Below are 56,322 nucleotides of genomic sequence, written 5' to 3'. Positions count from 1 at the left end.
TCATCTGGCGGCTCATGCTGGAGAGGACGTACGACCCGAGCGGCTTGTCGCCGGCCTCCTTGGCGGCGTGCAGGGCGAGCACGAAGTACTTCTGCGCGGTCGGCTGGAGCCCCACGTCGTACGACATCCAGCCGGCCAGCTCGGCCAGCTCGGCGGCGACCTTGAAGAGCTTGCGCGCGGTCTCCTCCGGCTGGGGCTCCTGGAGGAGGTCGGTCACCTCGTGCAGCTGTCCGACGACCGCCTTGCGGCGCAGTCCGCCGCCGCACTGGGCGTCCCACTGCCGGAACATCACGGTGGTGGACTCCAGCAGTTCCAGCTCGGGCCGGGAGAGCCGGCCGCGGGCGCGGCTGGTCGGGACGGACGCCGCGTCCTCCTGCGGGGTGGGCGGGGAGGGGACGAGCCAGCGCTGCATGGGCTCGATGAGGGACGGGCCCGCGGACAGGGCCAGCGAGGTTCCGAGGAAGCCGCGCCGCGCCAGCATCAGGTCGCTGCGCGAGAACTCGCTGAGTTGGGCCACCGTCTGCGGGCCCGTCCAGGGCAGGTCCACGCCGGTCGCGGCGGGTGTCTGCCGCATGGTGCGCAGACCGAGGTCCTCGACGGAGACGACACAGCCGAACCGCTCGGAGAACAGCTCGGACAGGATCTTCGGGATCGGTTCGCGGGGGTTCTCGCCGTCCAGCCAGCGGCGGACGCGGGAGGTGTCCGTGGAGATGTGGTTGGCGCCCAACTGACGGGCGCGGCGGTTCACTTGGCGGGCGAGCTCGCCCTTGGACCAGCCGCTGCGCACGAACCAGGAGGTGAGCAGCTCGTTGGGGCGCTTGTCAGCGTGCGCAGCGCTCCCAGCGCCCGTCCCGCTTCCGCCGTTGCCGCTCACTGGAACGCCCCCATCCCTGAGACCACTTGTCGCCCGAGTGCGCCAAGCCTTATCAGAATGCCGGTGATCGCCGCTCGCCGTCCGCCGGTCGCCACCCTTCGAACGGAGGGACGCCTTGCCCCCGGCATACCCACAGGGGCATGTGCCCCCGGGTCTCGCACACTCAACGTAGTCCCACGATCACGCGTCCAGCCATGGCGGTCCCGGAATCGCCACCATTCGCCACCCCTTCGAATGAACTCACGATGGCAGGTACGCGATTCACTTGACAGAGGACGGCCGGAAGCGGGCGGAGCGATGCGCCCAAGGGCGCGCACGGCCGACCACACCACCCGCGACGCTTCAAGGCGCTGCCTGTTTTCGGCGGCACGGGGAAGGGCGTCAGTACACAGAGTTACGGAGAGCGTCCGTTACGTAACCATCGGTGCGTCGGACCCGTTGGAGGGGGCATGGGCTTCACGATCGGCGGCATTCGCGACATCCGCTCCGGCGCGCGCAGGCGCGGTCGCTCGTCCGAGTGCACCGCCGTCGCCGAGTTCACCGGCCTGTGGGGCTGGGACGTGGTGCCGGGCGCGCGCGCCACGGCGGGCACCTGCTCGTGCGGACGCGGCGACTGCCGCGCGCCGGGTGCGCACCCCCTGCCGTTCGCCCCGCGGGTCCCGGCGGGCGCCACGCTCGACGACGTGACGCGGACGTGGGCGGAGTTCCCGGGTGCCGCGGTGATGCTGCCGGTCGGGCGCGCGTTCGACGTGATCGAGGTGGCCGAGCCGGCCGGGCACCGCGCCCTGGTCCGGCTGGAGCGGATGGGGCTGCCGGTCGGTCCGGTGACCGCGACCCCCGAGGGCCGCGCCCAGTTCCTCGTCGCCCCCGGAGCCGCCCACGACCTCACCGGTCTGCTCTACCGCATGGGCTGGGACGACCCGGACTCCCTGGACCTGCGCGGCCTCGGCCCGGGCACGCACGTCACGGCTCCGCCCTCCGACCGGGGCGGGCTCGGTCCGGTGCGCTGGCTGCGTCCCCCCGCCCTGGACGGGACGAGCCGCCCGCCGGAGGCCCGGCTGCTGCTGGGGACGCTGGCGTACGTGGCCCACCGCTCCCGCGCCCCGCACTGAGTCCGCCGCGCGGTACAGGGCACCGGGTCTCCCGTCCGGTACACGGCACGAAGTCCGCAGCCTGGTACACCGCGCCTAGCCCGCCGCCCGGTACGCGCCGTGCCGCGCTCGCTGCCCGGTGTGCCGCGCCGCGCCCGCCGTCCGTCGATCCGCGCCGGACCGGCCGCCCGGTGCGCCGAGCCGAGCCCGCCGCCCGTCGCACCGCGCCGGACCGGCCGTCCGAGACGCCGTGCCGGGCTCGCCGCCCGGTGCGCCGCGTCGAGTCCACCGCCGCCGCGTAGGCCGCGCCGGATGTCCGTCCCGTACGCCGAAGCGCCCGCCCCCACTGCACTCGGGGGCGGGCGCTTCTCGGCGGCGGGCGCGTTCAGCGGCCGGTCACGCTCCGACAAGGGCGTCAACGAACGCCTCCGGCTCGAACGGCGCCAGGTCGTCGGCGCCCTCGCCGAGCCCGACCAGCTTGACGGGCACGCCCAGCTCGCGCTGGACGGCGACGACGATGCCGCCCTTGGCCGTGCCGTCGAGCTTGGTCAGCACGATCCCGGTGATGTCGACGACCTCGGCGAAGACCCGGGCCTGGACGAGGCCGTTCTGCCCGGTGGTGGCGTCGAGGACGAGCAGCACCTCGTCGAGCGGGGCGTGCTTCTCCACGACGCGCTTGACCTTGCCGAGCTCGTCCATGAGCCCGGTCTTGGTGTGCAGCCGGCCCGCGGTGTCGATGAGGACCACGTCGACCCCCATCTCCTTGCCCTCCTTCACCGCGTCGAAGGCGACGGAGGCGGGGTCGCCGGCCTCCGGCCCGCGCACGGTGTGGGCGCCGACGCGCTCGCCCCAGGTCTGCAACTGGTCGGCGGCGGCGGCCCGGAAGGTGTCGGCGGCGCCCAGCACGACCGTGCGGCCGTCGGCGACCAGGACGCGGGCGAGCTTGCCGGTGGTGGTGGTCTTGCCGGTGCCGTTGACGCCGACGACCATCACGATGCCCGGCTTGCGGTTCTCGGGCTCGGTCTTCACGGTGCGGTCGACGTCGGTGCCGACCAGCTTGAGGAGCTCCTCGCGCAGCAGGCCGCGCAGTTCCTCGGGCGTGCGGGTGCCGAGCACCTTGACCCGCTCGCGCAGCCGCTCCACCAGCTCCTGGGTGGGCAGGACGCCGACGTCGGCGGTGAGGAGGGTGTCCTCGACCTCCTCCCAGGTGTCCTCGTCGAGGTGCTCGCGCGAGAGCAGCGTGAGCAGGCCCTTGCCGAGGGCGTTCTGGGAACGGGAGAGGCGGGCGCGCAGGCGGACCAGGCGTCCCTCGGTGGGCTCCGGGATCTCGATCGCGGGAGCCTCGACGACGGGAGGCTCCTCCACGGCGGTGGGAGCGCCGCCGCCCGGGAGGTCCACCTCCTCGATCGTGCGGCGCGGTTCGTCGCGCGGCGTCTCGGCCTCGTCGCCGACGTGCGGCTCGGCCGGAGGCGCGGTGATGTCGGGGGCGGAGGGCGGCGGCGGGGGCAGCGGCTTTCTGCGCCGGCTGCCGACGATGAGCCCGCCGATCGCGCCGAGCACGACCACGGCGATGACTACAGCAAGGATGACGGTTTCCATAACCCGTCCAGTATCCATCCCTGCCCGCGGCGGGGGCCTGCTCCACGGGGGGTGTCTTGGGCCTGGGAAGCGTGCAAGGCGTACCGCCCCGGCTCGGGGGACGAGCCGGGGCGGTACGCCTTACGGGGGCGAGGAGAGGGGCAGCGGGGATGAGGCCCCGTCTCCTCGGGTTCGGGGGGGCGGTCAGCCCATCTCCTCCAGCGCCTTGCCCTTCGTCTCCTTGACGTACTTGAGGACGAACGGGATGGAGAGCGCGGCGAAGACCGTGTAGATCACGTAGGTGCCGGAGAGGTTCCAGTCGGCCAGGGACGGGAAGCTCGCGGTGATGGCCCAGTTGGCGATCCACTGCGCGGCGGCGGCCACGCCCAGGGCGGCGGCGCGGATCTTGTTCGGGAACATCTCGCCGAGGAAGACCCAGACGACCACACCCCAGGACAGGGCGAAGAAGAGGACGAACACGTGGGCGGCGATCAGGGCGATCCAGCCCTGCGTGGCCGGCAGCTTGCCGTCGACCAGGTCGAAGGAGAACGCCCAGGCCTCCAGCGCGAGGCCGATCACCATGCCGACGGAGCCGATGAGGGCGAGCGGCTTGCGGCCGACGCGGTCCACGAAGATCATCGCGATCACGGTGCCGACGATGTTGATGATCGACGTGGTGAACGAGTAGAAGAACGAGTCCGTCGGGTCGACGCCGACCGACTGCCACAGCGTCGAGGAGTAGTAGAACGCGACGTTGATGCCGACGAACTGCTGGAAGACCGACAGGCCGATTCCGATCCAGACGATCGGCTTGAAGAAGAAGGAGCCGCCGAGCAGGTCCTTGAAGCTCGACTTGTGCTCGCTCCTCATACCGTGCTCGATCTCGGCGACGCGCGCGTCGAGGTCGATGTTCCGGCCCTCGACCTCGGTGAGGATCTCGCGGGCCCGCTCGTGCTTGCCGACGGAGATCAGGAAGCGCGGCGACTCGGGGATGGCGAAGGAGAGCAGGCCGTAGAGGACGGCCGGGACGACCATGACGCCGAGCATGACCTGCCAGGCCTCCAGGCCCATCAGCTCACCGCGCTGGTCACCGCCGGCGGCGTTCAGCAGGCCCCAGTTGACCAGCTGCGAGATCGCGATGCCGACGACGATCGCGGCCTGCTGGAAGGAGCCGAGGCGGCCGCGGTAGGCGGGCGGGGCGACCTCGGCGATGTAGGCCGGGCCGATGACCGAGGCCATGCCGATGGCGAAGCCGCCGACCACGCGCCAGAACGCGAGGTCCCACAGGGCGAAGGGGAGGGCCGAGCCGACCGCGCTGATGGTGAAGAGGACGGCGGCGATCTGCATGCACCGGATGCGGCCGATGCGGTCGGCTATGCGGCCGGCGGTCGCGGCGCCGACGGCGCAGCCGATCAGGGCGATGGCGATGACCTGGGCCAGGGCCGCGGAGCCGACGTCGTAGCGGTCGCGGATGGCCTCGACCGCGCCGTTGATCACGGAGCTGTCGTAGCCGAAGAGGAAGCCGCCCATCGCGGCCGCCGCGGCGATGAAGATGACGTGCCCGAGATGATCGGGGTGAGCCGTCCCGGCTCCTGACTTGGGTGCCTGCGCTGTGCTGGTCACGTGTACTCCTCGGGCCACCGGCAACGCCGCCGGTGTGGATCTGCCCTTCGAGGTAGGTCATACCTGAAGGTGAAAGCAACGTTTCCGAGAGTATGCCTTCAAGTTTCGAAGTCAATAGGTGAGCGGGTGTGAGAAAAGCGGCATGCGTGAGGGAGGCGTGTTCAAGTCTTGAAGAGTTGATCTCGTGCGAGCCCGGCCGCCCCGTGCGGAGCCCCTCCGCCCCGGGACCTAGCGGAGCCGCTGGGAGATCACCTTCGACACCCCGTCGCCCTGCATGGAGACGCCGTAGAGCGCGTCGGCGACCTCCATCGTGCGCTTCTGGTGCGTGATCACGATCAGCTGCGACGACTCCTGGAGCTCCTGCATGATGCGGATGAGCCGCTGCAGGTTGGTGTCGTCGAGGGCGGCCTCGACCTCGTCCATCACGTAGAACGGACTGGGCCGCGCCTTGAAGATCGACACCAGCATCGCGACGGCGGTGAGCGACCGCTCGCCACCCGAGAGCAGGCTGAGCCGCTTGACCTTCTTGCCCGGCGGCCGGGCCTCGACGTCGACGCCCGTGGTCAGCATGTGGTCCGGGTCGGTCAGGACCAGCCGTCCCTCTCCCCCGGGGAAGAGCCGGCCGAACACGCCCTCGAACTCCCGGGCGGTGTCCTGGAACGCCTCCGTGAAGACCCGTTCGACACGCTCGTCGACCTCCTTCACCACCTGGAGGAGATCGGCGCGCGTCTTCTTGAGGTCCTCCAGCTGCTCGCTGAGGAACTGGTGGCGCTCCTCCAGCGCGGCGAACTCCTCCAGGGCGAGCGGGTTCACCTTGCCGAGCTGCTGGTAGGCGCGTTCCGCCGCCTTCAGCCGCTTCTCCTGCGCGGCCCGCACGAAGGGGGTGGGCCGGTTGCGCCGGTGCTCGGGGTCGTCCGGCAGCTCCTCGCCCTCGGCGGGGGGCGAGGGCGGCACCGGTTGGTGCGGTCCGTACTCGGACACCAGCCCGGCCGGTTCGACACCGAGTTCCTCCAGCGCCTTGGTCTCCAGCTGCTCGATCCGCAGCCGTTTCTCGGCGCCGAGTACCTCGCCCCGGTGAACTGAATCCGTCAACTTGTCGAGCTCGGCCTTGAGGTCGCGCCCGGCACCGCGGGCGGCGGCCAGCTCCTGCTCCCGTCGGGCCTTGGCGGCCTCGGCGGCGACGCGTTCGGCGTCGGCCCGGCGGACCGAGACCTCGACGTGCGCGAGCAGCTGCCGGGCGCCGGAGGCGACGGCCTCCGCCACCGCGGCCTCGTGCCGCAGCCGCGCCCGCCGCCGCTCGGCACGCGCGCGTGCCTCGCGTTCCGCCCGCGCACCCCGGTCCAGCGCGTCGGCCCGCCCGGCCAGCCCCTTGACCCGCTCCTCGTGCGTACGGACCTGGAGCCGGGCCTCCATCTCGGTCTGCCGCGCGTTGGCCCCGTCGGCGGCGAGCCGGTCGCGCACCGAGGTGTCCGGCTCCTCCTCGACGGGCAGCTCCTCGGCGACCGCCAGCCGCTCGGCCAACTCCTCGGCCTCCTCGACGGCCCTGTCGAGCGCGTCCTGCGCGCGGGCGGCGGCGGCGGTGGACCGCTCCGCCTCCCCGGCGGCGCCGCGGGCCTGCCCGGCGAGCCGCCCGAGCTGCTGGGCGACGGCCGACTTCTCCCGCTCGGCCGCCCGCCCGCGCTGCCCGAGCTCCTCGACGCGCCCGGCGCACTCCCCGCGCCGCTCCCCCGCCGCCCGCTGTGCCTCGGCGAGTTCCTCGCACCGCACCGCCAGCTCCTCCAGCTCGGCGGCGGCCTCGTCCACCGACGCCTGCACCTCCAGCAGGCTCGGCGCCCCGGCGGACCCGCCCTGCGCGAAGTGCGCCCCCAGCAGGTCGCCCTCCGCGGTCACGGCGGTCAGCTCGGGCCGGGCGTACACGAGGTTCTCGGCGTCCTCCAGCGTCCCGACGACGACGATTCCGCGCAGCAGACGTCGTACGGCGGGCATGAGGTCGGCCGGGGCCCGGACGAGATCGGCAGCGAAGGGGGGTGCGGCGGGTCGGCGGGGGTCGGCGCCGGGGTAGGCGGTGGCGCTGGGGCCGGCGGCGGCGCTGGGGCCGGCGGCGGCGTCGGAGCCGGCGGTGGTGTCGGAGCCGGGGGTGGCGTCGGAGCCGGGGGTGCTCACCGGAGGGGCGATGGTGTCGGTGGCTGCGGCGCCCGTCGGGGTGGTGGTGCTGTCCGGTGTGTCCGTGGCCAGCAGCAGGGCCGCCCGTCCCGCGTCCTGCTTGCGCAGCAGGCGGAGGGCGTCCGCGGCCGCCGACGGGGTGGTCACGGCGAGGGCGTCGGCGGCGGCGCCGAGGGCGGCGGCGAGGGGGACCTCGTAGCCGGGGGTGACGGTGAGGAGTTCCGCGGCGGGGCCGAGCAGGCCGGTGAGACGGTCCCGCGCGCCGAGCAGGGCGCCCGTGCCGTCCTTGCGGCGCAGGCCCAGGGCGAGAGCCTCGTGCCGGGCCTGGGTCGCGGCACGCCTGCGTTCGGCGGCGGTGGCCGCCTCGCGGGCGGTGCTCAGCGCGGCCTCCGCCTCGGCGAGCTGCCGCTTCGCCGCCTCGTGCTCTGCGGTGAGCTCGGCGCCGTCGGCGTCGAGGCCGTCGACCTCCGCCTTCAGGGCCTCGTACTCCTCCTGCGCGACGGCGGCCCGTTCCCGGGCCTCGTCCCGGGCGGCGGCCAGGCGGCCGATCTCGGCCCGGGCGGACGCGGCGCGGGAGCGGGCCGCGTTGACCTGGCCGTGCAGCCGGGCGAGCCCTTCGCGGCGGTCGGCGATGGCCCGGGCGACGTCCTTCAGGCGCCGTTCCTCGACGGCCAGCTCACGCTCCAGGTCGGCGCGGTGGGCGACGGTGTCCTCCAGGGCCCGCCGCGCCGCCTCCAGCGCCGCCTCCAGCTCGGCCTCCTGCTCACGGATGCGGGCGGCCTCGCGCTCCATGTCCTCGGGGTCGCGGCCGCGCCGCTCCTCCGGGGGCGCGGAGGTGGCGCTCTTCACGCGCGCGTCGGCCAGCGAGATGGTCCCGCGGACCCGTTCGGCGAGCTGGGACAGCTCGTACCAGGTCTGCTGGGCGCGCTGGAGCCGGGGCGTCAGCCGCCGGACCTCGTCCTCCAGGTGCGCCTCCCGCCGGAGGGCCTGTCCCAGGTCCCGCTCGGCGGCCTCCTTGCGCTCCTTCAGCGCGGCCTCGTCGGCCACCTCCGCCCGCAGTGCCTCCCGCAGCCGTACGAGATCGTCGGCGAGCAGTCTCAGGCGGGCGTCGCGCAGGTCGGCCTGGATGACGGCGGCGCGGCGGGCGACGGCGGCCTGCCGACCGAGGGGCTTCAGCTGGCGCCGCAGCTCGTCCGTCAGATCCTGCACGCGCGCGAGGTTGGCCTGCATCGCGTCCAGTTTCCTGAGCGCCTTCTCCTTGCGCCTGCGGTGTTTGAGGACGCCCGCGGCCTCCTCGATGAAGGCGCGGCGGCCCATGGGGTCGGCGTGCAGGACGGAGTCGAGCTGGCCCTGGCCGACGATGACGTGCATCTCGCGGCCGATGCCGGAGTCGCTCAGCAGTTCCTGGATGTCCAGCAGACGGCAGGTGTCGCCGTTGATCTGGTACTCGCTGCCGCCGTTGCGGAACATGATCCGCGTGATGGTGACCTCGGCGTACTCGATGGGCAGGGCGCCGTCGGAGTTGTCGATGGTCAGGGACACCTCGGCGCGGCCCAGCGGGGGGCGCCCGGTGGTGCCGGCGAAGATGACGTCCTCCATCTTGCCGCCGCGCAGGGATTTCGCGCCCTGTTCGCCCATGACCCAGCTGAGCGCGTCCACCACGTTGGACTTGCCCGAGCCGTTCGGTCCGACGACGCACGTGATCCCCGGCTCGAACCGGAGTGTGGTGGCCGAGGCGAACGACTTGAACCCGCGGAGGGTCAGGGCCTTGAGGTGCACGGCGGTGGACTCTACCGCCCGGGAATGTCCCACTCCATGAACCCGCGGTTTCACCCATGAACGCGCAGGGCACACCACTCGTTAAAGAGACTGAAAGGATGCGCGGGGGAAAGAAAGAAGGGACGCCGAAGCGTCCCTTGCAACTTCTGTCAACTAAGCGGTCCGACGCGGCTGAGAAAGTCGCCCGACCACTGCGTGTGCTGTTGTGGAGCGTGCAGCGATCAGGTGAGCGCAGGCTCCGCCTGGTGTGCGTCGATGCTCTCCATGATCCTGTCGTGAGAAGCGGCAGCCGTCAGGGCGTCGTTCTCGGCCTGAATCCGTACGAGCTCGGATTCGAGGTCCTGGACGCGCTGCTGGAGCCGTCGCATCTCGGCGAGGAGTCGCGGGTCGGAGCCGCCGACGTAACCGAGAAGCGCCTTTGCCATGATGGATGGTCCTCCACACTGAGTGACCGACCGAAGCGGTGTGGGTCGTGAGGGATTCGCACCCGCGATGCTTGGCAGGAATCTTGTTCGTGCTGCCGTTCATCCATGCCAAACTGCTAGGTGCGCGGGGTGCTTTCAGCGTCTCACCAAAAAGTTTGACGGTCAACACGATCACGCCCCGTATCGGCGGGTAACCCCGGGCACGCGGCCGGAAACGGCGGCGCTGCGACTCGTGCGGGGCCCCGGGGGGCGTGGCGATCATCCTTACCTGCGGAGCCTGCCACCACAAGCGATTCTTGGCAATAACCTGCTCGTTTCCGCTTCGGGCAGATGCCGGTGGCATGTCCCTCCGCTTTTCCGGGGCGTCCCCGCGTCGAGTCGTCAGCGGATGGCGAAGCCGTCGTAACCGCCGCGCGGTGTGTCCCATATCTCGGTGACTCCGTCCACGCGCCCGGGCGTGTCGTCACCCTGGAGCCAGTCGAGCAGCGCCTCGACGTTCTTGTGCGGCCCCTCGGCCACCACCTGGACGCGCCCGTCGGCCAGATTGAGAGCAAAACCACTCACGCCGCCGATCTCCAGCGCCTTGGCCCGCGTGAACCAGCGGAAACCCACGCCCTGGACATGTCCGCGCACCCAGGCGACCAGCCTTACATCCTCGCTCATGGGTGCAACCTAACCAGGCAATGTCTCCGGGGACACTTCCTCCCCCAGCGCCATGCGGTACCGTCCCCACCCGATGAATCTCATATGAAACTCACTCGATCGAGTGAGTCGGGTTGACCATGTGGAGTCATGCGCCCCAGGGCGTCCGGTCGACCGCGGGGGAACCGCTCAGACCAGTTGGACGAGGAAGGCCAGGACATGGGACGCCACCGACGCTCCGCCGCCGGCCGCGCCGCCACGGGCCGCGCCACGGGGGTCACCCGCACCGACGGCTCGCACCCGGAGGGGCACGCCCGGCAGGGCGGGTACACCGGCGGTCGCCCGGCGACGGGGATCGCTCCGTACCTGAACCCGGAGGCGTACGCCGAGTCGGTGGCCAGGAGCCAGGAGTACCTCTTCGCGACGGACGACGCGTACGCGCGGGTGCCGGCCGGCTCGGCCGGCACCGCGGTGCCCTCCTCGGACGGGTTCACGCCGGGCGACGCGCCGGGCCGGTCCGGACCGGGACAGGACGGCGGGGAGCGTGCCGGATCTGCGCGCCGCCGCAGGAAGAGGGCGGTGACGCCGGTCCGTACGGGCCTGCTCGGGGTGTCCGCGGCCGTGGCCCTCGGCACGGTCGCGGTGGCCACGGGCGCCGTGCCGGGCCTCGACAACTACCGGTTCGGCGGCGGCTCGGCCGACAACGTGCAGGCCGCCGACTCGCCGACCAGCTCCGCCTCCGGACAGGGCGGCACCTCCGATCCCCTGGCGACCGGCCGCGACGGCGCGTCGGCCGGCAGCGGCGCCGCAGGGTCCGCGTCGCCCTCGGCCTCCGCTTCGGCGTCACCCGCCCCCTCGGCCTCCAAGGCGTCCCCGAGCGCCTCGCCGACGGCCGGGAAGTCGAAGGCGGCCCCGGCGGAGGAGCCGCGGAAGACCCCGCAGGAGACGGCACGGGAGACCCCCTCGAAGACGGCCTCGAAAGCGCCCGCGGAGACCAGCGCCCCGGTGACGGTCTCGGCGGAGGCGCAGGCGGCGGCGGAGGTGCTGAAGCTCGTCAACGAGGAGCGGTCCAAGGTCGGGTGCAGCGCCCTCGCCGCCAACAGCGCGCTGGCCGGCCTCGCCCAGAGCTTCAGCGAGGACATGGCCGCGCGCGGCTTCTTCGACCACACCGACCCGGACGGGGCGACCCCGTGGGACAGGGCGGCCAAGGCCGGCATATCCGACCTCGGCGGCGAGAACATAGCGCGGGGCCAGGCCGACGCCGCGGCGGTGATGGAGGCCTGGATGAACAGCCCCGGCCACCGCGCCAACATACTGAACTGCGACTTCACCACCTTGGGCGTGGGCGTCCACTTCGGGTCCGGCGGCCCCTGGTGGACCCAGGACTTCGGCTACTGAGCCGGCCGTGCCCGCCCTGGCGCGACCCCGCGCAGGCCTCGCAGAAGGCCGCTGACTCCCGGTTAGCGCAATCTACTGGCCAGCGCTGTCCTCACGTACGCTGGTGCCATGACCCGCACCCAGGAGCGCACGGCGGAGCAGGACCTCCCGTACAACGTGTTCGCCAGGGCCTGCCCCTCGCGCGGCACGCTGGAGCACGTCACCGGGCGCTGGGGCGCGCTCACCCTGGGAGCGCTGCACGAGGGCTCCCTGCGCTTCAACGAGTTGCGCCGCCGGGTCGACGGCGTGAGCGAGAAGATGCTCTCCCAGACGCTGCACGCGCTGGAGCGCGACGGCCTGGTGCACCGCGAGGCCCAGCCGACCAACCCGCCCCGCGTGGACTACGAACTCACCCCGCTGGGCCACGAGGTGACCGAGCGGCTGCTCGGGCTGATCCACCTGGTGGAGGGCCGCATGGACGACGTCCTCGCGGCCCGCTCGCGCTACGACGAGACGCGCGGCGGCCGCTGACACTTCGGGCAGAAGTAGCTGGACCGGTTCATCCACGGCCGCCGGCGCATCGGTGTGCCGCAGCGCTTGCAGGGCAGATCCTCACGCCCGTAGGCGTCCAGCGACCGGTCGAAGTAGCCGGACTCTCCGTTGACGTTGACGTACAGGCTGTCGAAGCTGGTGCCGCCGACGGCGAGGGCGGCGTTCATCACGTCCCGGACGTGTCCGAGGAGTTCGGTCGTGCGGGGACGGGTGAGGGTCGCGGTCGGGCGGTCGTAGTGGAGGCGGGAGCGCCACAGGGCCTCGTCCGCGTAGATGTTGCCGACGCCGCTGATCAGGGACTGGTCGAGCAGCGCCCGCTTGATCGTCGTCCGCTTCCGGCGCAGCGCCCGGTGGAAGGCCTCGTCGTCGAACAGCGGGTCGAGGGGGTCGCGGGCGATGTGCGCGATGACGTCGGGCAGGCCGTCCGGTGCGGTGTCGTGCAGCGACAGCCCGCCGAAGGTGCGCTGGTCGACGAAGCGGAGCTCGGTGGCGAGGGCGTCGGCGAAGCGGACGCGGATGCGCAGGTGCTTCTCGTCGGGCGACCCCTGCGGCTGCACCAGGAGCTGACCGCTCATGCCCAGGTGGGCGAGGATCGCCCGGTCGGTGTCCTCCAGCGGCAGCCAGAGGTACTTGCCGCGACGGCTGGGCACGCCGACGCGGTGGCCCTTGAGGCGGTGCGTGAAGTCGTCGGCGCCGGCGAGGTGACGGCGTACGGCGCGCGGGTGCAGCACCTCCGCCTCGGCGACCGTGCGGTGGGCGACCCACCGCTCCAGGCCGCGCCGGACGACCTCGACCTCGGGCAGCTCGGGCATGGTCTCCCTGTCATTCCCTCTGTACGAGTGTGGCTCCGCACGAGCCGAGCGCCCGCCCCGGAGCGGGGCGGGCGCTCGGTCGCGCTGTACGTCGGTGCGCCGCGGGCGGACCCGCGGCTCAGGCGGAGGCGGACTCGGGGTCCGCGCTGCCGTCGACGGCCTGGAGGGTGGTGGCCTCCTCGGCCCGCTCGTCCGCCGCGGCCCGGATGGACCGCCACGCGGACTCGGCGGCCTGCTGCTCCGCCTCCTTCTTGCTGCGGCCGGTGCCGGTGCCGTACGAGACGCCTCCGACGCGGGCAGCAGCAGTGAAGGTCTTCTCGTGGTCGGGACCGGTCTCCGTGACCAGGTACTCGGGCACGCCGAGCCCCTCGGTCGCGGTGAGCTCCTGGAGGCTGGTCTTCCAGTCCAGGCCGGCACCGAGGTTGGAGGACTTCTCGATCAGCGGGTCGAACAGGCGGTGCACCAGTTCGGAGGCCGCGTCGAGGCCCTGGTCGAGATAGACCGCGCCGATCACCGCTTCCAGGGTGTCGGCGAGGATGGACGCCTTGTCCCGGCCGCCCGTGCCCTCTTCACCGCGGCCCAGCCGGATGAAGGAGCCCAGGTCGAGGCCGCGACCGACCTCCGCCAGCGCACGCGAGTTGACCACCGCGGCCCGCAGCTTGGCCAGTTGGCCCTCGGGCAGGTCGGGGTGGGTGCGGTACAGCGTGTCCGTGACGACGAGGCCGAGCACGGAGTCCCCGAGGAACTCCAGCCGCTCGTTCGTCGGCAGACCGCCGTTCTCGTACGCGTAGGAGCGGTGGGTCAGCGCACGCACCAGAAGGGCGGACTCGACGTGGTAGCCGAGCCGCCCTTCCAGAAGCGTGTGGGACGAGGCCGTGGTGTCCGCCTTCTTCCTGGCGGTCGAGTCCGCCTTGGCGTCAGACATGAAGCCTCTCACCAGCCGCTCAGACCTCGAGGACCTGGCGCTTGTTGTAGGTGCCGCACGACGGGCACGCGATGTGCTGCTGCTTGGGCTCGTGGCAGCGCTCGCACGCAACCAGGGTGGGGACCGCAGCCTTCCACTGCGACCGGCGGTGGCGCGTGTTGCTGCGCGACATCTTCCGCTTCGGAACAGCCACGGCTACTTCTCCTGCTTCTCGTCGGCGTGCGCTGAAGGAAGCGCGCCGCCGCTCATCTCGTCCTTCTCGCCGTCTCCGAGTGAACCGGCGAGTCCCTGCAATGCCGCCCAACGGATGTCGACGGCGTCATGGTGGTGGTCCGGGTCGTCCGCGAGCCGTGCTCCGCACTCGGAGCACAGGCCGGGGCAGTCGTCCTGGCACACCGGCTGCATCGGCAGTGCGAGCACCACCGCATCACGCAGCACGGGTTCGAGGTCGAACAGGCCGTCCTCGAGAAAGAGCCTGTCCTCGTCGTCCTCGGCGTCGTCGGCCGGTTCCGCCTTCACGCGGCCCCGGTCGTCGGCGTCAGGGTACGAGAACATCTCCTGGAAGTCCGCTTCGAGCGTGAGCTCCAGCGGCTCCAGACACCTTACGCACTCCCCCTCGGCCCGTGCACGGGCGGTGCCTGTGACGAGCACCCCTTCCATGACCGACTCGAGGCGGAGCTCCAGCTCCACCGGGGCGCCTTCCGGCACTCCGATGACTCCCTGGACACCGAAGTCCCGGGGGGCGTCGATCGTACGGGTCAGGCGCTGCAGCGCACCTGGCCGCCGACCCAGCTCGTGTGTGTCGAACACGAGGGGGTTGCGGTGGTCGAGGCGGGCGTTGGGTGCCATTCCTGCTTTCGATCTTCCGAGCTGACGAGGGTGCTGCCCTCCGGTGTTCCGGGCAGCGACGATCGCGGACGTCTGCGGAGTCAGCGAAGCGCACACGCGACCGAAGAGCCAGGATACTGGAGCTTTCGCTCTCAGCCCAATCCGGTGTCCGCCGCCTTCGCCGTCACGGACCGATCCGGTGCCGCGGGCCCGTCCGTCACAGTCCGCGGCCCTGTTCGTAGGCGCGCAGCTGCTCGGCGCTGATCATGCTCGTGTCGAAGAGGCTGGTCTCGTCGAGCGCGTACGCGTCCTGCTGCGGGACGTGCCCGTCCTGCTGCTGCGGGATGTGCGGGGACTGCTGGGCCGCCTGGTTCGGGTCGTACGGCGCCTGGTGGGCGTCGTAGCCCTGGAAGGGGGCGCCGCCGGCCGCGGCGTAGCCGGGCGCGTACGGGTCGGCCTGCGGGTAGCCGTAGGGGTCCTGCTGGCCGCCGTAGGTCTGCTGCTGGTAGCCGCCGTAGGGGTCCTGCTGCTGGTAGCCGTACGCGGGCTGGGGCTGGGCGGCCTGCTGGTCGTACTGCTGCTGGGGCTGCGCCGGCTGCTCGGCCGGGGTGTCCCGCTCGGCGAGGGCGGCCAGGTCGGCGAGGTAGTCGGCGTCGGAGGAGTGCTGGTAGGTCGTGGTGTCGTCGGCCAGGGCGCCGAGGTCGTCGGTGGCGATCCGGCCGTGCAGCTTCTGGCGGCCCCGGCCGACGGCCTCCAGCGTCTTGGCCAGGACCGCCTCGAAGGCGCCCAGCTTGGCGTCGACGTAGGCGTCGGCGTCGCGGCGCAGGGTCTCGGGGTCGTGGCTGCGCTCGGGGGCGTCCTCGTCCTCGTAGCCGTTCTCGTCGACGCCGGACCCCGTGCCGAGGAGCTTCTCGCGGCCGCGGCCGACGGAGCCCAGCGTCTTGGTGAGGACGACCTCGAAGTTGGCGAGCTTGGAGTCGACGTAGTCGTCGGCCTCGGCGCGGACCTCCTCGGCCTCGGCGCGGGCCTCGGCGAGGATGCGGTCGGCCTCGGCCTGGGAGCGGCGGGCGATCTCGGTGTCGGAGATGAGGGAGCCGCGTTCGGCGTGCGCGGTCTCGATGATCCGCTCGGCCTCCTGGCGGGCCTGCTCGACCATCTGCTCGCGACCGCCGATCAGTTCCCGGGCCTCGGCGAGGGAGTCGGGCAGGGCCGCGCGCACCTCCTCCAGCAGGGCGAGCAGATCCGCGCGGTTGACCACGCACGAGGCCGACATCGGCATGGATCGGGCGCTGGAGACCGCCGTGACGATCTCGTCGAGCTTCTTCTGCACGTCCACCGGTTGCTCGCCACTCTCTACAGCTGTGTTGGAGACGGACGGGACGACTGTAGCCCCATCAGGTGGCGCGCAGGCGCTTGCCGAGGGCCTCCAGGACCACCGGGGGCACCAGGTGCGAGACGTCGCCGCCCCAGGTGGCGACCTCCTTGACCAGAGAGGAGGAGAGGAAGCTGTAGGTGGGGTTGGTGGGCACGAAGAGCGTCTCGACGCCCGAGAGGCCGTTGTTCATCTGGGCCATCTGGAGCTCGTAGTCGAAGTCGCTGACCGCGCGCAGGCCCTTGACGATGGCCGGGATCTCGCGCTCCTTGCAGAAGTCGACGAGGAGGCCGTGGAAGGCCTCGACGCGGACGTTCCCGTACTCGGAGGTCACCTCGCGGATCAGGTCGATCCGTTCGTCGATCTCGAACAGGCCCTTCTTGGCCTTGTTGATCATCACCGCGACGTAGACCTCGTCGTAGAGGCGGGAGGCGCGGGAGATGATGTCGAGGTGTCCGTTGGTGATCGGGTCGAACGACCCGGGACAGACGGCGCGGCGCACTTGTGATCCCTCGCTCTCCGGTCCGGTCATCGTGCGTCTTCGCACGTAGAGGCGGCGCGACCGTACCAAAACGTTCCCTCGCCGTAGCGACGGGACCGGATCTCCTCAAAGCCGTCGGGCCAGCCGAAAGCACCGCCTCTGGTGCTGCGCTCCACGGTGACGAGGGCTTCCGGCGCGAGCCACCCCTCGGAGCGGAGTGTGAGCAGAATCTCCCGAAGATCGTCGTCGGAGACGGCGTACGGGGGGTCGAGGAAGACCAGGTCGTACGGGGCGGGCGGGGGCGTCTGGATGATCTGGCGGGCCTTGCCCGCGCGGACCTCGGCTCCGGGCAGGCCGAGGCTGCGGACGTTCTCCCGGACGGTGCGGGCGGCGCGGGCGTCGGCCTCCACGAGCAGGACGTGCCCGGCGCCGCGGGAGAGCGCCTCCAGGCCGACGGCGCCCGAGCCGGCGTAGAGGTCGAGGACGCGTTCGCCGTCCAGGGGGCCGCCGAGGAGGGACTGCCAGGTGGAGAGGAGACCCTCTCGTGCGCGGTCGGAGGTGGGGCGGGTGCCGCTCCCTGGCGGGACGGCCAGGCGGCGTCCGCCGGCTGCGCCGGCGATCACGCGGGTCATCTCGGGTCCTTCTCGGTGTGCTCGAACGGCTCGGACGGGTGCCCGAGCGGTGACCTGTCCCAGTCTGTCAGCCCTTCTCCAGGTACTGCTCCCTCTCCTCGTCCAACAGCGCGGCCAGGGCGGTGCGCAGGCCCGGGAGGCCGGTGAGTTCCGGGTCGGCCGCGACGATCGCCGTGGCCTCCTGGCGGGCCTCGGCGATGACCTCCTCGTCCTCGATGACGGCGAGGACGCGCAGGCTGGAGCGGGCGCCGGACTGGGCCTGGCCGAGGACGTCGCCCTCGCGGCGCTGTTCGAGGTCGATGCGGGAGAGCTCGAAGCCGTCGAGGGTGGAGGCGACCGCGCCGAGCCGGCGCCGGGCGTCGGCGGCCTCCGGGGCCTCGGTGACCAGCAGGCACAGGCCGGGTGCCGAGCCGCGTCCGACGCGGCCGCGCAGCTGGTGGAGCTGGGAGACGCCGAAGCGGTCGGCGTCCATGATCACCATCGCGGTGGCGTTCGGGACGTTGACGCCGACCTCGATGACGGTGGTGGCGACGAGGACGTCGGTGTCGCCGGCGGCGAAGCGGCGCATGACGGCGTCCTTGTCGTCGGGGGGCATCCTGCCGTGCAGGACCTCGATCCGCAGGCCGTGGAGGGGTCCCTTGGCGAGCTCGTCGGCCACGTCGAGGACGGCGAGCGGCGGGCGCTTGCCGTCCTCGTCCTCGGCGGACTTCTTCCTGGACTTGCGCGGGTCGTCCTCCTCGTCGCCGATGCGCGGGCAGACGACGTAGGCCTGGTGGCCGCCCGCCACCTCCTCGCGGACCCTCTCCCACGCGCGGGAGAGGAAGTGGGGCTTGTCGGCGGCGGGGACGACATGGCTGGCGATGGGTGAACGGCCGGCCGGGAGCTGGTCGAGGACCGAGGTCTCCAGGTCGCCGAAGACGGTCATGGCGACCGTGCGCGGGATGGGCGTGGCGGTCATGACGAGCAGGTGCGGGGGCTGTTTGCCCTTGCCGCGCAGGGCGTCGCGCTGCTCGACGCCGAAGCGGTGCTGTTCGTCGACGACGACCAGGCCCAGGTCGTGGAAGGCGACCTTGTCCTCGATCAGCGCGTGGGTGCCGATGACGATGCCGGCCTCCCCGGTGACGAGGTCGAGCAGCGCCTGCCGGCGCGCGGCCGCGCCCATCGACCCGGTGAGCAGCACCACCTTGGTGGCGTGCTCGGTGCCGCCCAGCATGCCGCCCTCGGCCAGGTCGCCCATCATCTCCACGACGGAGCGGTGGTGTTGCTGGGCGAGGACCTCGGTGGGGGCCAGCATGGCGGCCTGTCCGCCGGCGTCGACGACGGCGAGCATGGCGCGGAGGGCGACCATGGTCTTCCCCGATCCGACCTCCCCCTGGAGCAGCCGGTGCATCGGATGCTCCGTGGCCAGGTCGTCGAAGATCTCCTTGGACACCTTCCGCTGGCCCTCGGTGAGGGTGAAGGGGAGGCGGTCGTCGAAGGCGGTGAGGAGGCCGTCGGGGCGGGGTTGGCGCGGGACCGCGGGGAGTTGGCCGTCGGCGTGGCGGCGGCGGGCGAGGGCGACCTGGAGGACGAAGGCCTCGTCCCACTTCAGCCGGGCGCGGGCGTCGGCGATGTCGGCCTTGGTGTGCGGGCGGTGGATCTTGAGCAGTGCCTCGGGGAGGGAGACCAGGCCGCGGCCCTCGCGGAGGGTGCCGGGGAGGGGGTCGAGGGCCTCCTGGGCGCTGGGCAGGACCGTCTGGACCGCCTTGCCGATCTTCCAGGACTCCAGTTTGGCGGTGGCGGGGTAGATCGGGATGAGGGCGCCCGCCCAGGTCTCGACGGCGTCGCCGGTGTCTTCCGGGTCGCGCAGCAGTTCGTAGGCCGGGTGGGCCAGCTGGAGGCGGCGGTTGAAGACGGAGACCTTGCCCGCGAACAGCGCGCGGGTGCCCGGCAGGAGCTCCTTGTGGGGCTTGTGGACGCCGTTGCCGAAGAAGACCAGCTGGAGGCGGCCGCTGCCGTCCGTGATGGTGACCTCGAGGCGCTGGCCCTTGCCGCGGGGGGCCTTGGCGGAGGCGAAGGTGTGCAGGCGGGCGTCGGCGACCTGGGCGACCACCGTGACGTGCTCGTCCATGGGGAGGTCGGCGAGGTGGGTGAGCTGGCCCCGCTCCTCGTATCTGCGCGGGTAGTGGTGCAGGAGGTCGCCGACGGTGTGCAGGCCGAGGTGCTCGGCCATCACCTTCGCGGTGGGTGGGCCGAGCACGCTTTTCAGTGGTTCTTCGAGTGCGGGCACGAGATCCATTGCACACCACACCACTGACATTGCCGTATACGTGGCTTGAAACCCCTGGTCAGACGGCTCGTTGGGGCTCTAGGATGGCGCGCTCCGGCCATCCCCCGCGGTCACCGCCCCACAGGGACCGCCCGACCCCGCGCCGTCGACCCTCCCCCACCCCGCGGCGCTGACGCGATGGACTCCCAGACCTCACAGTCATCCCAGGCATCACCGTCTCCTCATACGTTCCAGGTCGACCTGCGTGGTCTGGTGGACCTGCTCTCCCATCACCTCTACTCCAGTCCCAGGGTCTACCTGCGCGAACTGCTCCAGAACGCCGTGGACGCGATCACCGCCCGGCGGGCCGAGGAGCCCGGCGCGCCGGCGCGGGTGCGGCTGTTCGCGTCGGGTGACCGGCTGCGGGTGGAGGACTCCGGTGTCGGTCTCACGGAGGCCGACGTGCACAGCCTGCTGGCGACCATCGGGCGCAGTTCCAAGCGGGCCGAGGGGGTGCAGGAGGCCCGCTCGGACTTCCTCGGGCAGTTCGGCATCGGACTCCTGGCGTGTTTCGTGGTCGCCGAGCGGATCCGGGTGGTCAGCCGCAGCGCGCGCACGCCGGACGCGCCGCCGGTGGAGTGGACGGCCCGGGACGACGGCTCGTACACCGTGCGGACGCTGCCCGACGAGGAGCGTCCGGAGCCGGGCACCACCGTGCACCTGGTGGCGCGGGCGGGGGCCGGGGAGTGGCTCACCGAGCGGCGGGTCCGGCAACTGGCCCGGGACTTCGGCTCGCTGCTGCCCTACGACGTCCGGGTGGGCGACGAGGCGGTCACCGACCTGCCGGCGCCCTGGGACCGGCCGTACCCCTCCCCGGCCGGCCGGCGGGCGGCGCTGGCCCGGCACTGCCACGAGCTGTTCGGTTTCGCACCGCTGGACTCGATCGAGCTGAACGTGCCGCTGGCGGGGATCCGCGGGGTGGCGTACGTGCTGCCGGCGGCGGTCAGTCCGGCGCAGCGGGCGGGCCACCGCGTGCACCTGAAGGGCATGCTGCTGACCGAGCGGGCCGAACAGCTGCTGCCGGACTGGGCGTTCTTCGTGCGCTGCGTGCTGGACACCGACAGTCTGCGGCCCACGGCCTCGCGCGAGTCCCTGTACGAGGACGAGACGCTGGCGGCCGTGCGGGAGGCGCTGGGTGAGCGGATCAGGTCCTGGCTGACGGGCTTGGCCGCCGGTGATCCGGAGCGGCTCGCGGCCTTCCTGGCCGTGCACCACCTGGGGGTGAAGTCCCTGGCGCGGCACGACGGGGAGATGCTGCGCACGATGCTGCCGTGGCTGCCGTTCGAGACGACCGACGGGCGGCTGTCGCTGGAGGAGTTCGCGCAGCGGCACCCGGTGGTGCACTTCACCCGGACCGTGGAGGAGTACCGCCAGGTCGCGCCGATCGCGTCGGCGCAGGGCGTCGGGGTGGTCAACGGCGGCTACACCTACGACAGCGAGCTGGTCGAGGCGCTGCCGTCGGTGCGGCCGGGGACGGTGGTCGCCGAGCTGGACGCGGACACGGTGACCGCGCACCTGGACGCCGTGGACCCGGCGGAGGAGCTGGCGCTCTCCGGCTTCCTGGCGGCCGCGCGGGCCCGGCTCGACCCGCTGGGCTGCGATGTCGTCCTGCGTGCCTTCCACCCCCTGTCCGTGCCGGCGCTGCACCTGGACGACCGGGCGGCCCGGCACGAGCAGGCGCGGGCGGAGGCGGAGGCGGGGGCCGACGACCTGTGGGCGGGCATCCTGGGGTCGCTGCGCGGCAGCGCCCCGCGCGCGCGTCTGGTGCTCAACCACCTCAACCCGCTGATCCGCCGGATCAGTTCCCTGCGTGACACGGAGCTGATCGGCACCGCGACGGAGTCGCTGTACGGACAGGCGCTGCTGATGGCGCAGCGGCCGCTCAGGCCGGCCGACTCCGCGCTCCTGAACCGCGCGTTCATCGGCCTTCTGGAGTGGGCCACGCACGGGGGCTCCGCACCGGGGGGCTCCGCACAAGGGGAGGACGGCCACTGATGACGGGGATCACGGACTTCGACGCGCTTCGCCGGGCGATGGCGGAGAACTCCGAACAGCCCGAGGGTCCGGCCCGCAACGCGCGCGCGGAACAGCTGCTCGGGGAGGCCGAGAGGCTGAACATCCCGCTCGCCGTGATCGAGGCGCTCGGGCACCAGCTGAAGGTCTACAACTACAGCTCCGAGAAGGACAAGATGTTCGTCCCGTTCGCGCGGCTGCTGCGCATGTGGGACGAGCGGCCGGAGGACTTCGACGAGTACGAGGCGCACTCGCTGCACTGGGTCTTCAAGTGGGTGTCGGCCGGCATGCTCGACCAGCCGCACGTCCCGCTGGCGTCCGTGGAGAAGTGGCTGGGCGAGATGGAGCACCGCTACCGGCTCGCCGGGCACTCGGAGCGGGCGGTGCGCGGCGCCGAGTTCAGCGTGGCCGCGCACGTGGGGGACGTCGAGCGGGCCGAGCGGGCGTTCGCCGCCTGGCTGGCCGCGGACCGCGACACCATGGCCGACTGCCACGCGTGCGAGCTGCACGGCCAGGGCTGGTGGCGGGCGGAGCGGGGCCGGGACGCGGAGGCCCTCGAGCTGTGGGCGCCGGTCCTGGAGGGCGTCTACAGCTGTGCGCACGAGCCGCACACCGTGCTCGCGTCGTCCCTGGTGCCGCTGTTGCGGCTGGGCCGGCTGGAGGAGGCGCGCGCCCACCACCTGCGGGGCTTCCGGCTGGTGCGGACCATGGAGAGCATGCGCAGCGCGTACGCCGACCACGTGGAGTTCTGTGCACTGACCGGCAACGAGGCGCGGGGCCTGGAGCTGCTGGCGGAGCGGCCCGCGTACTTCACGGACGAGGGACATCCGCGCAGCAGGCTGGAGTTCCTGAGCGTGGTCGCGCTGCTCATGGAGCGGCTGTGCGCTCTCGGTCTCGGTGACCAGCGGGTGCCCGGGCCGGCCGGGCGGACGTGGACCGCGAGGGGTCTCGCCGCCCACGCGCGCGGGGAGGCCCTGGCGCTGGCCGCGCGTTTCGACGACCGCAACGGCACGTCGTACGTGAGTGAGCGGGCCCGCGCGCGGATGGCGCAGCGCCCGTTGGCCCAGCGGCTGCCGCTGGGGGTGCGGGCGGTGCGCCCGGCGACGGCGGCCGGGCCCGGGGCCCCGGCCGGCGCGGAGGGCGCGGCCGGGCCCGTCGAGGAAGCCGGCCCGTCCCGCCCGCCGGGTCTGCCCGGTCTGCTCGCCGAGGCGCGGCGGTTGTCGGACGGCCTGCTGCCGCACGCCGTGGAGGCGTGGGCGGCGGTGGCGCGCGCCGCCGAGGGGGCGGAGCTGGACGCACGCGACCGCGCGGAGATCGCCGACCACGAGGCGATGGGGCTCGGTCCGCAGGGCGCCGAGACGTTCGAGCGGGCGGCGGAGCTGTACGAGGAGGCGGGCGACCCCGGGGAGGCCCTGGCGGCACACGCGCGTGCCGCGTACGTCCGCGCGCTCGCCGGGGACGTCGACGGGGCGGTCGCGGCGGTCGCCGGTCCCTACGACCGGGTCCTCGCGCTGTACGCCGAGGGCGGCACGGGGATACCGCAGGCGGCGGGCGTCCTCATGGGCCGTGCCCGGATCCTGATGCGCCGCGTCCAGGCGGCCGAGGGGCCCCTGCCGGAGCGGGTGCGGACGGAGGCCGAGGCGGCCGTACGGGAGGTGCTGGCGCTCGTCGAGGGGCGGGCCGGGGACGACGTACGGCTGGCCGCGCGGGTCGCCGAGGGGCACGCGATGCTCGCGGAGCTGGCGGCGCGTTCGGGGGACGCCGAGCGGGGCGCGGAGCTGTTCGCCGGGGCCGCGGCGGAGTTCGTCGCGGCGGGGCTGCCGTGGTTCGCCGTGGAGTACGAGGCCCGGCTGGCCGGGCTGGCGCACCAGCTGGGCGACCTGGTGGAGGCGGAGCGGGCGCTGCGGGCCGCCCTGGAGCACGGCGGCACCCATCTGGAGCCGGTGGGACGGGCCCAGCTGCACCTCCAGCTCGCCGAGGTCGTCTGCGGCCGGGGGCGGGGCGGGGAGGCCGCGGAGCACGCGCTGGAGGCGGCGCACTGGGCCGACGCGGCGGGCGAGGGCCCGACGCTCGGCGCGTGGGCGCGGCACCAGTTGGGCGGGCTGCTGGTGCGGCAGGGCCGCTGGGCGGAGGCGGCCGAGGTACTGGAGTCGGCGCTGGCCGATCTGCGGGCCGACACGCACGGCGACGGGGTCGTCGTCCAGACGCAGTGGTGGCTCGGTGACTGTCTGAGCGAGCTCGGCGAGCACCGGGCCGCCGCCGAACGCCGGCTCCAGGCCGCCGAGACGGCCCGGCACTGGCCCGAGCAGCACGACCACGCCACCCTGGCGCACCTGGCCGCCGAGTCCCTCGGCCAGGCCGGCCTGCCCGCCGACGCGGACCGGGCCTACGCGCGCGCGGGCGAACTGTGGCGTGGCCTCGGCAACGTCCACGGCCTGGTCCGCTCGCTGCGCGCCCGCGCGTGGCTGGCGCTGCGCACGGAGGACGGTCCGGACGCGGCGCGGGCGCTGATGACGGCCGCCGTCGAGGAGTGCGCGGACGCGCTGGGCGGGACAGAGGACGAGGAGACCCGCCTGCGGCTCGTCGACGAACTCGGCCACACCCACCGCCAGTTCGGAGACCTGCTCGCCCGCTCGGCGGCGGAGGACGCCGACGACGACTCCATCCGGGCCACGCTGGAGGAGGCCCTGGGGCAGATGACGCGGGCGGTCGCGGTGTTCGTCTCCCTGGACGACGGCACCCCGCCGCACGCCCGCACCGGCGCCGAGCTGGCCGCGGGCTGGCTGGAGACCGACCTGGGCCGTCCGGCGCAGGCGGCGGCACGCGCGCGTGCGGTGCTCCGGGCGTACGCGGACGCCGCGGACGCCGACGGCGGGGCCGACGAGACCGTACGGGCGCGGCGGGCGGAGGCGGAGCAGTTGTTGCAGGTGGTGGAGGAGCAGGCGACGGACTGAGCAGACCGGTGGAGCGGGGGCGTCCGAGCCGGGCCGCCGGGGCGGGGCCTTCGCTACTCGACGCCGATCAGCAGGAGCGCGCCCTGCCGTCCGCCGCGGTACACCACCGTGTCGACGGCGAGGTACCTCTCCCGCACCCGGGTGCGCAGGTGCTCGGCGATGCCCTCGGGGGCCTCGTCGCCGAGCACCAGGGTGACGAGCTCCCCGCCCGCGGCGAGCATGCGGTCCAGGACGGTCTCGGCGGTGGCGGTGACGTCGGCGCCGATGACGGCCACGTCACCGTCGACGAGCCCGAGGACGTCACCGGCCTGGCAGATGCCGGCCATGGTCCACGACTGGCGCTCGGCGACGGCGACCTCGGCGTGGCGGGTGGCGCCGGCCGCCGAGGTCATCGACACGACGTCCTCGTCGAACCGGCGGTCCGGCTCGTGCACGGCGAGCGCGGCGATCCCCTGGACCGCGGACCGGGTCGGGATGAGGGCCACCCGGACGCCCTCCGAGCGGACCTGCTCGGCCGCGGCGGCCGCGGTGTGGCGCAGGTCGGGGTCGTTGGGCAGCAGGACGACCTCGCGCGCGTGGGCGCGCCGTACGGCCTCGACGAGTTCACCGCTCGCGGGGGGCTCCCCGGGCCGGGCGAGGACCGTGGTCGCGCCGGCCTCGGCGTACAGCCCGGCCAGGCCCTCGCCGGGGACGACGGCGACGACCGCCCGCTCGGCGCGGTCGCGGGCCGGGCGGTCGGCTCCGCGGGTGTGCGCGTCGCCGGCGCCGAAGTGCGTGATGCGGATGCGGTGGGGCCGGCCGGCCTCGACACCCGCCTCCACGGCGGCGCCGGCGTCGTCGACGTGCACGTGGACGTTCCACAGTCCGTCGCCGCCGACCACGACGAGCGAGTCGCCGAGCGCGTCGAGCCGTTCCCGCAACCGGTCCACGGCCGTGTCGGACGCCTCCAGGAGGTAGATGACCTCGAAGGCGGGGCCGTCGCCCGCTGCGGTCTCCGCGCAGCCGCCGCCCCCGGTGGGGCCCACGGTGGCGGTTGCGGTGGAGGGAGAAGTGGTTGCGGTGGACGGGGCTGTGGCGAAGGTGCCCGGCCGCTCCCCCGTCAGCGTCTCCACCAGCGCCGAGAGCACCGTCACCAGCCCCCGCCCGCCCGCGTCGACGACCCCGGCACGCTCTAGGACGGCCAGCTGGCCCGGGGTCGCGGCGAGCGCCGCGCACGCCCCCCGGTGGGCCGCCCGGGCCACCGTCCCGCAGTCGCCCCCGGTCCCGCCCGCCGCGTCGGCGGCGGCCGAGGCCACCGACAGGACGGTGCCCTCGACCGGGTGGGCCACGGCCTGCCGGGCGGAGTCGGAGGCGTGCCGCAGGGCCAGCCGAAGTCCCGCGGCGTCCGTATGAGGGGGATCCCCCTCGGCGAGCACCTGGGCCATGCCGCGCAGCAGCTGCGCGAGGATCGTCCCGGAGTTCCCGCGCGCGCCTATGAGCGCGCCGTGCGCCATCGCGCGGACGGCGTCGGCGAGGGAGGGCTTCCCGGCGGCCGCCGAGCCGGCCTCGTACCCGGCGAACACGGCCTCGACGGCGGTCGCCGCCGACTCGACGGTCAGGTACAGGTTGGTGCCGGTGTCCCCGTCCGCGACGGGATAGACGTTGATCGCGTCGATCTCCTCGCGGTCCCGTCCCAGCGCGCGCAGCGCCAGACCGCACCAGGTGCGCACCGCGAGAGCATCGAGGAATGTCTGCGGCACCTGCGGCACCTGCGCCTCCTTGAGCTGCTGGACTGGGACGCAGCGTAGACCGTGGGCGGGTGTCCACCGGAAGAGGGCCGGGCACCGGCCCAGGGTCGGCCATGGTAGTTTCGTTGCACTGGCGCAGTCGTTGTATGCTGCTCCGGTTGCCCGATCCTGATCGGGCCATCCCCCCTGGCACCGCCACTCAGATCTCTGATCCCATCGATCTCGATCCCGGCATGCCGGGATCAACCGTAAGTGCATCTGAAGTCTTTGGAGTGACCCGTGGCTGCCAACTGCGACGTCTGCGGCAAGGGGCCGGGCTTCGGCAACAACATCTCGCACTCGCACCGCCGTACGTCCCGTCGCTGGAACCCGAACATCCAGCGTGTGCGTACCGTGGTGGGCGGGACGCCGAAGCGCGTGAACGCTTGCACCTCGTGCATCAAGGCCGGCAAGGTCTCGCGCTGACGCTCAGCTGAGCGCGCGGCCACTGCCGGTTCGCTGCACAAAGCCGGTCCACCTCGTGTGGGCCGGCTTTCTGCTGTACCTGACGGTGTTCTGTACCTGACGACATGCTGTGACGACAGGCCGTCCGGAACGACACGTTCCCCCGACGGACCTCAGCCCCCGGGCGTCCCCGCCCGCCGGGTGAGCTCCCAGCCGTGGTCCACCGGCCCGATGCCCCCGCCCAGGGCGAACCCCGCCGCGATCGCCCCGGTGACGTACCGCTTGGCCGCCGTCACCGCCTCCGGCACGGCCTGCCCCCGCGCCAACTGCGACGCGATCGCCGACGCCAGGGTGCAGCCGGTGCCGTGGGTGTGCCGGTTGTCGTGCCGGGGAGCGCGCAGCCAGTGCTCCTCGGAGCCGTCGGTGAGCAGGTCGACGGCGTCGCCGGAGAGATGACCGCCCTTGATCAGCACCCACCGCGGCCCGTACGCCAGCACGGCGGCCGCGGCCTCGGGCAGCTCCCGCTCCGAGGTGACCCGCACGCCCGTGAGCTGCGCCACCTCGTCGAGGTTCGGGGTGGCGACGGTCGCGACCGGCAGCAGCCTGGTGCGGACGGAGTCCAGCGCGGAGGCCGCCAGCAGCGGGTCGCCGTGCTTGGAGACGCCCACCGGGTCGACGACGGCCGGCGCGTCCGTGCCGGCGAGCAATCCGGCCACCGTCTCGACGAGTTCGGCGGAGGCGAGCATCCCGGTCTTCACGGCCTGGACGCCGATGTCGTCGACGACGCTGCGGTACTGGGCCCGCACCGCCTCGGCGGGCAGCTCCCAGGCGCCCTGCACCCCGAGGGAGTTCTGGGCGGTGACGGCGGTGACCACGCTCATGCCGTGCACGCCGAGCGCGAGCATGGTCTTCAGGTCCGCCTGGATGCCCGCGCCTCCACCGGAGTCGGAGCCGGCGACGGTCAGCACACGGGGAAGGGCGCTCATGACTCTATGCTCCCGAAGTGGTCCCAGCCGCCCTTGCTGGTCCAGGGGGCCCCGTCGACCGTCACCTGGGGCAGCGCGGAGGGGTTGAGGACCTCGCCGATCACCTTCCAGCGGGCCGGCAGCTTCACGTCCGGCGGGAAGGTCGCCACGATCGCGTGGTCCTCTCCCCCGGTCAGCACCCACTGGATGGGGTCGACGCCGACGGCCTGGCCGATGTCGTTCATCTGCGTGGGGATGTCGATCGCGCCGGACCGGATGTCGATGCGGACCTTGCTCGCCTCGGCGATGTGCCCGAGGTCGGCGATCAGCCCGTCGCTCACGTCGCACATGGCCGTCGCGCCGAGCGCGGCGGCCGCCGGGCCCGCGTGGTACGGGGGTTCGGGACGGCGGTGGGCCTCGACGAAGGCGCGCGGGGAGCGGAAACCGCGGGAGAGGACCGCGTACCCGGCGGCGGACCAGCCCAGCCAGCCGGTGACCGCCACCAGGTCGCCGGGCTGGGCGCCGGCCCGGGTGATCGGCTCCTGGTTGCGCAGGTCGCCGAGCGCGGTGATCGACACCATGATGGTGTCGCCGCGGACGACGTCACCGCCGACGACCGCGGCCCCGGCGACCTGGCACTCGTCCCGCAGGCCGTCCATCAGTTCGGTCGGCCAGGTCACCGGCAGTTCGGCGGGCACGACGAGGCCGAGCAGCACGGCGGTCGGCACGGCGCCCATCGCGGCGATGTCGGCGAGGTTCTGTGCGGCGGCCTTGCGGCCGACGTCGTAGGCGGTGGACCAGTCGCGGCGGAAGTGCCGGCCCTCCACCAGGATGTCGGTAGTGGCCACGACCCGTCGGTCGGGTGCGGCGACCACCGCGGCGTCGTCGCCGGGGCCGACCCGGACCGCCGGGGTGGTGGTGAGACGGGAGGTGAGCTCCCTGATGAGCCCGAACTCCCCGAGCTCACCGACCGTGCCCTTCATCGTCCTGGCTCCCCTTCTGTCCCTGTCCGTGCCCGGTCGCGCGCCACCAGTGTCCTCGATACGGTCGAGGAGGCCGTCAACTTCTGTCCTGCCCGCACCCCGGCGCGCGATCCGTGGTCCCCGCAGGTCTCCCCGCGGCGAGCGGCGACGCGATACCGTGGCGTTCCTTTTCCCCACATGATCCTCGTGGCCGCCCTGGAGGTTCCGTGGTACAGGCGTACATCCTGATCCAGACGGAGGTCGGCAAGGCGTCGACCGTCGCCGAGACGATCAGCAAGATCCCCGGGGTCGTCCAGGCCGAGGACGTGACGGGGCCCTACGACGTGATCGTGCGGGCCCAGGCCGACACGGTCGATGACCTCGGCCGCATGGTGGTCGCCAAGGTCCAGCAGGTGGACGGGATCACCCGTACCCTGACCTGCCCGGTCGTGCATCTGTAGCCCCCGTCTACCCTGGGCCGGTGAACTTTCTCCGCCACCGGCCGGTCGTTGCGCCGTCGCTCGCCCTCCTGCTCGCTGCGGTGGGCTGCTCCTCAGCAGACGGTGACGCGTCGGCGGCGGTTCCCAGCCCCTCGGCCCCGGTCACCGAACTGTGCCGGAACCTGGACAAGGCGCTGCCGTCCGAGGTGGACGACCTCGGCCGACGGGATCCCTCACCCACGTCCCCGCTGACCGCGGGCTGGGGGAACCCGGCGATCATACTGCGCTGCGGTGTCGAACGGCCCGCCGAGATGAGCGACGATCAGGCCGACGGGGTCGAGGTGAACGGGGTCAGCTGGCTGCTGGAGAAGCAGGGGAACGGCTCGTTCCGCTTCACCACGACGCTGCGCAGGGCCTACGTCGAGGTCACGATCCCCGAGGACCGCACGGGGAACGGCATGGCACCACTCGTCGACCTGGCCGCCGCCATCAAGAAGGCGATCCCCGGAGGGATCGCCGACTAGGTCATACCGGCGGGAGCCGGATCAGCGCAGGCCCGTCGGCCTGCGCAGGGCCGACTGCAGCAGCCGGTCCACCAGCTCCGGGTAGTCGACGCCGGTCGCCCGCCACATCTGCGGGTACATGGAGATCGGCGTGAAGCCCGGCATGGTGTTGATCTCGTTGATCACGAACTCCCCGTCCTCGGTGAGGAAGAAGTCCGCCCGGACCAGCCCCTCGCAGGAGGCCGCCTCGAAGGCGTCCACCGCGAGCCGGCGCACCTCCGCGGTCTCCTCGGGCGTCAGCGGCGCCGGGACGATGCCGGGGGTGGAGTCGATGTACTTGGCCTCGAAGTCGTAGTAGGCGTGCGCCTCCGGCGGCGGGATCTCGGCCGGGACGGAGGCCCGCGGCCCGTCCTCGAACTCCAGCACGCCGCACTCGATCTCGCGGCCCCGCAGGGCCGCCTCGACGAGGATCTTCGGGTCGTGGCGCTGCGCCTCGGCGATCGCCTCGTCGAGACCCGACAGGTCGTCGACCTTGGTGATGCCGATGGAGGAGCCCGCGCGCGCGGGCTTCACGAAGAGCGGCCAGCCGTGCTCGCCGGCGAAGTCGATGATCTTCTTGCGGGCGGCGGACTCGTGCCGCTGCCACTCGCGCGGCCGGATCACCAGGTACGGGCCCACCTTCAGCCCGAAGGAGGTGAACACCCGCTTCATGTACTCCTTGTCCTGGCCGACGGCCGAGGCGAGCACGCCCGAACCCACGTACGGGATCCCGGACAGCTCCAGCAGTCCCTGGAGGGTGCCGTCCTCGCCGTAGGGGCCGTGGAGCACGGGGAAGACGACGTCGACCTCGCCGAGCGCCTTCGGTACCGATCCCGGCTCGCTGTAGACGACTTCGCGGTTCGCGGGGTCGACGGGGAGCACCACGCCGCCCTCCTGCGACTCGGCCAGGTCCTCGACGCTCGGCGTGCGGCGGTCGCTGATCGCCATGCGCTCGGGCGCGTCGGCGGTGAGCGCCCAGCGGCCGTCCTGGGTGATGCCGATCGGCAGGACCTCGTACTTGGTCCGGTCCACGGCCGCGAGGACGGCGCCGGCGGTGACCACGGAGATCCCGTGTTCGGAGCTGCGCCCGCCGAACACGACGGCCACGCGCGGCTTGCGAGACGGCTGCTCAGGGCTCTGGGGGAGGTTCTCGGTGCTCATATCGCGATGAGAGTACCCGGTGGTAGAGCCCGGAGACAGCGTCGACTCAGGGGGATCGCTCAGCGTCGTTCCGGCTTCGCGCTGCGCGACATCAGTTCCTCCAGCGCCACCACCGGCGGCTTGCCCTCGTGGACGATGCCGACGACCGTCTCGGTGATGGGCATGTCGACTCCGTGCCGGCGGGCCAGATCCAGCACCGACTCGCAGGACTTGACGCCCTCGGCGGTCTGGCGGGTGACCGCGATGGTCTCCTGGAGGGTCATGCCCTTGCCCAGGTTGGTGCCGAAGGTGTGGTTGCGGGACAGCGGCGAGGAGCAGGTCGCCACCAGGTCGCCGAGGCCGGCGAGGCCGGAGAAGGTGAGCGGGTCGGCTCCCATGGCGAGGCCGAGGCGGGTGGTCTCGGCGAGGCCCCGGGTGATCAGCGAGCCCTTGGCGTTGTCGCCGAGGCCCATGCCGTCGGCGATCCCGACGGCCAGTCCGATGACGTTCTTCACGGCGCCGCCCAGCTCGCAGCCGACCACGTCGGTGTTGGTGTAGGGGCGGAAGTACGGGGTGTGGCAGGCGGCCTGGAGACGCCGGGCGACGGTCTCGTCGGTGCAGGCGACGACGGACGCGGCCGGCATCCGCGAGGCGATCTCGCGCGCGAGGTTGGGACCGGTGACGACGGCGACGCGGTCCCGGCCCACCTTGGCGACGTCCTCGACGACCTCGCTCATCCGCATGGTCGTGCCGAGTTCGACGCCCTTCATCAGCGAGACGAGGACGGTGTCCGGGGCGAGCAGCGGGCGCCACTCGGCGAGGTTGGCGCGCAGGGTCTGGGAGGGGACGGCGAGGACGGTGAAGTCGGCGTCGCGCGCGGCCTCGGCGGGGTCGGAGGTGGCCCGCAGGTTCTCGGGCAGCTCGACGCCCGGGAGGTAGTCGGGGTTGGTCCGGGTGGAGTTGACCGCGTCGACGAGGCCGGCGCGGCGCGCCCAGAGCGTCACCTCGCAGCCCGCGTCGGCGAGGACCATGCCGAAGGCGGTGCCCCAGGATCCGGTGCCGAAGACGGCCGCCTTGACGGGCTTGCTCACGTGCCGTTCTCCCCTTCTCGGCCGGCCGTCCAGCCTGCCTGCGTCTCTGTCTGGCTCTGGGTCTGGCTCTGGGTCTGGGTCTGTGCCTGCGTACGGCGCCGCTGCTCGATCCGCTCCCGACGGGGGTCGTAGGGCGTGGCGGGCGCCTTCTCGCCGCGGATCTCCTCCAGCAGCACGGTGATGGCGGCCATGATGACCTCCGTCGCCTCCTTCAGCAGCTCGGGAGTCATCTCCTTGTCGTAGAAGCGGTCCAGGTCCACGGGCGGGCCCGCCAGGACGTGGTGCGTCTTGCGCGGCAGGAGGTGCGGCTTCTTGGCATAGGGCGGGAGCAGTTCGTTGGCCCCCCACTGCGCGATCGGGATCACCGGGCACTTGGTCTGCAGGGCGACCCGTGCGGCCCCCGTCTTGGCGGTCATCGGCCAGCCGTCGGGGTCGCGGGTGAGGGTGCCCTCGGGGTAGAAGGCGACGCACTCGCCGCGCTCCACGGCGTCGATCGCGGCCCGGAAGGCGCTGAGCGCGTCCGTGCTCTCGCGGTAGACCGGGATCTGCCCGGTGCCCCGCATCGCGGCGCCGACGAACCCCTGCCGGAAAAGCCCGCTCTTCGCCAGGAATCGCGGCACTCGCCCGGTGTTGTACTGATAGTGCGCGTAGGCGAAGGGGTCGATGTGTGAATTGTGGTTCACCGCGGTGATAAATCCGCCCTCGGCCGGAATGTGCTCCATTCCTTGCCAGTCCCGCTTGATCAGAACCACCAGCGGCGGTTTGCAGAGGACCGCAGCGAAGCGGTACCAGAAGCCGATTCTGCGGCGGGGCACGCGGACACCTTCCTCTAGAACTTCCTCCGGCCCCTGGGGGCCGCACAAGTGTCGCCCCGGGCCGCCGGTCTGTCGAGAACACCGTACGCCCCGATCGGGGGACCTCCTGAAGAGCCGGGTGACAATGGCGGCGACGAGAGAGGGACGGTACACCGGTGCTGTGGAGCATGGTCATACCCCTGAAGCCGTTGGCGCTGGCCAAGAGCAGGCTCGCGGACACCGCGGGCGACGGGCTGCGCCCGGGGCTCGCCCTCGCCTTCGCCCAGGACACGGTCGCGGCCGCCCTGGCCTGCCCGGTGGTACGGGATGTGGTGGTCGTCACGGACGACGTCCTGGCCGGCCGGGAACTCGCCGCGCTGGGCGCCCGCACCGTCCCCGACGAGCCGCGCTCCGGTCTCAACGCCGCCCTGGCGCACGCCGCGGCCGTCGTACGCGGTGAGCGCCCGGACGGCGCGCTCGCCGCCCTGAACGCCGATCTCCCGGCTCTGCGCCCCCGGGAATTGACCCGTGTCCTGGAGGCGGCCGCGCAATTCCCGCGCTCTTTTCTCCCCGACGCGGCCGCGATCGGCACGACGCTTCTCGCGGTGGCCCGAGGACGCGAATTGCTCCCGGCATTCGGCACGGATTCCCGCGCCCGTCACCGCTCTTCCGGAGCCGTGGAACTCCGCCTCGACGCGGTGGATTCCGTACGCCAGGACGTGGACACCGGCGAGGACCTGCGGGCGGCGCTGGCCCTGGGCGTGGGGCCCCGGACGGCCATGGCGGCCGCGCGCCTGCTGATCCCCGGGCAGTAGGCTGCCGACCATGCAGGCCACCGCGTACACCTACGACCCCGGCACCCGCAGCGGACAGGTGCTGCTGGACGACGGCACCCCGGTGCCCTTCGACGCCCCGGCGTTCGACGCGGGCGGGCTCAGGCTGCTGCGGCCGGGACAGCGGGTGCGGATCGAGACCGAGGGCGAGGGCGACGCCCGGCGCATCACCCTGGTGACCTTGCAGACATTCTGAAGCGCGACCGACGGCCGGAACGGCGGTGCAGGAGTGCCTGCGGTGCAGGAGCCTGCGGTGCAGTAACCGGCGGCCAAGGACGGCGGCCGGACCGGTGATCGGGACCGGTGACGGAACTCGGTGACGGAACTCGATGACAGAGACCGGCGGCAGGGACCGGCGACTGGGACCGACGGCAGGGAGCGGCAGCAGGAACCGGCAGTGCCGGAACCGGAGATCAGCGCCGGCGACCAGGACGTCGGTGCCGGAACCGGCGGGTCAGGGCCGGTGACCAGGGACGTCGATGCCGGAACCGGTGGTCAGGGCCGGTGACCGGGCCGGAGAGACGACCCCCGGACACGCCGCGGGCCGGACTCCGAGAGGGAGTCCGGCCCGGCGCGTGGGTGCCCCTGACTTCCGGCGCCTAGCGCGCGGTGGTCTTCTTGGCGGTGGTCTTGCGGGCGGTCGACTTCTTGGCGGGGGCCTTCGTGGCCGTCGCCTTCTTCGCCGGGGCCTTCTTGGCCGTGGTCTTCTTGGCGGCGGCCGCGGTCTTCGCGGTGGAGGCCTTCTTCGCCGCGGGCGTCGTCGTCTTGGTGGCCGCCTTCTTGGCGGTCGTCTTCTTGGCGGCGGCCGTGGTCTTCTTCGCCGTCGCCGCCTTCTTCGCCGGAGCCGCCTTCTTGGCGGCGGCCGCCTTGGTGGTGGCCTTCTTCGCGGCGGCCTTCTTGACCGTCGCGGTCACGCCGCCGGACAGGCTGCCCTTGGGAGCCTTCTTGACGGAGACCTCGCCGCCACGCGGCAGCTTCTTCGAGCCGCTCACCAGGTCCTTGAAGCCCTGGCCTGCGCGGAAGCGCGGTACGGACGTCTTCTTGACACGGACACGCTCGCCCGTCTGGGGGTTGCGTGCGTAACGCGCCGGGCGGTCGACCTTCTCGAACGAACCGAAACCGGTGACCGAGACCCTCTCCCCCGCGACGGTCGCGCGGACGATCGCGTCCAGGACCGCGTCGACGGCGTCGGCGGCCTGCTGTCGGCCGCCCAGCTTGTCGGCAATCGCTTCTACGAGCTGCGCCTTGTTCACGTCTTCCCCTTCGGAGACATCGCCAGAACGAAAGTGTTCAAGCTTTTTCGCACGTTAGGCAGATATATACCGCAAATCAAACACGAAACGGGCTAATCACCCTTGTGCCGCAACGAACTCGGCTGCTCCGGAGGCGATCAGCTCTCCTCTTCGGGCATTCGCCCTTCGTCGAGGTCCGCCATGAACCGCTCCAGCCGCCTTGTCGCATCGGCGAGATCGTGCTTGGCCGCGGCCGTAATGACCAGCAGCTTCCGGGTCAGCGCCATCCGTACGCCCTCCGGGACTTGCAGTGCGCGCACCCTCGAGTGCGCTTCCTTGAGCTGGTTCGCGACTGCCGTATAGAGCTCGAGTTGGCCGTCGTGTTCCATGCACAGATTGTGCCATCTGGGGCGAGTTGTCGCCCCCCCAGGGGGCAACTGCCGCCTCGAGCCGCCGCCCGGGCACCGTCGCCGGGCATGTCGCCAGAGGGCGCTTACCCGGCCAACCACCCCGATAACGTGGGGCGTTGGGAGGAATGGTGAGGATGCGGGGGCCGGAAGGACGCAGACACAGCCGTACCCCCGATCGGACCGATCGGGGGTACGGAGGGGGTGTCGCGGTGGCCGAAAGTCGACCTGTCCCAGGGGTCAGACCTGGAGCGTGCGCGGCTTGAACGACGGGCGCCCGGCCTCGTAGGCGGCGATGTCGTCCTCGTTCTGGAGGGTGATGGAGATGTCGTCCAGACCGTTCAGCAGCCGCCAGCGGGAGTTCTCGTCCAGCTCGAAGGAGGCGGTGATGCCCTCGGCGCGCACCTCACGCGCCTCAAGGTCCACAGTGACCTCAGCCGTGGGGTCCTTCTCCGTGAGCTCCCAGAGGGCGTCCACGATCTTCTGCTCGATGACCACGGTGAGCAGGCCGTTCTTCAGCGAGTTGCCGCGGAAGATGTCGGCGAAGCGGGAGGAGATGACGGTCTTGAAACCGTAGTTCTGCAGCGCCCAGACGGCGTGCTCACGGGAGGAGCCGGTGCCGAAGTCGGGGCCGGCGACCAGGACGGTCGCACCCTGCCGCTCGGGGCGGTTGAGGACGAACTCCGGGTCCTTGCGCCAGGCCTCGAACAGCCCGTCCTCGAAACCGTCCCGGGTCACCTTCTTGAGCCAGTGAGCAGGGATGATCTGGTCGGTGTCGACGTTGGAACGGCGCAGCGGGACGGCCCGGCCGGTGTGCGTGGTGAATGCTTCCATGGCTGATCAGACTCCAGCGGGCGTACGGGTCTCGGCGTCGGACAGGTCGGCCGGGGAGGCCAGGTGGCCCAGGACCGCGGTGGCCGCCGCGACCTGCGGCGACACCAGGTGGGTGCGACCTCCCTTGCCCTGCCGGCCCTCGAAGTTGCGGTTGGAGGTGGACGCGGAGCGCTCACCCGGCGCGAGCTGGTCGGGGTTCATGCCCAGGCACATCGAGCAGCCCGCGTGCCGCCACTCGGCGCCGGCCTCCTTGAAGACGACGTCCAGGCCCTCGGAGACGGCCTGGAGGCCCACCCGGGCGGAGCCGGGGACGACCAGCATCCGTACGCCGTCGGCGACTTTGCGGCCCTTCAGCAGGTCGGCGGCGGCGCGCAGGTCCTCGATGCGGCCATTGGTGCAGGAGCCTACGAAGACGGTGTCCACCTTGATGGAGCTCAGCGGCTGGCCGGCCTCCAACCCCATGTACTCCAGGGCCTTTTCGGCGGCGAGGCGCTCCGAAGCGTCCTCGTACGAAGCGGGGTCGGGGACGGACGCGGAAAGCGGCGCGCCCTGGCCGGGGTTGGTGCCCCAGGTGACGAACGGCGACAGTTCGGCCGCCTCGATGACGACCTCGGCGTCGAACTCGGCGTCGTCGTCCGTCTTCAGCGTCTTCCAGTACGCGACGGCCGCGTCCCAGTCCTCGCCCTTGGGGGCGTGCGGGCGTCCCTCGAGGTAGTCGAAGGTGGTCTGGTCGGGGGCGATCATGCCCGCGCGGGCGCCGGCCTCGATCGACATGTTGCAGATGGTCATCCGGGCCTCCATCGAGAGCTTCTCGATGGCGGAGCCGCGGTACTCCAGGACGTAGCCCTGGCCGCCGCCGGTGCCGATCTTCGCGATGATCGCCAGGATCAGGTCCTTGGCGGTGACGCCGTCGGGCAGCTCGCCGTTGACCGTGATCGCCATGGTCTTCGGGCGGGCCATCGGCAGCGTCTGCGTGGCCAGCACGTGCTCGACCTGCGAGGTGCCGATACCGAAGGCCAGACCGCCGAAGGCACCGTGCGTGGAGGTGTGCGAGTCGCCGCAGACGACGGTCATGCCGGGCTGGGTCAGACCCAGCTGCGGGCCGACGACGTGCACGACGCCCTGCTCGACGTCGCCCAGCGGGTGCAGACGCACACCGAACTCGGCCGCGTTCTTGCGCAGCGTCTCCAGCTGGACGCGGGAGACCGGGTCCGCGATGGGCTTGTCGATGTCGAGGGTCGGGGTGTTGTGGTCCTCGGTGGCGATGGTGAGGTCGAGGCGGCGCACCGTGCGGCCGCTCTTGCGCAGGCCGTCGAAGGCCTGCGGGCTGGTCACCTCGTGCAGCAGGTGCAGATCGATGAAGAGGAGGTCGGGCTCGCCCTCGGCGCGCCGGACGACATGGTCGTCCCAGACCTTCTCCGCGAGTGTCCTACCCATCGCTTTCCCTCCGGCCGGCAGACGATCACCGGCCCAACTAGAGATCTTGTGGAGGCGGCGCCCACGCCCCTGTTCACGGGCACCCGCCGCCAGGCCCGTCGGTCTTCGGGCGCTGTGCATCCAAGGGTTGCGCGTCTCACGGAAAATTGAACTTGCGTTTCACAGAGTGAGACGGGAATATCGTTTCATGGACAACAGTAGCGGCGTCGGCGTCCTGGACAAGGCAGCACTTGTCCTGAGCGCCCTGGAGTCCGGTCCGGCCACCCTCGCGGGCTTGGTCGCGGCGACCGGACTGGCACGACCCACGGCCCACCGGCTGGCCGTGGCTCTGGAACACCACCGTATGGTGGCGCGGGACATGCAGGGCCGTTTCATTCTCGGTCCTCGCCTGGCGGAACTGGCCGCGGCCGCCGGTGAGGATCGTCTCCTCGCCACCGCCGGCCCGGTGCTCACCCACCTCCGTGACATCACGGGCGAGAGCGCGCAGCTCTACCGTCGCCAGGGCGACATGCGCATCTGCGTCGCCGCGGCGGAACGCCTGTCCGGCCTTCGGGACACGGTCCCGGTCGGTTCGACGCTCACCATGAAGGCCGGTTCCTCGGCCCAGATCCTCATGGCCTGGGAGGAACCCGAGCGCCTCCACCGCGGCCTCCAGGGGGCCCGCTTCACGGCGACGGCCCTGTCGGGCGTACGGCGCCGGGGCTGGGCCCAGTCCATCGGCGAGCGCGAACCGGGCGTCGCCTCCGTCTCGGCGCCCGTACGCGGCCCGTCCAACCGCGTGGTGGCCGCCGTCTCGGTCTCCGGTCCGATCGAGCGCCTGTCGCGCCACCCGGGCCGGATGCACGCCCAGGCCGTCATCGACGCGGCCGCCCGTCTGTCGGAAGCCCTGCGCCGCACCGGCTGAGCGGCCGCCCGGTCGAACGGGACACCCCGGGACGTCACCGGGGAGAGCCGGCCTCAACGCCGCGGCAGGCTCTCCCCGGTCCCCCGGATCCCCCCGTCACCCGGTCTTCTCGCCCGCCTCCGCCGTGCGGTGGGCGTAGCGGTCCTTCGCGTACCGGCCGCGCCGCTCCAGCGGGACCTGCCCGTGCGCGGCGGCCAGGCCGAACGCCGGCATGTCGCCGTAGATCGCCTCGTAGGACCCCTCCGGCACGACGTACGTCTCGTGCCAGATCCCCACATGGCCGCCCAGCTTGCCGTCCCGTTCCATGCGGTTGACCTTGGTCCACACCGCGTGGTGGAAGGCGTCGGGCGCGCTCGCGTACGCGTACAGCTTCTCCTTGGACTCCCAGTACTGGACGACGTAGTACGTCCGCGGGGAGGCCGTGAGCAGCACCCGGGAGAGCAGTCCGCGGCCGGGCTCCTTCTTCAGCTCGGCCAGCATGCGGAACATGGCCAGCATGACCGGCAGCCACTGGTGCACGGCCCGGAAGTGGTTGATCCGCATGCCGATCAGCAGGACGACCACCTCTCCGCGGGCGTCCGCGGTGGTCCGGTGTGCGGTCGAGGTCCGTTTCCCGTTCCCGTCCATGCTTGGATAGTGCCGCTGACCAACAAGGAGCACAAGAGATGCGGCTGGCCGAATTGAGCGAGCGCAGTGGCGTGGCCACCGCGACGATCAAGTACTACCTGCGCGAGGGCCTGTTGCCGCCCGGCCGCCAGATCAACACCACGACGGCCGAGTACGACGAGGAGCACCTGCGCCGGCTGCGGCTGGTGCGCGCGATGATCCAGGTGGGCAGGGTCCCGGTGGCCACGGTCCGGGAGATCCTCGGCCACGTCGACGACGACTCCCTGGGCCGTACGGTCCGTCTGGGCGCGGCCCTGTGGGCGCTCCCGCAGGTGCCGGAGCCGGACACCGAGGACGAGCACGTACGGTCCGCGCAGCGGGAGGCGGACGCGTTGCTGCACACGCTGGGCTGGGCGAACGCCCGGCTGCTGACGAGCCTCTCGCCCGCCTACCGCTCGCTCGTGGTGTCGGTGGCCGCGCTGCGCCGGCTGGGCTACGACTGGGACGCCGAACTCCTCGTGTCGTACGCCCGGTTGATGCACCGGGCGGCCGTGCTGGACCTGGACTTCGTGGAGACGCGCGAGTCGGAGGCGGAGCGGGTCGAGACGGCGGTGCTGGGGGCGATCCTGGTCGAGCCGATGCTGCAGGCGCTGCACCGGCTGGCACAGGAGGAGGAGTCGGCACGGCGGTACGGCTTCGAGTGAGCGCGTGCCGGGACACGCCGAAGGCCCCCCGCCGAAGCGAGGGGCCTTGCCATGGTGTACCCCCGACCGGATTCGAACCGGCGCTACCGCCTTGAGAGGGCGGCGTGCTAGGCCGCTACACAACGGGGGCGTGGACGCTGCGTTTCCGCAGGTCCGAGCTGGTCTACCTGGACTCGAACCAAGACTAACTGAACCAGAATCAGTCGTGCTGCCAATTACACCATAGACCAATGTGGTTTAGACCAGTCAGTACCCCCGACCGGATTCGAACCGGCGCTACCGCCTTGAGAGGGCGGCGTGCTAGGCCGCTACACAACGGGGGCCCTAGCGATTCCGAGTGATCGGAACCAGTACCCCCGACCGGATTCGAACCGGCGCTACTGCCTTGAGAGGGCAGCGTGCTAGGCCGCTACACAACGGGGGCTTGCGGATGTGATCCGCGGGCGCAGATGAGCTCTGCGAGCTGGCCTACCTGGACTCGAACCAAGACTAACTGAACCAGAATCAGTCGTGCTGCCAATTACACCATAGGCCACTGGAACGCAAGCCCCGGAGGGGATCTTGTTCTAGCTTGCGCCTCGGGGTTCCGGCCTTTCGGCCCGCTCCCCGGCGGCGCAGAAAGAACATTACCCGAAGGTGGACCGGGCTCCAAAACGGGTATCGGCGCCGAGGATCGCGGGCAGTTCGGCGAGGCTGGCGATCCGGTGCCGTCCGGACGGGAGCTCCACGGTGGCCGTACCGCCGAAGCGGTCGATCCACACCGAGAGCAGTCCGGCGTCCGCGGCGCCCTGGCCGTCGATCTCCGGGTGGTCGCCCACGTAGGCCACCTCGTGCGGGGGGAGGGACAGGGCCTCGCAGGCCGCGAGGAAGGCGGCCGGCTCGGGCTTGGACACGCCCAGCTCGGCGGCGCACAGGATCGCCTCGAAGCGGTCGTGGACGCCGAGGACGCGCAGCTTGCGGTCCTGGACGTGGATGCTGGAGTTGGAGAGCACCGCGTGCCGGTGGCTGGCGGCGAGGGCGTCGAGGACGGGCAGGACGTCCGGGAAGAGGGCCCAGGCGGCCTCGTAGTGGCCGACGTAGCGCCGGAACCAGTCGTCGGCCTCGTCGTCGGTCATCTCCCGCCCCAGGAAGACCCGCACCCGGTCGCGGCGCTGTTCCTCGAAGGTGGCCTCGCCGGCCGCGTAGCGCGCCCACTGCCGGTCGGTGATCTCCCGCCACAGGTCCAGGGCCTGTTCCGGGGTGCCGTACCCGTCCAGCAGTCCCTCCGCCGTGAGATGGCCGCGCATGCCCTCCCGGTCCGCGGTCGTGTAGTCGAAAAGGGTGTCGTCCACGTCCCAGACCACGGCGCGAATGTTCATGCTCCGACGGTAACGCGGAGTACGGCGGTCTGTCCGCCGATCGCCGCCGGTCCGCCGTCGGCTCAGGCGGGGCCGCTCGTGCCCTCGTCCGGGCCGGGCGCCACGAAGAAGTCGGTGACGAAGCAGGTGACCTCGCCCTCGGCGGAGCGGCCCGTCCAGGTCGGGTACGCGCCGTCGCCCCAGCCGGAGGTGAAGGCCGCCAGGGTGTGGCCGGTGGCGGGGGACCGCACCAGGTGGGGCCCCTCGGACCAGTCGCTGTTCTCGAAGGCGTCCCACAGCGGGCCCTCGTCCTCGTCGGCCTCGGGGAAGCCCTCCTCCGCCGCGGCGTCGTAGAAGCAGCCGGTGCCGGCGTCCACGCCGTAGCCGAAGAACTCGTCGTCGCCGAGCTCGGCGGGGTCCTGGCCGGGGAGCAGGGCCAACTCCCAGGTCACGGCGGGTTCGTCGCGGACGACGAGGCGGGCCGCGGCCACCCGCCGGTGGGGACGGGCGGCCGGCGGCTCGTCCGGCCGGGCGAGCGTCGCCACGGCCGCCTCGACGCGGTAGCGGCCGGGGGCCACCGTGACCGTGAACGGCTCGACGTCCCCGCTGCCGAGGTACACGAACGGATCGCAGGCGACGACCCGGCCGGTGGGCAGGTCCAGTACGCCGCCGTCGGCCACCTGGATCACTCCGGTGGTCCCGGACTCGTAGCGGAACGTGCTGCCCGGTGTGAACAGCCAGGTGTAGTCACGGGGGGACATCGGCATGGCGGGGCCTTTCGGGACGGGCTGGGCCGGGCCGCCCACGCGCCGGAGCCCGCGCGCACGCGCCGGGACCTCCCCCGGTGCGACGGCGGCGTGGCAAGTCCCCGGAACCCTAGCCGTCGGCACTGACATCGATCTCCGCTCCCCGGACGTCGATGCCCACGGCTCCCGCCCCTGCCCCGGCCCCCTCGCGGCCTCCGCCCCGCCGCCCGTCCGCCCGGCCGCCTTCCTCGGCGTGGGCCGCCGGGACCGGCCCGAGCCCTACCGCCCCCGCGGGGGCGGTTCGGTCCGCAACGGGAGCCGGACGGCGGTCCGTCTCTCGTGCCGTAGCCGGGCGGCATACGACGAGGGCGGCAGCTTCCACGGCTGCCGCCGTCGTCGTGTGCGTCAGGCGGTGCCTACGCCGCCGCCAGCTTCGCCAGGGCCGCGTCGATGCGGGCCAGCGTCTTCTCCTTGCCCAGGATCTCCAGGGACTCGAAGAGGGGCAGGCCGACCGTGCGGCCGGTGACCGCCACCCGGACCGGGGCCTGGGCCTTGCCGAGCTTGAGGCCGTGGGCCTCACCGGCGGCCAGGACGGCCTCCTTGAGGGACTCGGCCGAGGTCCAGTCCGCGGCCTGGAGCTTCTCCCGCGCCGTGGTGAGCAGCGCGTCGCTGCCCTCCTTCATCGCCTTCGTCCAGCTCGGCTCGTCGAAGACCGGCTCGGGCAGGAAGAGGAAGTCGACGTTGTCGGTGATCTCCGACAGGACCTTCAGGCGGGTCTGCGCGTGCGGGGCGATCGCCTGCCACCGGGCCTCGTCGAAGTCCTCCGGCGCCCAGGGGGCGAAGGGGGCCTTCAGCCACGGGCGGCAGCGCTCCGTGAAGTCCTTCACCTCGAGCAGGCGGATGTGGTCGGCGTTGATGGCCTCGCACTTCTTCAGGTCGAAGCGCGCCGGGTTGGGGTTGACGTCCTTGATGTCGAACGCCGCGACCAGCTCGGCGGTGCTGAAGATGTCCTGGTCGGCGGAGAGCGACCAGCCCAGGAGGGAGAGGTAGTTGAGCAGGCCCTCGGGGAGGAAGCCCCGCTCCCGGTAGAGGTTGAGGGACGCCTGGGGGTCGCGCTTGGAGAGCTTCTTGTTGCCCTCGCCCATGACGTACGGCAGATGGCCGAAGGCGGGGATCTCCTTCGCGACGCCCAGCTCGATCAGCGCCTTGTACAGGGCGATCTGGCGGGGGGTGGAGGAGAGCAGGTCCTCGCCGCGCAGGACGTGGGTGATCTCCATCAGGGCGTCGTCGACCGGGTTGACCAGCGTGTACAGCGGGGCGCCGTTGGCGCGGACGATGCCGTAGTCCGGGACGTTCTCCGGGGTGAAGGTGAGCTCGCCGCGGACCAGGTCCGTGAAGGTGATCGTCTCGTCGGGCATGCGGAACCGGACGATCGGGGTGCGGTCCTGGGCCCGGTACTCCTCGACCTGCGCCTCGGTCAGGTCGCGGCAGTGGCCGTCGTAGCCGGAGGGCTTCCCGGCGGCGCGGGCGGCCTCGCGGCGGGTGTCCAGCTCCTCCTGGGAGCAGTAGCAGTGGTAGGCGTGGCCGGCGTCCAGCAGCTTGCGCGCGACGTCCTTGTAGAGGTCCATGCGCTGCGACTGGCGGTACGGCGCGTGCGGGCCGCCGATCTCGGGGCCCTCGTCCCAGTCGAAGCCCAGCCAGCGCATCGAGTCCAGGAGCTGCTCGTAGGACTCCTCGGAGTCGCGGGCCGCGTCGGTGTCCTCGATGCGGAAGACCAGGGTGCCCTGGTGGTGCCGGGCGAACGCCCAGTTGAACAGGGCGGTGCGGACCAGGCCCACGTGGGGGTTACCGGTGGGCGAGGGACAGAAACGGACGCGTACGGGAGAGCCGGGTGCGCTAGCCACGCTTGACAACCTTGTTGGTGAGAGTGCCGATGCCTTCGATGCTGACGGCGACCTCGTCGCCGACAGCCAGGGGGCCGACCCCTGCCGGGGTGCCCGTGAGGATCACGTCGCCGGGGAGCAGCGTCATGGCCTCGGTGATGTTGACGATCAGGTCCTCGATCGAGTGGATCATCTCGCTGGTGCGGCCGAGCTGCCGCTGCTGCCCGTTGACCGTCAGCTGGATGGTGAGGTCGCTCGGGTCGAGGTCGGTCTCCACCCACGGGCCGAGCGGGCAGGAGGAGTCGAAACCCTTGGCCCTGGCCCACTGCTTCTCGCGCTTCTGGACGTCCCGTGCGGTGATGTCGTTGGCGCAGGTGTAGCCGAGGATCACGTCCTTGACGCGCTCGCGCGGGACCTCTCGGCACATGCGGCCGATGACCACGGCGAGCTCGGCCTCGTGGTGGAGGTCCTCGGAGAAGGACGGGTACTGGATGTCGTCGCCCGGTCCGATCACGGAGGTCGACGGCTTGAAGAAGGCGAACGGGGCGTCGGGCACCTCGTTGCCGAGTTCGCGCGCGTGCTCGGCGTAGTTGCGGCCGAAGGCCACGACCTTGTTGGGGAGCACGGGCGGGAGCAGCCGGACCTTGCTCAGCGGCACCTTGGTGCCGGAGAGCTCGTGTTCCGCGAACGGGATGCCCTTGATGATGTCGAGGACGAGCTCGTCCGGTCTGTCGCCCTCGACCGCGCCGAAGGCGACGTTCCCGTCGATGGAGAACCTGGCGATGCGCACGGGTTGGTTGGCCCCTTGCTGAGCTGGCTGGAGTCTGACGCTCCAGGCTAACGCGGAAGGGCGCCCCCGGCCGGGGACGCCCTTGACATCCGTGGCCGGCCGCACCTGGTGCGGCGGCCGGAACGTGTGACTACTGCGCCGGGGAGGTGACGGGCACCTCCATGAGGATGGTGCGCCGCGGGTTGGCGGTCTGGGCGGGGAGGTCGACGGAGTGCTCCGGCTGCTCCGGAAGCTGCAGTGCGTCGGCGCCCTCGAGGTGCGCCAGCGTCGTGCGCCGCGGGTTGGCGATCTTGTGGAACATCGTCGTCGTCTTCACTGTTGTACTGAGCCCTGTCCTGTCCGGGCGCCCGGCGGGCCGTGGCCGGCCCGCCGCTTCAGGCGCGGCTTGTCGGTTTTGCCATTTCTGTAAAGCGTCAGGCTAAACACGTGATTCCCGGTGAATCCGTGAAGGTCTCATGATGCGAGTGTGAGTTTGCTCACTGATCCATGGGCAAACCGGTCATATCGACCCGTCAACCGAACGACAGGAAACGGACATTGCACCCCTGAAGCCCGCATTCCGCTCCTGATCATGGCGACTGGGACACCGCTCGAACCCACCCGGTTGGCCCACCCATGTCCGGTTTCTTCATGATCACTTTCTACGACCGGTGACCCACCCCTCACGTGCTGTCACGGATGTCACAGCCCGGCCAACACACCTTGTTGGAGATCCTGCACTGTGCTGGAATTCCACGGAACCGCCGCGGGATCGAGCCGGCGCGCAGGGGGCGCACAGCAGCGCCGAGTGGCGGCGAGAAGGGGGAGCCAGCGCCGGTCACTCACGACTCGGAGGGCGTACTCATCACGCCCTTCAAGACGCCGACACCGTCCTTCCGTTTATCCGGAGGGGCGCCTGGTCCAGAGGTTGCGACGCTAGTGCAGGGACGTTTCAAGAGGGATGGCAGTGCTTCGGCCGAGCCGGAGCCGCATGGCGGGACTGCCCCCAGCAATGGCAGCTCCTCGCCCCAGCACGCCCAGAACCCGGGTGCGGCGCCGTCCGGCGAGGGCGGTGAGCGCCCCGGGCGCCCCGCCGCGTCCGCGTCGCCGAGCGCCCTGCCGCCCACTGCCCCCGTCAAGCCGGCGCCCGACCCGGCCGGTTCCGCCGGTCACGGTTCGCGGGTGGCCCTGCGCAACTGGCGCATCTCCACGCGTCTGGTCGCGCTGCTGACGCTCCCCGTGGTCGCGGCGACCACCCTGGGCACGATGCGCATCAGCCAGTCCCTGGACGACATCCAGCAGCTCGACAACATGCAGCTGCTGACCGAGATGACCAACCAGGCGACCGACCTGGCCTCCGCGCTCCAGGAGGAGCGCGACAAGTCCGCCGGTCCGCTGGCGCACGGCGCGAAGGCCTCCACCGCCACGGTGAAGGGGGCCCGCGCCAAGACGGACACGACGCTGGCCGCGTTCAGCGACGCCTCGGAGGAGATCGACGCCTCCAGCAAGGACGGCAACCTCCAGGGCGTCCGCGACAGCCTCGTCGGTCTCCTCAGCGACCTCGGCAACCTCGCCAAGATCCGCAAGTCGGCCTACGCGGAGGAGGGCAACTCCACCCAGACGGTGGAGGCCTACCACCGCCTCATCACCAGCCTGCTCGACCTCTCGCAGGACATGGCCCAGGCCACCAGCAACCCGGAGATGATCCAGCGCACCCGCGCGCTGGCCGCCTTCTCCTCGGCCAAGGAGTACGCCTCCGTCCAGCGCGCCACCCTCGCGGCCGCGCTCCCGGTCAGCAACGACGTCTACGGCAAGCTCTCCGAGAACGACCGGCAGTACGCCGAGGCGGCGCTGGAGAACCAGGACTCCGAGCTCGCCAGTTTCCGCAGCATCTACGGCGACGACGGCGCCGAGGAGTTGCTCGCGCCCGTCGAGCAGGGCAGCCCGACCATCGAGGACGCCGACACCTACGCCACCCGTGCGCTGAGCTCCTCCACCGGTCTGGAGTCGCTGGACAAGCGGTCGTACCAGGACTGGTTCGACGCCAGTTCGACCAAGATCAAGCAGATGGCCAACATCGAGACCACGCTGCTCGAGGACATGGAGCAGAAGGCGCGTGAGCTGCGCACCGAGTCGGAGAGCGAGGCGCTCATCACGAGTGCGCTCATCCTGCTCGTGCTCGGTGTGTCGCTGGTCGGCGCGTTCGTCGTCGCCCGGTCCATGATCCGCTCCCTGCGCCGCCTCCAGGAGACCGCCACCAAGGTCGCCCAGGACCGTCTGCCCGAGCTGGTCAAGCAGCTGTCCGAGTCCGACCCGCAGGACGTCGACACGTCCGTGGAGTCGGTCGGTGTGCACTCCCGCGACGAGATCGGCCAGGTGGCCGCGGCCTTCGACGACGTGCACCGCGAGGCGGTCCGCCTCGCCGCCGAGCAGGCCCTGCTGCGGGGCAACGTCAACGCGATGTTCACCAACCTCTCGCGCCGCTCCCAGGGTCTGATCCAGCGCCAGCTGTCGCTCATCTCCGAGCTGGAGTCCCGCGAGGCCGACCCCGACCAGCTGTCCTCGCTGTTCAAGCTCGACCACCTCGCGACGCGTATGCGCCGTAACGGTGAGAACCTCCTCGTCCTCGCGGGTGAGGAGCCCGGCCGCCGCTGGACCCGCCCGGTCCCGCTGGTCGACGTGCTCCGCGCCGCCGCGTCCGAGGTGGAGCAGTACGAGCGCATCGAGCTGGCCTCCGTGCCGACCACCGAGGTGGCCGGCCGGGTCGTCAACGACCTCGTGCACCTGCTCGCCGAGCTGCTGGAGAACGCCACCTCGTTCTCCTCCCCGCAGACCAAGGTCAAGGTCACCGGTCACGCGCTGCCCGACGGCCGCGTCCTGATCGAGATCCACGACACCGGCATCGGCCTCTCCCCCGAGGACCTCGCCGCGATCAACGAGCGGCTCGCCGCGCCGCCCACCGTCGACGTCTCCGTCTCCCGCCGCATGGGCCTCTTCGTGGTCGGCCGGCTGTCGCAGCGGCACGGCATCCGCATCCAGCTGCGCCCGTCCGACTCCGGTGGTACGACCGCGCTGGTCATGCTGCCGGTGGACGTCGCCCAGGGCGGCAAGAAGCCGCAGCCCAAGCCCGGTCAGGGCGGCGCGTCCGGCGGCCCCGCGGCCGCGCAGGCCGCCGCCGGTGCCGCCGCGGCCCGTCGCCAGAACGGCCAGCAGGGCGGTGCCCTCGGTGCCGGTGCGCCCGGGGGCGGTGCCCTCGGTGCAGGTCCCGGCGGAGGCGGTGCCGGCCGGCTGGCCGCCGGTCAGGGCCCCCGGGCCGCGCTGCCCGGACGGGACGGCGCCGACCGTCCCGGCGCGCCGCGCGGACCGCAGGCTCCGGGCTCCCCGCAGCAGGGCCGCCCGGCTCCGGCCGGCGCCGGCTTCGGCGGGCAGGCCCCGGGTGCGCCGCAGGGGTTCCAGGCGACAGGTCAGGGTGCGCCCGGCCAGGGCCAGGACCTGTTCGGCGGCGGACGCCCGGCGCCGCAGCGCCAGAACGACGCCGAACAGGGCGGCGGTCGCGGCCGTCGGCCGCAGCTGCCGCCGCGCGGCGGAGCGCGTGCCGAACTGCCCGGCGCGGCCCCGCAGCAGCGTGCCGCGAGCTGGGGCGACGACAACGCCCAGCCGCACACCCCGCTGGACGCCCCGCGCGGCCACGAGGAGCCGGACGTCACCCAGACGTCCCCGATGCCGCGCATCGACGACCGCCAGGGCCCCGGCTCCACCGCGGAGATACCCCGCATCGAGGAGCACCAGGCCCCGGGCGGCCCCGGCGACTTCACGCGCCCCGGCCTCAACGGCGTGCAGAACACCGGGCAGTTCCCGGGCGTCACCGGCGGCCAGGACACGGGCCAGTTCCCCGCGCCCGGCGTCAACGGGCAGCAGGACGGCTTCGTCCGCTCCGACGTCTTCGGCACCCCGGGCGGCCAGAACACCCCGGCGGGCACGGGCGGCTTCGCCGCTCCGCAGGCGTACGACAACGGTTCCACCGGTCAGTTCGCCGCGCCCGGCTACGAGAACTCCTCCACCGGACAGCACGCGCTGCCCGGCCGGCAGGACCCCCAGACCACGGGCCAGTTCCCGCGTCCGCAGCCGGGCGACGGCTACGGCTCCCCGCAGCAGCAGCCGGTCCCGCCCCGCCCCGCCGCGCACCGCCCCGAGCAGGACAACGGGGGCTTCGCGCAGCGGCCCGACCAGGGCCGTGGAGCGGGCAGCGACGGATGGGCGCTGCCGCCGGCCCCGGGCCCGGGCGACGGCCGTACCCCGCTGTACGACAACCTGGAGACCAACTGGTTCCACGGTGGAGGACAGCAGGGCGCCGCGCACGCCAACGGCTCGGCTCCGGCACCTCAGCAACAGCAGCCGCAGACTCCGGCTGCTCCCCAGCGTTCCGCGGGCGGTGCCTGGCGCACCTCGCCGAACGACGAGCTCGTCCGACAGGCCGAGCGCGTCCGGCAGCCGGCCGCGGGCGGCGTCACCACATCCGGTCTGCCGCGCCGGGTACCGCGGGCGAACCTCGTCCCGGGCACGGCACAGCAGCAACAGCACCAAAGCGGTCCGCAGGTCTCGCGCGCGCCTGACGACGTGCGCGGACGGCTGACCAATCTCCGTCGGGGCATCGCGCAGGGTCGCCAGGCCGGCAACGGTCAGACCGGCAGTTTCCCGAGCCCCACTCACCAGCAGGAGCGTTAGTTGAGCCAGATGAGCCAGGCGGCACAGAACCTGAACTGGTTGATCACCAACTTCGTGGACAACACCCCCGGGGTGTCCCACACCGTCGTCGTGTCCGCCGACGGGCTCCTGCTCGCGATGTCCGAGGGCTTCCCGCGCGACCGTGCCGACCAGTTGGCGGCCGTCGCGTCGGGGCTCACCTCGCTGACGGCAGGCGCCTCCCGGATCTTCGAGGGCGGCCAGGTGGCCCAGACCGTCGTCGAGATGGAGCGGGGTTTCCTCTTCCTCATGTCCGTCTCGGACGGTTCGTCCCTGGCCGTGCTGGCGCACCCCGAGTGCGACATCGGCCTGGTCGGTTACGAGATGGCGCTGCTGGTCGACCGGGCGGGAGCGGTGCTCACGCCCGACCTGCGCGCCGAACTGCAAGGCAGTCTGCTCCACTGATCGTCCCCGGTACCACCCCCCTCACGAAATCACCGTCCGGCCGACACAATCCCCCCACCGGCCGACGGACGGCACGACTGACCGAGACATGCTGTCCCGCCCGGAGGATCAATGACCCCGCCCACCGCCTCTCATGATCCGTACGCGGAGCCGTACGGGGACGAGGGCGACCAGCCGCTGGTGCGTCCGTACGCGATGACCGGCGGCCGGACCCGGCCGCGCTACCAGCTCGCCATCGAGGCGCTGATCAGCACCACGGCCGACCCGGCAGCGCTCATGGGGCTGCTCCCCGAGCACCAGCGCATCTGCCACCTGTGCCGCGAGGTCAAGTCGGTGGCAGAGGTGTCGGCGCTGCTGGCCATGCCGCTGGGTGTGGCACGGATCCTGGTCGCGGACCTGGCCGAGGCCGGCCTGGTGGCCATCCACCAGCCGGGCGGCGACGAGAACAACGGCGGCGCACCGGACGTGACGCTGCTCGAAAGGGTGCTCAGTGGACTTCGCAAGCTCTGACGGCGGCCGGGCGACCACCTCCGCGAAAATCGTGGTGGCGGGTGGCTTCGGCGTGGGCAAGACCACGTTCGTGGGTGCCGTCTCGGAGATCAACCCGCTGCGCACGGAGGCCGTGATGACGTCCGCTTCGGCGGGCATCGACGACCTCACCCACACCGGGGACAAGACGACCACCACGGTCGCCATGGACTTCGGCCGCATCACGCTGGACCAGGACCTGATCCTGTACCTCTTCGGTACGCCCGGCCAGGACCGCTTCTGGTTCATGTGGGACGACCTGGTGCGCGGCGCCATCGGCGCGGTGGTCCTGGTGGACACCCGCCGGCTGGCCGACTGCTTCCCGGCGGTCGACTACTTCGAGAACAGCGGCCTGCCGTTCGTCGTCGCCCTCAACGGCTTCGACGGGCAGCAGCCGTACCAGCCCGAAGAGGTGCGCGAGGCGCTCCAGATCGGGCCCGACACCCCGATCATCACCACCGACGCCCGCCACCGCGCGGACGCCAAGAGCGCGCTGATCACGCTGGTCGAGCACGCGCTGATGGCCCGGCTGCGCTAGCGAAAAAAGCGGTGCCCCGCGGCAGTTGCCGTGGGTCTGAGAGCCGGCTGTGGCTTTGGACACGGCCGGCTCCGGTGTTCATAACGTTTCGGCAGAGGAATCGCCACGGGGCCGCCACGCGTCGCGGTCGCTCGGTCTCGCTGTGCGCACGAAGGCCCCGTCTTTTGACGGGGCTCGCTCTTTATGACCGTTTTATCTGGGGCTTACATCACACCGAATCCCTGCTCCCCACTGTTTTGAAGAGCGCAGGTCGTCATGCTGGAATGCCTGAACTGCCCAATAGTCAATGACGTACTCATGGTCGATGGCTGACCGGGCTCTGAGACACTGCGGCACGACGTAGGTGCCGACCGCCGAGAGGTTGTTGGTCGAGTGAGGCGAAGCAAGAAAAGTCCCGAGCCGGCGGCGCGGGGCAACTTCACCCCGCCGCCGCGCGGAGCGGCGACCACCCCTGTGCCGGGCCCGGAGTCGCCGGCCGCGCCCGCCGAGAGCGCCGGCCGCCTGTCTCCGCGCAACTGGCGGGTGCGCACCCGGCTCAACGCGATCCTGCTGATACCCGTGCTGGTCGGCCTGGTCATGGGCGGCTTCCAGGTGAAGAGCTCGATCGACACCTGGCAGGAGGCGGAGGACGCGGAGAACACCGCGCGCCTGGTCCAGGCCTCCCTCACCTACGCGGACGCCCTCTACAAGGAGCGGGACACCACCGCCGTTCCCCTCCTCACCGGTGAGAAGGACGACTCGGCCGTCACCGACGCCCGCAAGGCGACCGACGCCGCAGCCGACGCCTTCGACGCGGCCGCCCAGAACATGCCGCAGAAGTCCGGCCTCCAGCGCCGCCTCCAGCTGTTCCGCACCGCCGAGACCAAGCTGACGGCGCTGCGCGCGGCCGCCTACACCTCGCAGCTCACCGGTGTGCAGACCGAGGAGGGGTACACCGCGGTCGCGCACCCCCTGATGGAGTTCTCCAACGAACTCGGCCTGGGCACCGGAAACATCACCTCCTACGGCCGTACCGTCTACGCGATCTCGCTGACCAAGGCCGCCCTCTCCCTCGAGCGCTCGATCGGCATGCACCTGCTGGTCAGCCCCGGCCCCAAGAACGCCGACCTGGCCAAGCAGCGCGTCGCCCTCTCCTCCTACGCCTACCTCGAGGGCATCGCCGTCGAGGAGTACACCGGCGGTGGCACCGAGGCCGACGCGCAGAAGCTGGAGGACGCCGAGGCGAAGATCAAGACGGACGCGGCGGCGCAGGCGGCCGCGGCCAAGCAGAAGGACCCGGACTACGTCCCGCCGCCCTCCGACCCCACCGAGATGGTCTCCGCGCTGGCGTCGCTGCAGAGCACCGACGAGTCCGAGCGGGCCGCGCTCGCCGAGGAGGGCATCACCGCGGAGAACTGGTGGGCGGTCACCACGCTGAAGTACGACGCGTACCTCGAGATCGAGTCGGACATGGCCGACAAGGCGGTGACCGAGGCCTCGGACATCGCCGCCGACGCCCGGACCGACGCGCTCGTCACCGGTGCCGCGGTCGTGATCGCCCTGCTCCTCGCCTTCATCCTGGCCGCCAGCGTGGCCCGCCAGATGAGCCGCTCGATGCGCCAGCTGCGCAACGCCGCCTTCGGCATCGCCGAGCAGCGGCTGCCGATGCTGGTCGACCAGCTCTCGCGCACCGACCCCGGCCGCGTCGACACCCGGGTCACCCCGATCCCGATCACCACCACCGACGAGATCGGCGAGGTCGCCCGCGCCTTCGACCAGGTCCACCGCGAGGCCGTCCGGCTCGCCGCCGAGCAGGCCCTGCTGCGGGGCAACATCAACGCGATCTTCACCAACCTCTCGCGCCGCAACCAGTCGCTGATCGAGGGCCAGTTGACCCTCATCACCGACCTGGAGAACAACGAGGCCGACCCGGACCAGCTGGAGAACCTCTTCCGCCTGGACCACCTCGCGACCCGTATGCGCCGCAACGGCGAGAACCTCCTCGTCCTCGCCGGCGAGGAGCCCGGCCGCCGCTGGGACCAGCCGGTGCCGCTGGTGGACGTGTTGCGCGCCGCCTCCTCCGAGGTGGAGCAGTACGAGCGCATCGAGCTCTCGGGTGTGCCGGAGGCCGAGATCCACGGCCGTGCCGTGACCGACCTCGTGCACCTGCTGGCCGAGCTGCTGGAGAACGCCACCACGTTCTCCTCGCCGCAGACCAAGGTCCGGGTCACCGCGACCCGTCTGCCCGACGGCCGCATCATGATCGAGATCCACGACAAGGGCATCGGTCTGACGGCCGAGGACTTCGCGGACATCAACCACAAGCTGGCCAACCCGCCGACCGTGGACGCCGCGATCTCGCAGCGCATGGGTCTGTTCGTGGTCGGCCGGCTGTCCGACCGGCACGGCATCCGGGTCCAGCTGCGCCCCTCGGGCGAGCAGGCCGGCACCACCTCGCTGGTCATGCTGCCGGACGCGATCACGCACGGCGGTGGCGGCGAACAGCCCGCCGGCCGCGACGAGTTCACCGTCTCGCAGATCATCCCCGAGCAGCAGTTCCAGGGTGAGAACTTCAACCAGCCGCAGCAGCTGACGGCGGCCGAACTCGGCTTCGACGACAGCCGCTACGTCGAGGTCCCCGACGACATCCGCGACCTGGACCCGGTGGGCCGGACCCGGATGCGCGAGGAGCGCCGGGCGGCCCTGGAGTCCCAGGAGCACGGCCGGCAGCAGGACTCCCCCGAGCCGTCCGCGTACGGCGAGGGTTTCGAGAGCCCCCAGCAGCAACAGCAGCAGCAGGCGTACGACGGTTCCCAGAGCGGCTTCGCCGGTGCGCAGAACGCCTACGGCGACGGTACGGCCGGCGCGACCGGGTACACCGAGCAGCCGACGGGGTCGTACGACCGGCAGACGGCGTACGAGGAGCAGCAGCGTCCGGCGTACGAGGACCCGTACCTCGCGTCCAACGGCACCGCCGCACCGAACGGTGCCTTCCCGTCGAACGGCGGCTACCCGGACCCCGCGTATGCGGAACCGTCCCAGGAGGACCGCGCGCCGGCCCAGGCGTCCGCGCCGGAGGGCTTCCCGCCCTACGGGGAGCAGTCCTACCAGGACGACTGGCCGCAGCAGACCGGTTACCGCAACGGCTACCCGGACCAGTACGCTCCGCAAGCGGAATCGGCGCAGGCCGCTGACGCGCGGGAGCAGGACCGCGTAGGCTTCGACCGTCCGGGACCGGCCCCCTCCGCCGCCCACGCGCTGACCGACGCCGGACTGCCCCGCCGCGGCTCCACCGCGGCGAGCGGTTCGAACGGCGCCGCGCAGCCCGTGAACCGCGAGGCGCCGGCCCCCGCTGCGGACAACGGCGGCGACGGCGACTGGCGTTCGGCGAACGACGAGCGCTGGCAGCAGGCCGCGCAGCTCCGCAAGCCGAAGGCGGGCGGGGTCACCTCCTCCGGCCTTCCGCGGCGGGTGCCCAAGGCCAATCTGGTCGAGGGCGCCGCCGAGAGCACCCCCCAGGGAGGCCCGCAGGTCTCCCGCGCCCCGGAGGACGTCCGAGGCAGGCTGAGCAACCTGCGTCGAGGCGTCCAGCGCGGACGCAACGCAGGCAGTGAAACGAACGGCCAGGGCTTCGGTCCTGACAGCACCTACGACCAGGAGCGTTAGTGTGAGCCCGATGAGCCAGGCGGCACAGAACCTGAACTGGTTGATCACCAACTTCGTGGACAACACCCCGGGGGTGTCCCACACGGTGGTGGTCTCCGCCGACGGACTCCTTCTGGCGATGTCCGAAGGCTTCCCCCGCGACCGCGCCGACCAGCTCGCGGCCGTCGCCTCCGGTCTGACGTCACTGACGGCAGGCGCCTCCCGGATCTTCGAGGGGGGCAGCGTGAACCAGACAGTTGTGGAGATGGAGCGAGGATTCCTCTTCATCATGTCCATCTCCGACGGTTCTTCTCTCGCAGTCCTCGCACACCCCGAGGCGGACATCGGCCTCATTGGGTACGAGATGGCCCTTCTGGTGGACCGGGCCGGCACGGTCCTGACGCCCGACCTTCGTGCGGAGCTCCAAGGGAGCCTTCTCAACTAACAGACGGACGGTGCGTTTTGGCGTCCCGAGGCCGTAGGGTTTCGGGACGCGGCGTCCACGTGATGGGTGCCAGGCACAGTCGGAGGAGGAGAAAAGTGGTAACACCCCCAAACGGTGAGCATGCGGGCAACTGGTCGTACGGCCCTGTCCAGGGCCAGGGCGACGGTTCCCAGAACGCGAACCGTTACAACTTCCCCTCCGCCCCCAGCCAGCAGCGACAGCCGTACGCGCCCCAGAACCCGCAGGGTCCCGGACCGTCGCCGTACGACCAGCCGCACGCACCGCGCGTCCAGCCCGTGCAGCCGCAGCGCCGCACCCCTGAGCCGACGCCCGCCGGGGCGGCCGGCAACCCCTTGGTGCGTCCGTACGCCATGACCGGCGGCCGGACCCGCCCGCGGTACCAGCTCGCCATCGAGGCGCTGGTGCACACCACCGCGCAGCCGCACCAGATGCAGGGCCAGCTGCCCGAGCATCAGCGGATCTGCAACCTCTGCCGAGAGATCAAGTCGGTCGCCGAGATCTCGGCGCTCCTGACCATCCCCCTCGGCGTGGCCAGGATCCTCGTCGCCGACTTGGCGGAGGCGGGACTGGTCGCCATCCATCAGCCCGGCGGCGACGAGAGCGCCGGCGGCCAGCCAGACGTGACACTGCTCGAAAGGGTGCTCAGTGGACTTCGCAAGCTCTAGCGGCGGTCCTTCCCGCTCCACCACCTCCGCGAAGATCGTGGTGGCGGGCGGCTTCGGCGTGGGCAAGACCACGTTCGTCGGCGCTGTCTCGGAGATCAACCCGCTGCGCACAGAGGCCGTGATGACTTCCGCTTCGGCGGGCATCGACGACCTCACCCACACCGGGGACAAGACGACCACCACGGTCGCCATGGACTTCGGCCGTATCACCCTGGACCAGGACCTGATCCTGTACCTCTTCGGTACGCCCGGCCAGGACCGCTTCTGGTTCATGTGGGACGACCTGGTGCGCGGCGCCATCGGCGCGATCGTCCTGGTGGACACCCGCCGGCTCGCCGACTGCTTCCCGGCGGTCGACTACTTCGAGAACTCGGGTCTTCCCTTCGTGATCGCCCTCAACGGCTTCGACGGCAACCAGCCGTACCAGCCGGACGAGGTCCGCGAGGCCCTCCAGATCGGGCCCGACACCCCGATCATCACCACCGACGCCCGCCACCGCGCGGACGCCAAGAGCGCGCTGATCACGCTGGTCGAGCACGCGCTGATGGCGCGGCTGCGGTAGCGGCGGCGCGCGGCACGGCAACGACGGGGCGCCCTCTCCTTCGGGAGAGGGCGCCCCGTCGTTGTGTGCGGGGTCCTGGACCCGCCCCCGGCGGCGGGCGCGGGCGGGGCGGGGCGGGGCGGACGGTGTGACCCGTTGCCCGTGGACGGGCGAAGGCCCCGGCCGCCCGGGGGGGCGACGGGGCCTTCGTGGGTCCGGCGTGGGGTGGTCAGCGCCAGCTGTGCGGGGCGCGGAAGCCGCTCTCGCGTTCCAGGCGGCGCCAGCCGGCCCTCGGGCGGCCGCGGTGGGCCGGGGCGGGCTCGGGGGTGCGGGCGGCGGCGCGGGCCAGGAGGATCGCCGTGATGGCGGCGACTTCCTCGGGCTCGGCGTGGCCCTTCTCGACGCGGATGTCAGGGGCGTTCATGGCTGTCAGTCTCCGTGAGAGAGGTTTCCGCGAGGGTGTCGCGGAAAGTCCGCTGGGTTACTGCGGGGGGTTGCCGTGCTTGCGGGAGGGCAGGTCGGCGTGTTTCGACTGGAGCATCGCCAGGGACCTGATGAGGATCTCGCGGGTCTCGGCGGGGTCGAT

General features: G+C 72.0%; 51 protein-coding genes and 5 tRNA genes (1 of these 56 only partly in view). 20 read left to right on the top strand and 36 right to left on the bottom strand.

The annotated features are described in order from the left end of the window. On the bottom strand, positions 1–874 hold the 5' portion of the coding sequence (nsdA, locus tag ACZ3KJ_RS29435; protein WP_467531393.1) for a transcriptional repressor NsdA. 620 nt of this gene lie to the left of the window's left edge; 874 of the gene's 1,494 nt are visible here — the first part of the coding sequence; it begins with the start codon at positions 872–874; its stop codon lies beyond the left edge, outside the window. A gap of 449 nt (positions 875–1,323) precedes the next feature. Between nsdA and ACZ3KJ_RS29430 the strand changes: the two genes are divergently transcribed. Continuing rightward, complete coding sequence (locus tag ACZ3KJ_RS29430) at positions 1,324–1,986, top strand: bifunctional DNA primase/polymerase (RefSeq protein WP_467531391.1); 663 nt, start codon at positions 1,324–1,326, stop codon at positions 1,984–1,986. A 375-nt stretch (positions 1,987–2,361) separates the two neighbouring features. On the opposite strand, the gene ftsY is transcribed toward ACZ3KJ_RS29430, so the two are convergent. From ftsY to ACZ3KJ_RS29405, 5 genes are all read right to left on the bottom strand, one after another. Beyond that, positions 2,362–3,564: a signal recognition particle-docking protein FtsY gene (gene ftsY, locus ACZ3KJ_RS29425; protein WP_389520280.1), complete on the bottom strand. Its 1,203-nt coding sequence runs from the start codon at positions 3,562–3,564 to the stop codon at positions 2,362–2,364. Positions 3,565–3,747: 183 nt separating this feature from the next. Then, complete coding sequence (locus ACZ3KJ_RS29420; RefSeq protein ID WP_467531389.1) at positions 3,748–5,166, bottom strand: sugar porter family MFS transporter; 1,419 nt, start codon at positions 5,164–5,166, stop codon at positions 3,748–3,750. Between the two features lie 228 nt (positions 5,167–5,394). Next, on the bottom strand, positions 5,395–9,108 hold the full coding sequence (locus tag ACZ3KJ_RS29415) for an AAA family ATPase (RefSeq protein ID WP_467531387.1): 3,714 nt from the start codon (positions 9,106–9,108) through the stop codon (positions 5,395–5,397). A gap of 221 nt (positions 9,109–9,329) precedes the next feature. Next, positions 9,330–9,533, bottom strand: a complete 204-nt coding sequence (locus tag ACZ3KJ_RS29410; protein WP_058922942.1) for a hypothetical protein — start codon at positions 9,531–9,533, stop codon at positions 9,330–9,332. A gap of 381 nt (positions 9,534–9,914) precedes the next feature. Next, positions 9,915–10,196: an acylphosphatase gene (locus tag ACZ3KJ_RS29405; RefSeq protein ID WP_467531385.1), complete on the bottom strand. Its 282-nt coding sequence runs from the start codon at positions 10,194–10,196 to the stop codon at positions 9,915–9,917. 198 nt (positions 10,197–10,394) lie between these two features. On the opposite strand from ACZ3KJ_RS29405, the gene ACZ3KJ_RS29400 reads away from it, so the two are divergent. Further along, the gene (locus tag ACZ3KJ_RS29400) at positions 10,395–11,573 is read left to right on the top strand and encodes a CAP domain-containing protein (RefSeq protein WP_467531383.1); all 1,179 of its coding nucleotides are present in this window, start codon (positions 10,395–10,397) and stop codon (positions 11,571–11,573) included. Positions 11,574–11,681: 108 nt separating this feature from the next. Continuing rightward, positions 11,682–12,083 (top strand): winged helix-turn-helix transcriptional regulator, encoded by a 402-nt coding sequence (locus ACZ3KJ_RS29395; RefSeq protein ID WP_467531381.1) that lies wholly within the window; start codon positions 11,682–11,684, stop codon positions 12,081–12,083. Here the strand turns inward: ACZ3KJ_RS29395 and mutM are convergent. From mutM to recG, 8 genes are all read right to left on the bottom strand, one after another. Beyond that, on the bottom strand, positions 12,056–12,916 hold the full coding sequence (gene mutM, locus ACZ3KJ_RS29390) for a bifunctional DNA-formamidopyrimidine glycosylase/DNA-(apurinic or apyrimidinic site) lyase (RefSeq protein ID WP_467531379.1): 861 nt from the start codon (positions 12,914–12,916) through the stop codon (positions 12,056–12,058). The genes ACZ3KJ_RS29395 and mutM overlap by 28 nt on opposite strands. A gap of 118 nt (positions 12,917–13,034) precedes the next feature. Next, positions 13,035–13,853 (bottom strand): ribonuclease III, encoded by an 819-nt coding sequence (rnc, locus tag ACZ3KJ_RS29385; RefSeq protein WP_467531377.1) that lies wholly within the window; start codon positions 13,851–13,853, stop codon positions 13,035–13,037. Positions 13,854–13,860: 7 nt separating this feature from the next. Continuing rightward, entirely contained in the window at positions 13,861–14,034 is a 174-nt protein-coding gene (gene rpmF / locus ACZ3KJ_RS29380; RefSeq protein ID WP_003951102.1) for a 50S ribosomal protein L32, read from the bottom strand. Positions 14,035–14,036: 2 nt separating this feature from the next. Next, a complete protein-coding gene (locus ACZ3KJ_RS29375) occupies positions 14,037–14,690 on the bottom strand; it encodes a YceD family protein (RefSeq protein ID WP_467531375.1) in 654 nt (217 codons plus the stop codon). 196 nt (positions 14,691–14,886) lie between these two features. Next, positions 14,887–16,005 (bottom strand): ATP synthase subunit B family protein, encoded by a 1,119-nt coding sequence (locus ACZ3KJ_RS29370; protein ID WP_467531373.1) that lies wholly within the window; start codon positions 16,003–16,005, stop codon positions 14,887–14,889. 58 nt (positions 16,006–16,063) lie between these two features. Next, complete coding sequence (gene coaD, locus ACZ3KJ_RS29365) at positions 16,064–16,543, bottom strand: pantetheine-phosphate adenylyltransferase (RefSeq protein ID WP_467531508.1); 480 nt, start codon at positions 16,541–16,543, stop codon at positions 16,064–16,066. Between the two features lie 26 nt (positions 16,544–16,569). Further along, complete coding sequence (rsmD, locus tag ACZ3KJ_RS29360) at positions 16,570–17,154, bottom strand: 16S rRNA (guanine(966)-N(2))-methyltransferase RsmD (protein WP_467531371.1); 585 nt, start codon at positions 17,152–17,154, stop codon at positions 16,570–16,572. A 67-nt stretch (positions 17,155–17,221) separates the two neighbouring features. Next, positions 17,222–19,432: an ATP-dependent DNA helicase RecG gene (gene recG / locus ACZ3KJ_RS29355; protein ID WP_467531369.1), complete on the bottom strand. Its 2,211-nt coding sequence runs from the start codon at positions 19,430–19,432 to the stop codon at positions 17,222–17,224. A 168-nt stretch (positions 19,433–19,600) separates the two neighbouring features. Here recG and ACZ3KJ_RS29350 point away from each other — a divergent pair, with 168 nt between their 5' ends. Both ACZ3KJ_RS29350 and ACZ3KJ_RS29345 read left to right on the top strand, forming a co-directional pair. Next, complete coding sequence (locus ACZ3KJ_RS29350; protein ID WP_467531367.1) at positions 19,601–21,457, top strand: HSP90 family protein; 1,857 nt, start codon at positions 19,601–19,603, stop codon at positions 21,455–21,457. Next, positions 21,457–24,429, top strand: coding sequence for a tetratricopeptide repeat protein (locus tag ACZ3KJ_RS29345; RefSeq protein ID WP_467531365.1), 2,973 nt, complete (start codon positions 21,457–21,459; stop codon positions 24,427–24,429). Before ACZ3KJ_RS29350 ends, ACZ3KJ_RS29345 begins: the two co-directional genes overlap by 1 nt. Before the next feature lie 53 nt (positions 24,430–24,482). Here the strand turns inward: ACZ3KJ_RS29345 and ACZ3KJ_RS29340 are convergent, their stop codons facing one another. Next, the gene (locus ACZ3KJ_RS29340) at positions 24,483–26,177 is read right to left on the bottom strand and encodes a DAK2 domain-containing protein (RefSeq protein WP_467531364.1); all 1,695 of its coding nucleotides are present in this window, start codon (positions 26,175–26,177) and stop codon (positions 24,483–24,485) included. Between the two features lie 258 nt (positions 26,178–26,435). Here ACZ3KJ_RS29340 and rpmB point away from each other — a divergent pair, with 258 nt between their 5' ends. Beyond that, positions 26,436–26,621: a 50S ribosomal protein L28 gene (gene rpmB / locus ACZ3KJ_RS29335; protein WP_003993230.1), complete on the top strand. Its 186-nt coding sequence runs from the start codon at positions 26,436–26,438 to the stop codon at positions 26,619–26,621. 152 nt (positions 26,622–26,773) lie between these two features. Here the strand turns inward: rpmB and thiD are convergent, their stop codons facing one another. Together thiD and ACZ3KJ_RS29325 are read right to left on the bottom strand one after the other, a co-directional pair. Continuing rightward, on the bottom strand, positions 26,774–27,586 hold the full coding sequence (thiD, locus tag ACZ3KJ_RS29330; protein ID WP_467531362.1) for a bifunctional hydroxymethylpyrimidine kinase/phosphomethylpyrimidine kinase: 813 nt from the start codon (positions 27,584–27,586) through the stop codon (positions 26,774–26,776). Next, positions 27,583–28,548 carry a thiamine-phosphate kinase gene (locus ACZ3KJ_RS29325; protein ID WP_467531360.1) on the bottom strand — a complete coding sequence of 322 codons (966 nt, stop codon included), beginning with the start codon at positions 28,546–28,548 and terminating at the stop codon, positions 27,583–27,585. The genes thiD and ACZ3KJ_RS29325 overlap by 4 nt, the downstream gene beginning before the upstream one ends. A 206-nt stretch (positions 28,549–28,754) precedes the next feature. Between ACZ3KJ_RS29325 and ACZ3KJ_RS29320 the strand changes: the two genes are divergently transcribed. Beyond that, positions 28,755–28,988 carry an Lrp/AsnC family transcriptional regulator gene (locus tag ACZ3KJ_RS29320; RefSeq protein ID WP_037677600.1) on the top strand — a complete coding sequence of 78 codons (234 nt, stop codon included), beginning with the start codon at positions 28,755–28,757 and terminating at the stop codon, positions 28,986–28,988. 20 nt (positions 28,989–29,008) lie between these two features. Further along, positions 29,009–29,491, top strand: coding sequence for a DUF3515 domain-containing protein (locus tag ACZ3KJ_RS29315; protein WP_467531359.1), 483 nt, complete (start codon positions 29,009–29,011; stop codon positions 29,489–29,491). A gap of 21 nt (positions 29,492–29,512) precedes the next feature. Here ACZ3KJ_RS29315 and ACZ3KJ_RS29310 read toward each other — a convergent pair whose 3' ends face one another. From ACZ3KJ_RS29310 to ACZ3KJ_RS29300, 3 genes are read right to left on the bottom strand one after another with little or no spacing between them, the layout of a single operon-like run. Continuing rightward, positions 29,513–30,670 (bottom strand): D-alanine--D-alanine ligase family protein, encoded by a 1,158-nt coding sequence (locus ACZ3KJ_RS29310; RefSeq protein ID WP_467531357.1) that lies wholly within the window; start codon positions 30,668–30,670, stop codon positions 29,513–29,515. A gap of 59 nt (positions 30,671–30,729) precedes the next feature. Further along, positions 30,730–31,740 carry an NAD(P)H-dependent glycerol-3-phosphate dehydrogenase gene (locus tag ACZ3KJ_RS29305; protein ID WP_467531355.1) on the bottom strand — a complete coding sequence of 337 codons (1,011 nt, stop codon included), beginning with the start codon at positions 31,738–31,740 and terminating at the stop codon, positions 30,730–30,732. Further along, entirely contained in the window at positions 31,737–32,555 is an 819-nt protein-coding gene (locus ACZ3KJ_RS29300; protein WP_467531353.1) for a lysophospholipid acyltransferase family protein, read from the bottom strand. The genes ACZ3KJ_RS29305 and ACZ3KJ_RS29300 overlap by 4 nt, the downstream gene beginning before the upstream one ends. A gap of 167 nt (positions 32,556–32,722) precedes the next feature. Here ACZ3KJ_RS29300 and cofC point away from each other — a divergent pair, with 167 nt between their 5' ends. Together cofC and ACZ3KJ_RS29290 are read left to right on the top strand one after the other, a co-directional pair. Then, complete coding sequence (gene cofC / locus ACZ3KJ_RS29295) at positions 32,723–33,349, top strand: 2-phospho-L-lactate guanylyltransferase (RefSeq protein ID WP_467531352.1); 627 nt, start codon at positions 32,723–32,725, stop codon at positions 33,347–33,349. Between the two features lie 10 nt (positions 33,350–33,359). Then, complete coding sequence (locus tag ACZ3KJ_RS29290) at positions 33,360–33,563, top strand: hypothetical protein (protein WP_389520321.1); 204 nt, start codon at positions 33,360–33,362, stop codon at positions 33,561–33,563. Positions 33,564–33,966: 403 nt separating this feature from the next. Here ACZ3KJ_RS29290 and ACZ3KJ_RS29285 read toward each other — a convergent pair whose 3' ends face one another. The 4 genes from ACZ3KJ_RS29285 to leuC all read right to left on the bottom strand — a co-directional run bounded on the left by ACZ3KJ_RS29285 (position 33,967) and on the right by leuC (position 37,277). After that, positions 33,967–34,620: an HU family DNA-binding protein gene (locus ACZ3KJ_RS29285; RefSeq protein WP_467531348.1), complete on the bottom strand. Its 654-nt coding sequence runs from the start codon at positions 34,618–34,620 to the stop codon at positions 33,967–33,969. A gap of 137 nt (positions 34,621–34,757) precedes the next feature. After that, a complete protein-coding gene (locus ACZ3KJ_RS29280) occupies positions 34,758–34,988 on the bottom strand; it encodes an SCO5555 family protein (protein WP_385068488.1) in 231 nt (76 codons plus the stop codon). Positions 34,989–35,246: 258 nt separating this feature from the next. Then, on the bottom strand, positions 35,247–35,840 hold the full coding sequence (gene leuD / locus ACZ3KJ_RS29275; RefSeq protein WP_467531345.1) for a 3-isopropylmalate dehydratase small subunit: 594 nt from the start codon (positions 35,838–35,840) through the stop codon (positions 35,247–35,249). 6 nt (positions 35,841–35,846) lie between these two features. Then, positions 35,847–37,277 carry a 3-isopropylmalate dehydratase large subunit gene (gene leuC / locus ACZ3KJ_RS29270; RefSeq protein WP_467531343.1) on the bottom strand — a complete coding sequence of 477 codons (1,431 nt, stop codon included), beginning with the start codon at positions 37,275–37,277 and terminating at the stop codon, positions 35,847–35,849. Between the two features lie 187 nt (positions 37,278–37,464). On the opposite strand from leuC, the gene ndgR reads away from it, so the two are divergent. Further along, positions 37,465–38,181 (top strand): IclR family transcriptional regulator NdgR, encoded by a 717-nt coding sequence (ndgR, locus tag ACZ3KJ_RS29265; protein ID WP_286064918.1) that lies wholly within the window; start codon positions 37,465–37,467, stop codon positions 38,179–38,181. Between the two features lie 96 nt (positions 38,182–38,277). On the opposite strand, the gene ACZ3KJ_RS29260 is transcribed toward ndgR, so the two are convergent. Next, positions 38,278–38,808 (bottom strand): DUF4188 domain-containing protein, encoded by a 531-nt coding sequence (locus ACZ3KJ_RS29260; protein ID WP_467531340.1) that lies wholly within the window; start codon positions 38,806–38,808, stop codon positions 38,278–38,280. A gap of 38 nt (positions 38,809–38,846) precedes the next feature. Between ACZ3KJ_RS29260 and ACZ3KJ_RS29255 the strand changes: the two genes are divergently transcribed. Beyond that, positions 38,847–39,491: a MerR family transcriptional regulator gene (locus tag ACZ3KJ_RS29255; RefSeq protein WP_467531339.1), complete on the top strand. Its 645-nt coding sequence runs from the start codon at positions 38,847–38,849 to the stop codon at positions 39,489–39,491. Positions 39,492–39,548: 57 nt separating this feature from the next. Here ACZ3KJ_RS29255 and ACZ3KJ_RS29250 read toward each other — a convergent pair. The 10 genes from ACZ3KJ_RS29250 to ACZ3KJ_RS29205 form a co-directional block, all read right to left on the bottom strand. Beyond that, positions 39,549–39,621 (bottom strand) — tRNA-Glu (locus ACZ3KJ_RS29250). A gap of 28 nt (positions 39,622–39,649) precedes the next feature. Further along, positions 39,650–39,721 (bottom strand) — tRNA-Gln (locus tag ACZ3KJ_RS29245). Between the two features lie 20 nt (positions 39,722–39,741). Beyond that, positions 39,742–39,814 (bottom strand) — tRNA-Glu (locus ACZ3KJ_RS29240). A 28-nt stretch (positions 39,815–39,842) separates the two neighbouring features. After that, positions 39,843–39,915 (bottom strand) — tRNA-Glu (locus ACZ3KJ_RS29235). 39 nt (positions 39,916–39,954) lie between these two features. After that, positions 39,955–40,026, bottom strand: a tRNA-Gln gene (locus ACZ3KJ_RS29230). 91 nt (positions 40,027–40,117) lie between these two features. After that, on the bottom strand, positions 40,118–40,849 hold the full coding sequence (locus ACZ3KJ_RS29225; RefSeq protein WP_467531338.1) for an HAD family hydrolase: 732 nt from the start codon (positions 40,847–40,849) through the stop codon (positions 40,118–40,120). A 62-nt stretch (positions 40,850–40,911) separates the two neighbouring features. Further along, positions 40,912–41,595 (bottom strand): DUF4241 domain-containing protein, encoded by a 684-nt coding sequence (locus ACZ3KJ_RS29220; RefSeq protein WP_467531336.1) that lies wholly within the window; start codon positions 41,593–41,595, stop codon positions 40,912–40,914. 395 nt (positions 41,596–41,990) lie between these two features. Continuing rightward, entirely contained in the window at positions 41,991–43,478 is a 1,488-nt protein-coding gene (gene gltX, locus ACZ3KJ_RS29215) for a glutamate--tRNA ligase (RefSeq protein ID WP_467531334.1), read from the bottom strand. Continuing rightward, positions 43,471–44,247, bottom strand: coding sequence for a fumarylacetoacetate hydrolase family protein (locus tag ACZ3KJ_RS29210; RefSeq protein ID WP_467531332.1), 777 nt, complete (start codon positions 44,245–44,247; stop codon positions 43,471–43,473). The genes gltX and ACZ3KJ_RS29210 overlap by 8 nt, the downstream gene beginning before the upstream one ends. A gap of 130 nt (positions 44,248–44,377) precedes the next feature. Beyond that, positions 44,378–44,563 carry a hypothetical protein gene (locus ACZ3KJ_RS29205; RefSeq protein ID WP_467531330.1) on the bottom strand — a complete coding sequence of 62 codons (186 nt, stop codon included), beginning with the start codon at positions 44,561–44,563 and terminating at the stop codon, positions 44,378–44,380. A gap of 602 nt (positions 44,564–45,165) precedes the next feature. On the opposite strand from ACZ3KJ_RS29205, the gene ACZ3KJ_RS29200 reads away from it, so the two are divergent. The 8 genes from ACZ3KJ_RS29200 to ACZ3KJ_RS29165 all read left to right on the top strand — a co-directional run bounded on the left by ACZ3KJ_RS29200 (position 45,166) and on the right by ACZ3KJ_RS29165 (position 55,757). Further along, positions 45,166–48,951 carry a sensor histidine kinase gene (locus tag ACZ3KJ_RS29200; RefSeq protein WP_467531327.1) on the top strand — a complete coding sequence of 1,262 codons (3,786 nt, stop codon included), beginning with the start codon at positions 45,166–45,168 and terminating at the stop codon, positions 48,949–48,951. Positions 48,952–48,960: 9 nt separating this feature from the next. Continuing rightward, complete coding sequence (locus ACZ3KJ_RS29195; RefSeq protein WP_365460581.1) at positions 48,961–49,374, top strand: roadblock/LC7 domain-containing protein; 414 nt, start codon at positions 48,961–48,963, stop codon at positions 49,372–49,374. 111 nt (positions 49,375–49,485) lie between these two features. Next, entirely contained in the window at positions 49,486–49,884 is a 399-nt protein-coding gene (locus ACZ3KJ_RS29190) for a DUF742 domain-containing protein (protein WP_019058642.1), read from the top strand. Beyond that, positions 49,865–50,440, top strand: coding sequence for a GTP-binding protein (locus ACZ3KJ_RS29185; RefSeq protein ID WP_132855910.1), 576 nt, complete (start codon positions 49,865–49,867; stop codon positions 50,438–50,440). Before ACZ3KJ_RS29190 ends, ACZ3KJ_RS29185 begins: the two co-directional genes overlap by 20 nt. A 372-nt stretch (positions 50,441–50,812) precedes the next feature. After that, positions 50,813–54,085 carry a nitrate- and nitrite sensing domain-containing protein gene (locus tag ACZ3KJ_RS29180; protein WP_467531325.1) on the top strand — a complete coding sequence of 1,091 codons (3,273 nt, stop codon included), beginning with the start codon at positions 50,813–50,815 and terminating at the stop codon, positions 54,083–54,085. A gap of 10 nt (positions 54,086–54,095) precedes the next feature. Continuing rightward, positions 54,096–54,509 (top strand): roadblock/LC7 domain-containing protein, encoded by a 414-nt coding sequence (locus tag ACZ3KJ_RS29175; RefSeq protein WP_004983065.1) that lies wholly within the window; start codon positions 54,096–54,098, stop codon positions 54,507–54,509. A 95-nt stretch (positions 54,510–54,604) separates the two neighbouring features. Continuing rightward, complete coding sequence (locus ACZ3KJ_RS29170) at positions 54,605–55,195, top strand: DUF742 domain-containing protein (protein ID WP_467531324.1); 591 nt, start codon at positions 54,605–54,607, stop codon at positions 55,193–55,195. After that, the gene (locus tag ACZ3KJ_RS29165) at positions 55,176–55,757 is read left to right on the top strand and encodes a GTP-binding protein (RefSeq protein ID WP_071369867.1); all 582 of its coding nucleotides are present in this window, start codon (positions 55,176–55,178) and stop codon (positions 55,755–55,757) included. Before ACZ3KJ_RS29170 ends, ACZ3KJ_RS29165 begins: the two co-directional genes overlap by 20 nt. A 208-nt stretch (positions 55,758–55,965) precedes the next feature. Here ACZ3KJ_RS29165 and ACZ3KJ_RS29160 read toward each other — a convergent pair whose 3' ends face one another. Beyond that, positions 55,966–56,160, bottom strand: coding sequence for an acyl-CoA carboxylase subunit epsilon (locus ACZ3KJ_RS29160; protein ID WP_467531323.1), 195 nt, complete (start codon positions 56,158–56,160; stop codon positions 55,966–55,968). Positions 56,161–56,322 lie beyond the last annotated feature (162 nt).

The sequence above is a fragment of the Streptomyces sp. NPDC003248 genome (assembly GCF_055563235.1).
The sequence above is the reverse complement of the archived record's forward strand: the minus strand, read 5'-3'. Positions and strand labels throughout refer to the sequence as shown.

Excerpts from the sequence above, each read along its gene's own strand:
- recG (WP_467531369.1), bottom strand. The coding sequence starts at position 19,432 with ATGGATCTCGTGCCCGCACTCGAAGAACCACTGAAAAGCGTGCTCGGC.
- leuD (WP_467531345.1), bottom strand. The coding sequence starts at position 35,840 with ATGGAAGCATTCACCACGCACACCGGCCGGGCCGTCCCGCTGCGCCGT.
- ACZ3KJ_RS29375 (WP_467531375.1), bottom strand. The coding sequence starts at position 14,690 with ATGGCACCCAACGCCCGCCTCGACCACCGCAACCCCCTCGTGTTCGAC.
- ACZ3KJ_RS29175 (WP_004983065.1), top strand. The coding sequence starts at position 54,096 with ATGAGCCAGGCGGCACAGAACCTGAACTGGTTGATCACCAACTTCGTG.
- ACZ3KJ_RS29260 (WP_467531340.1), bottom strand. The coding sequence starts at position 38,808 with ATGGACGGGAACGGGAAACGGACCTCGACCGCACACCGGACCACCGCG.
- ndgR (WP_286064918.1), top strand. The coding sequence starts at position 37,465 with ATGGACAACAGTAGCGGCGTCGGCGTCCTGGACAAGGCAGCACTTGTC.
- ACZ3KJ_RS29280 (WP_385068488.1), bottom strand. The coding sequence starts at position 34,988 with ATGGAACACGACGGCCAACTCGAGCTCTATACGGCAGTCGCGAACCAG.
- ACZ3KJ_RS29345 (WP_467531365.1), top strand. The coding sequence starts at position 21,457 with ATGACGGGGATCACGGACTTCGACGCGCTTCGCCGGGCGATGGCGGAG.
- ACZ3KJ_RS29290 (WP_389520321.1), top strand. The coding sequence starts at position 33,360 with ATGCAGGCCACCGCGTACACCTACGACCCCGGCACCCGCAGCGGACAG.
- ACZ3KJ_RS29310 (WP_467531357.1), bottom strand. The coding sequence starts at position 30,670 with ATGAGCACCGAGAACCTCCCCCAGAGCCCTGAGCAGCCGTCTCGCAAG.
- ACZ3KJ_RS29195 (WP_365460581.1), top strand. The coding sequence starts at position 48,961 with ATGAGCCAGGCGGCACAGAACCTGAACTGGTTGATCACCAACTTCGTG.
- thiD (WP_467531362.1), bottom strand. The coding sequence starts at position 27,586 with ATGAGCGCCCTTCCCCGTGTGCTGACCGTCGCCGGCTCCGACTCCGGT.
- ACZ3KJ_RS29400 (WP_467531383.1), top strand. The coding sequence starts at position 10,395 with ATGGGACGCCACCGACGCTCCGCCGCCGGCCGCGCCGCCACGGGCCGC.
- ACZ3KJ_RS29410 (WP_058922942.1), bottom strand. The coding sequence starts at position 9,533 with ATGGCAAAGGCGCTTCTCGGTTACGTCGGCGGCTCCGACCCGCGACTC.
- rsmD (WP_467531371.1), bottom strand. The coding sequence starts at position 17,154 with ATGACCCGCGTGATCGCCGGCGCAGCCGGCGGACGCCGCCTGGCCGTC.
- ACZ3KJ_RS29190 (WP_019058642.1), top strand. The coding sequence starts at position 49,486 with ATGACCCCGCCCACCGCCTCTCATGATCCGTACGCGGAGCCGTACGGG.
- cofC (WP_467531352.1), top strand. The coding sequence starts at position 32,723 with ATGGTCATACCCCTGAAGCCGTTGGCGCTGGCCAAGAGCAGGCTCGCG.
- ACZ3KJ_RS29160 (WP_467531323.1), bottom strand. The coding sequence starts at position 56,160 with ATGAACGCCCCTGACATCCGCGTCGAGAAGGGCCACGCCGAGCCCGAG.
- ACZ3KJ_RS29325 (WP_467531360.1), bottom strand. The coding sequence starts at position 28,548 with ATGAAGGGCACGGTCGGTGAGCTCGGGGAGTTCGGGCTCATCAGGGAG.
- ACZ3KJ_RS29255 (WP_467531339.1), top strand. The coding sequence starts at position 38,847 with ATGCGGCTGGCCGAATTGAGCGAGCGCAGTGGCGTGGCCACCGCGACG.
- ftsY (WP_389520280.1), bottom strand. The coding sequence starts at position 3,564 with ATGGAAACCGTCATCCTTGCTGTAGTCATCGCCGTGGTCGTGCTCGGC.
- ACZ3KJ_RS29220 (WP_467531336.1), bottom strand. The coding sequence starts at position 41,595 with ATGCCGATGTCCCCCCGTGACTACACCTGGCTGTTCACACCGGGCAGC.
- ACZ3KJ_RS29225 (WP_467531338.1), bottom strand. The coding sequence starts at position 40,849 with ATGAACATTCGCGCCGTGGTCTGGGACGTGGACGACACCCTTTTCGAC.
- ACZ3KJ_RS29395 (WP_467531381.1), top strand. The coding sequence starts at position 11,682 with ATGACCCGCACCCAGGAGCGCACGGCGGAGCAGGACCTCCCGTACAAC.
- mutM (WP_467531379.1), bottom strand. The coding sequence starts at position 12,916 with ATGCCCGAGCTGCCCGAGGTCGAGGTCGTCCGGCGCGGCCTGGAGCGG.
- ACZ3KJ_RS29350 (WP_467531367.1), top strand. The coding sequence starts at position 19,601 with ATGGACTCCCAGACCTCACAGTCATCCCAGGCATCACCGTCTCCTCAT.
- leuC (WP_467531343.1), bottom strand. The coding sequence starts at position 37,277 with ATGGGTAGGACACTCGCGGAGAAGGTCTGGGACGACCATGTCGTCCGG.
- ACZ3KJ_RS29430 (WP_467531391.1), top strand. The coding sequence starts at position 1,324 with ATGGGCTTCACGATCGGCGGCATTCGCGACATCCGCTCCGGCGCGCGC.
- ACZ3KJ_RS29405 (WP_467531385.1), bottom strand. The coding sequence starts at position 10,196 with ATGAGCGAGGATGTAAGGCTGGTCGCCTGGGTGCGCGGACATGTCCAG.